The following is a 56267-nucleotide window of genomic DNA, read 5'->3' on the forward strand; positions in this document are numbered from 1 at the left end:
GTACCAGTACCGCCTGCCGGCGACCGGGCGACCCACGGAGCCCATCACCCACAGCACCGCCCCGATGACCAGGAGGACGATTCCGATCTTCAACAAAATAGCCAGTGTCGGGAAGATAAGCCCGAGAATAATCAGGACGACACCTAGCGCGATCATGACAGCTTCCTTTGTTAGAGAGTTGCAGAGTTCAACTACTGCTTGGGTTGCGGAACGTTCACCGGCGGCACATTCACATTGCAATTGACGGCTGGGTTGATCTTGTAATTCAAGGGACCAGCAATCACTGTCGTTGCGATGGAAGCCGCTGAAGCGCAGTTAGTCGGGCTGCTTTCGAAGTAGTGCCGCTGCCACGCGGCGAATACCCCGATGAGTAGCCATACCACCACAATGACGCCGAGAATTCCACGACCACGCATCGTGACCTCCGTTGTGTCCGAGAAAGATTCCCGTGCACCAAGCGATACCCGTTGGACCCGTGTCTAAACATTCTTGTCGGCGCCGAATTCGGCAAGCCAGGCCGTCGCCCGCCGCTTCGACGCCCGCGACAGCCACGCGTCCTGAATCAGCTCGGTCAATTCCGCGGTTCCGATTTCGCGCAGCCGGCAGGCCCGCACCAGGACCGACGGATGCCCGTCGAAATGGCCGGTGCTGAAGAACGGCGAATCCGCATCCTGGACCAGCGCCAGCTTGTCACTCTCCGACTCGACCCAGAGCATGATCACGTCGGGGTAGCGTTCGCCGCTCACCGGATCCGCCGCGTCGGGTTGCGGAGTACGGAAGAACACGAACGACTTTCCGCCGACCTGGTAGATCGCGTTGCCCTTGGGACCCTCCAGGCGCGTGACGTGAGGCATCGACGCGGCGATCCGGTGCACGTCGTCCACGCGCGCGGGTCGGTCAGCCATGGCCGCGACGATACCGGGGTGGCGCGCAACCGTATTCGGTCCCGGCGGTGACGTCATGCGGTATGGTCCGCATCTGAGCCATGGTTGACGACCACTAGGGGTAAGAGAGCTCCCTTGACCGACACATTGTTCGCTGACGTCTCCGAATTCCAAGTACCGGTGAATGACTCGTATCCGTACCGGGTGCTTTCGATTCGCGTCAGCGACGGAACGTACCGGGATCACAACTTCGCGCGAAACTACGCATGGATGCGCCAGAAGCTGGACAGCGGGCGACTGGCGTTCGGGATCGTCTACACCTACGTGCGCCCGAACTGGGCGGCCAACGCCAGCACCGTGCGCTCCATGATCGACGCCGAAGGCGGCCTGCACCCGCGCGTCTCCCTGATGCTCGACGTCGAATCGGGCGGCAACCCGCCGGGCGACGGGTCCAGCTGGATCAACCCGCTGTACTGGAACCTTGCCGACTATGCGGGCTCGCCGGCGCGAATCATCGGTTACGCCAATGCGTTTGACTTCTACAACATGTGGCGTGTGCGCCCGGCGGGCCTGCGGGTGATCGCGGCGGGCTACGGTTCCAATCCGAACCTGCCCGGCCAGGTGGCACACCAATACACCGACGGCTCCGGTTTCAGCCCCAACCTGCCGCAGGGCGCTCCGCCGTTCGGCAACTGCGACATGAACTCCGCGGACGGGCTGACGCCGGAACAGTTTGCGGCCGCATGCGGCATCACTACGAACGGAGGATGGCTGATGGCGCTCACCGACCAGGAGCAAACCGAATTGCTGACCAAGGTCCGCGAGATCTGGGACCAGCTCCGCGGTCCCAACGGTGCCGGCTGGCCGCAGCTCGGTCAGAACAGCGAGGGTCAGAACCTGACGCCCGTCGATGCGATCGGCGCGATCAAGAAAGACGTCGAGAGCAAGTCGTCGTAGGTGCGCAGCGGCGTCAGCTCAAGCCGGCCAAGCCCCGGCAGTACTGCTTGGGGTCGACGTCGTCGTCGCTGAACGCCGACTGCACGATGTAGCCGATCACCGCGCCGCCGATGGCCACCGCCATCGCGGGCGCCTGGGTCCGAGTGGTCCACCGGGCGACGGCCTTGGTGAATGCTTCGCGCTGCAGCGCGAATCCCGCGACCACCATCGCCTTGGTCCTGGGCTGCGTCTGGGCATGCGCCCAACCCTGAACGGCCAGGCGAAACAGGTCCACCCCGTCGGTGTGATGGCGGAACTGCCGCAGGATCTCGAGTAGCCCCAGCAGGTAGGCGTTGGGGGATGTGATGTCGTCGCGCTGCTCAACCTGCGCCAGCAGCCCCGCGAGTTCGGTCATCGAGGTCTCGATCGCCGCATGCACGAGGTCGTCCTTGGCGGGGAAGTAGCGGTACATGGCCCCGGCCGATACGCCGGCCTCCGTGCGGATCTCCTCCATCGAGGCGGGGGCCACCCCGAGCCGGCTGAAGCAGCGTCGCGCCGCGTCCAGGTAGCGCTGCTCCTGGGCCTTCCACTGCTCCTCGCTCACCTTCGGCATGCCGACATCATACGTGAAGGAACATTCACTATTGACAGGCCGCGTGGAGTGGCTGTAAAAATGAATTATCATTCACGGAAAGGTCGCCCGCTATGCCGGTCACCCGCGTACACCACCTCAATTGCGCTTCCATCCAAGGTATTTCGGTGCTCAGGCAGCACCTGGTCTGTCATGTGCTGCTGCTGGAGACATCCGATGCCGGTCTGGTGCTCGTCGACACCGGCCTGGGCAGCGCCGACTACGCCGACATCACGTCGCGGCTCGGCTGGGAGTTCGCCCGGGGCTACGCGCGGCCCGGGATCGACCCGTCGCTGGCCGCCGTTGAGCAGGTCCGCGAGCTCGGCTTCTCGGTGAGCGACGTGCGGCACATCGTGCAGACCCACCTCGACCTCGATCACGTCGGCGGCCTCAGCGACTTCCCGGAGGCCTTGGTGCACGTGCATGCCACCGAGTTGGACGCCGCGCGCCGCCGCCACGGTTTTCGGGGGAAGCGGCGCTACCGCCCCAAGATGTGGGCCCACGACCCGAAGTGGCGCAGCTATACCCACGGCGGCGAAGGATGGCTGGGATTCGACGCCGTGCGCGGGCTGGAAGGGCTCGGCGACGACATCCTGATGGTCCCGCTGTTCGGGCACACTCACGGGCACTGCGGGATCGCGGTCGACACCGGCAACGGCTGGATGCTGCACGCCGGTGACGCCTACTTCGACGCCCGCGAAGTCAAACTGCCGCAACGGCGTTGCGCGCCGGGCGTGGCGCTGTTTCAGATGATGGTGACCACCGAGCAGGCCGGACGCCGGTACAACCAGGACCGGTTGCGCAGCCTGCACGCCGACCATCCCGAGGTCGATATCTTCTGCGCGCACAACCCGTTTGAGTATCTGCGCATGGCCGAACGCAGCGGCGACGCGCCGAAGGGGCTCGCCGCCGTCCGCACCGCGCTGTCGTCGGCAGGTGTGAAATGACCGCCCTCGACCACACCGGCACCACCGCCGTGATCACCGGCGCCAGCTCGGGTTTGGGCGCCGCTTTCGCCCAGCAGTTGGCCGAGCGGGGAGCCAACCCGGTACTGGTGGCGCGCCGGCGGGAGAAGCTGGACGAGATCGCCGAGGACCTGCGGGCGCGGCACTCCGTCGACGTCGCGGTGTACGCCAGCGATCTGGCACAACCCGGCGCGGGGATCGCCCTGGCACAGCGGCTCGCCAAGGACGGCGTGCGAGTCGACACCCTGATCAACAACGCCGGCGTGGGTACCCACGGGGATTTCGTGGCGCAGGACGCCGACGCGATCGCCGCGCAGGTGCAGCTGAATGTCGCTGCGGTGGTTGACCTTACCCGCGCGCTGCTGCCGCAGATGTTGAGCAGCGGGCGCGGTGCGCTGGTGAACGTCGCGAGCACCAGCGCCTACCAGCCCACGCCGTCGATGGCTGTTTACGGCGCCAGCAAGGCGTTCGTGCTCAGCTTCACCGAGGCGCTGGCCTATGAACACCGGCACAGCAGCCTGCGCATCCTGGTGGTGTCTCCCGGGCCGATGCGCACGCCGTTCTTCGACGTGCTGGGCACCACCCGCCCCGGAGTCGGCCGCTGGCAGACACCCGAAGCCGTTGCGGCGCAGACGTTACGCACCCTGGACCGGCGTGCGGCGCCGCCCAGCATCATCTCCGGGACGCTCAACGCGGTACCCGTGCTCGCGAATCGATTCGCCCCGCGCCGCGTCGTCCTGGCCGTCACCGGCAAGGCGATCGGCGCCTGAAGGCGCCTGAACTCCATCCCCAAACCCGAAAGGATTCGAACATGACGACCGCACCGCCCCGTCGCAACCGTGCTCCCAAGCCGCAACCCCGCGTTCAGCTACCCAAAGGCAACTGGCAGGGCGAGCTGTATCCGCGCCGGATACCGCCGCTGCCGCGCAGCGAGCAGCGCCTGTTGCACCGCTTCTTCCTGCGCGTCATCCGCCACAGCACGGGCGAAAATTACGATTACAACTGCTTTTTGGTGCTGGCGCGGCTCGGCAAGGCTTTCCCCATCCACGCGATGCTGGTCGGGCAGCTGCTGCGCGGCGGCGCCATCTCCGGCCCGGACACCGAACGGATCGTCATCCGCATCGCGTGGCGGATGGGCTGCCAGTACGAGTACGCCCACCACACCCGGATGGCACTCGAACACGGCATTTCGCTCCGCGAGATCGAGTCACTGACCAACGAAGACGACCCCGAATGGTCGCCCCGTACCCGCACGCTGCTGACGGCCGCCGACGAGCTCTTCGCCGACAAGAACCTCTCCACGGCCACGCATCAACGGCTGCAGCGCGAACTCGACGACAACCAGATGCTCGAATTCAGCATGCTCGTCGGGCATTACGTGATGGCCGCGATGATGCTCGACGTCGCCGGCTGCGAGGTCGAGCCCGCGTTCGCCCTCGACGGGTAGGTCAGCAGGCCTCGGGTCAGCCGTCGCCGTAGATCGATCCGCCGTTGCCGCCGAAGCCAACAACTCCGGAGCCGCCGTCACAAAGGACATCGTTGTCCCCCGCTCAGCGATCGATGAACCGTCGGTGGGTCACAGACTATCGCCGCCAAGCGCGCTGTTCGGGCGCTTTTCGGCCTTCTCAGGCCATGCGCTGCGCGGAGACGAACCGCGTCGGCGGCATCGAGTCCTCGGCGCCCTGCGGAATGGTCCGGCCGTAGCGGGCCATCAGCTCGGGGAAGGTCGCCGACGCCGCGTCCCAGCCGTGCTCGCGCAGCCAGTCCGCGAGCTGCGTGCGTTCCTCGGCATACCAGAGCTCGTCGAAATCCGCGACCTCGGCGTCGACCAGCTTGGCGGCCGCGACCCGCATGCGCCGCATCTCGTCGCGCTGGCGGGCGACGCGTTCGGGGTCCGTGAAGCCCTCGTCGGGGACGTTGGACGCCAGCCAACTGCCGGGCGCGCTGAGCGCATGCGCGCGTTCGAACAACAGGTCCTGCGCCTGCGCCGGCAGGTACCGCACCAGGCCCTCGGCCGACCAGGCCGACGGCTTCGACGGATCAAAACCGGCGTCCTGCAGAGCCTTTGGCCAATCCTGCCGCAGGTCTATCGGCACGTTCACCAGCTGTGCCGTCGGTTCGGCACCGTGATTGCGCAGCGTGGCGGACTTGAATTCCAGCACCTTGGGCTGGTCGAGTTCGAAGACCACCGTGCCGTCGGGCCACGGTAGCCGCCAGGCCCGCGCGTCCAGCCCGGACGCCAGGATCACCACCTGGCGCACGCCGGTGTCGGCGGCGTGCAGGAAGAACTCGTCGAAAAACGCTGTCCGCGTCGCCATGAAGTCGATCATCAGCCGCAGGCGTGCCCGCACGTCGGGTTCGACCTCGGGTGCATCCGCCAGCAGGGCGGGGTCGGCGTACAGGCTCCACACCCCCTGGCCGACCGCGTCGACGAACACCCGCGCGAAGGGGTCTCGGATCAGCGGGTCGGCGCTCTCGGTCTCCGCGGCGCGCGCGGCGGCGACGCCCAGCGCCGTGGCGCCCACGCTGTGGGTGATGTCCCAGGAATCGTTGTCGGTTCGCGGCATTGAACCATTCTTCCAGCCGTTACGGCCCGCAGTGCCCCGACGGCGGTGACCTACGCTTTTTCCCAGACGATCGACAGGTTGCAAAGGAGCGCCATGACTCGTACGCCGCAGGAAGTGTTCGCCCACCACGGTCGGGCGCTCGCCACGGGCGACCTCGACGGGATCGTCGAGGACTACGCCGACGACTCCGTGGTGATCACGTCGGCGGGCGTGGCGCGGGGCAAGGACGAGATCCGCGGGGTGTTCGTCAGGCTGCTCGACGACCTGCCCGACGCGGCCTGGGACCTGAAGAACCTGGTCTTCGAGGGCGACCTGCTCTTCCTCGAGTGGACGGCCGATTCGGTGCCTAACCGGGTGGACGACGGCGTCGACACCTTCGTGTTCCGCGACGGCATGATCCGGGCGCAGACGGTCCACTACACCCCGCAGGCCAAAGGATGATGCCCATGGATGCCGTCGACCTGGATGCCGTCGCGGACTGGATGTCGGAGCAGGGCTTGGGCGACGGCCCGCTGAACGACGTCTCCCCGGTCACCGGCGGAACCCAGAACGTCATGCTGCGCTTCACCCGGTCCGGCCGGCCCTATGTGCTGCGCCGCGGACCACGCCATCTGCGCAGCCGCAGCAATAGTGTGATCCTGCGGGAGACCAAGGTGCTCGCCGCACTGGCCGGCTCCGACGTACCCCACCCGCACCTGATCGCGGCCTGCGACGACGTCAGAGTCCTGGGCGACGCCGTCTTCTACCTGATGGAGCCGATCGACGGATTCAACGCCGGCGAAGGCCTGCCGCCGCTGCATGCCGGCGATCCCGAGGTGCAGCACGGCATGGGGCTGTCGATGGCCGACGCCCTGGCCAAGCTGGGCGCCGTCGACCATGTCGCCGTCGGTCTGGCCGATTTCGGCAAGCCGGAGGGCTTCCTGGAACGCCAGGTGCCGCGCTGGCTTTCGGAGCTGGAGTCCTACCAGGAGTACGACGGCTACCCCGGGCCGGACATCCCCGGCGTCGAGCAGGTGGCCGGCTGGCTGGAGAGCCACCGCCCGACATCGTGGAAACCGGGCATCCTGCACGGCGACTACCACGCCGCCAACGTGATGTTCTCTCGCACCGGGCCCGAGGTGGTCGCCATCTGCGACTGGGAGATGTCCACAATCGGCGATCCGCTGCTGGATCTGGGTTGGCTGTTGGCGACGTGGCGCCAGGACGACGGGTCGGCCGTGTTCAGCCACGCCCTCGGCGCGCAGAAGGGGCTGGCCGGCACCGACGAGCTGCTGGAGCGCTATGCCGCCAACACCACGCGTGACCTGTCACAGATGACCTGGTACACCGTGCTGGCCTGCTTCAAGCTGGGCATTGTGATCGAGGGCACGCTGGCGCGTGCGTGCGCCGGCAAGGCCGAGAAGGAGGTCGGCGATCAGCTGCACGCCGCCACTGTGCACCTGTTCGAGCGGGCGCTGGGGCTGATCGAGACGCGGTAGGCGGCACGCTCGACGGGCCCGGTCACCAGAGCCACTCCCGGGGCGGTGCGTCGTGCAGGCCCGCGGCGTTGGCGTCCTCGGCGTCGCAGTACGCCCGGCCCGCCGCTCTCATCTGGCGCACGAACCGGTCGTGAAACGCCGCCGCCCGGGCGCCGATCTCCTGATAGACCTGCGCGTGAGAGCCGAAGATCTGGGCGACGAGCGCCGAAACCGCGTCGGCGCCGGGTGGGAGCACACCCGTCGTGGGGATGGCCGCCGCCGCATTCGCCTCGCCGATGGTCGACCCGATGCCCGCCAGGTCCGCGGCCGCCGCGGCCAGCTTTTCGGCGTCTGTAAACAAAAATGACATGGTCAAACCCCGGCTCTTTTAGGCATTTTGGATGTGCGGATCATAATGACAAAACGCTGCCTGATCGGCAGTCGTTATATAAACGTTATATGCTGCACGGCCGGCGTCTAATTTGTGGACAAATGGCTGTCCAGCCTTTTGACAAAGCGTGGCTACGACGACACCTTGCGGCTCAGTCGCCGAACTCCCCGCGGCGCTGGCTGCTCAACCGTTAGCCTCACACCTGTGATTGTGGCGGATTCGGTCAGGCGCTCACTGGACAACTGGGCGGCCAAGCAATGGGAGGCGGCCCTGCAGCACGCCTGCAACGCGGTCGATGGAACCGGGAACAAACGGTATCCGCAGCTGGGGGTGGCGGGCCGGTTCAAGCAAACCGTCCGCGACGGGCTCGACATGTTCCGGGTGATGACCCAGCCCGGCATCGACTTCGATCAGACCCGCTTCCCGGTCGCGGTGAAGTCTGACCTGGAAGACCAGCGCCCCGACATCGCCGACGTGCTGTACGCCATTCACCGCTGCAGCCGCGGCCACACCGACGAGCTGCCGCACGGCTTCGAGCTGACGCCGTCCGGGCCGCGTCCCGCCGGCGTGCACATCTGGCGCACCGGCAAGATCCAGCTGCCGGCGGCGGCGGTGATCGGCCTGTTGGCGATCGCCGTGTTCGCGCCGGAGAACAAGGGCCAGGACATTCCCGAGGGCTACACACTGAGCTGGAATGAGCACATTTTCCAGATCAACGGCTGGTGGGGCTGGCAGGACCACTTCCGCGAGATCATCAGCGTCTCCCAGTTCCCGCAGAACACCCTGGACTTCGGCGACAGCTGGGACAACTGGACCCCGGCCGCCCAGAAGGACGCGACCCCGGCGCCCGAGCCGTCGGCCTAGCGCTACAAGCCAGGGTTGTAACGCTGCAACGTCGCGACGGCTACTGCGAGGCCGTCGGTCGATGAACGATCAGTGGCATGAACACTGCATCGAACACCAGCCAGGTCTACGACACCGCGACGAGCACGCCCCGCGCCAGGGCTATCGCGTTCCTGCGCCGCAGCATGGCCGGCGTTCTGCTGGCCGCCGAGATCACCACCGCGCCCGTCGGCCGTCGCGGCGACTAGGCGCCGTTCGCCGCGAGTGTGGGGTTATGTAGGCCTGCGCGGTCGATTTCATGCGTAGCCCCCACAGTCGAGGGCCAACGTCGCCGCGCGCATTGAGCGCGCCCGAAGGGATTCGAACCCCTAACCTTCTGATCCGTAGTCAGATGCTCTATCCGTTGAGCTACGGGCGCCTGTGTTCAGTTGTGGTGTCCCCGAGAGGACTCCGGCGGAGGCGAGAGGATTTGAACCTCCGGTTCCCTTTGAGGGGAACAACTCATTAGCAGTGAGCCCCATTCGGCCGCTCTGGCACGCCTCCGTTTGGACTTCCTGAGGGTACCCGACGTCTGCTGGGCATCCCCGAACCGCCGGAGGCATAGCGTACACAGCGCCGACATATGCTGTCGAAGTGAGTGCCCGCCTGCGTCCCGTGCTCGCCGGGCTTCCCGTTTACGTACCAGGCAAGACGGTGCCGGGGGCCATCAAACTGGCCAGCAACGAGACGGTGTTCGGCCCGCTGCCCAGCGTGCGTGCGGCGATCGAGCGGGCCACCGACGTCATCAACCGCTACCCCGACAACGGCTGCGTGGAGCTGAAGGCCGCGCTGGCCAGGCACGTGGACTTCGCCCCCGAGAACGTCGCGGTCGGCTGCGGGTCGGTGAGCCTGTGCCAGCAGCTCGTGCAGATCACCGCCTCGGCCGGCGACGAGGTGGTATTCGGCTGGCGCAGCTTCGAGCTCTACCCGCCGCAGGTCCAGGTCGCCGGGGCGATTCCCGTCAAGGTGCCGTTGACCGACCACACCTTCGACCTCGACGCGATGCTGGCCGCGGTCACCGACCGCACCCGGCTGATCTTCGTCTGCAATCCGAACAACCCGACGTCGACCGTCGTCGACCCGGCGGCGCTGAGGCGGTTTGTCGAGGCGGTGCCGTCGCACGTCCTGATCGTGATCGACGAGGCCTACGTCGAGTACATCCGCGAGCCCATGCTGCCCGACAGCCTTGGGCTGGTCCGCGCCCACAGCAATGTGGTTGTGCTGCGCACGTTTTCCAAGGCCTACGGGCTGGCGGGCCTGCGCGTCGGCTACGCCGTGGCCCACGCCGACGTGATCACCGCGCTGGACAAGGTCTACGTGCCGTTCACCGCGACCAGCGTCTCGCAGGCCGCGGCCATCGCCTCGCTACAGGCCGCCGACGAGCTGCTGGCCCGCACCGACGCCGTTGTCGCCGAACGCGCCCGGGTCAGCGCCGCCCTACGCGAAGCCGGGTTCACCCTGCCGTCGTCGCAGGCGAACTTCGTCTGGCTGCCGTTGGGACCCCGAACCGGCGACTTCGTGGAGCGGGCGGCCGACGCGCGCATCGTCGTTCGCCCCTACGGCACGGACGGCGTCCGGGTCACCATCGGTGCGCCGCAGGAGAACGACGCTTTGCTCGAATTTGCCCGCAACTGGATGGAGTCACAATGAGCCTGGCCCGCGAGAAGTTCACCGAGTTCAAGGACCGCAGCGTCTCCGATGCGGAGTTGGACGAATACTGGGCGAGCCTCGAGCCCGCGACCCTCGACGGCATGATCGGCGAATGGAAGGGCGGCGAGTTCTCCACCGGCCACCGGATGAACGGCAAGCTGGCCAAGAACGGCTGGTTCGGCAAGACGTTCAACTCGGTGACCGACGTCAAGCCGCTGGTGTGCCTGGACGCCGATGGCAACAAGTTCTCCAACGTCGAGTGGGGCAAGGGCGAGGCCAGCCTGTGGTTGGAGGACTTCCGCGGCGAGGTCACCGCGACGATGGTCTACGACGGCCAGCCCGTGCACGACCATTTCAAGAAGGTCGACGACGACGCCGTGATGGGCATCATGAACGGCAAAGGCGTGCTCGACGACGGGCGGTACTACTACTTCTACCTGGAACGCGTCTAGCCGACGAGCGGGCGGCTGGGCGAGTAGTCGCGTGAGCGGCCGCAAATTGCAGGTTTGACCCGTGAGCGGCCGCAAATTGCAGGCAATCCAGGTGTTTTGCCGAGCTTTTGGGGCCGCTCGGCGCCCGGCGGGCCATTAGCCCGACGGTGGCAGTCGCAGCGTCCGGCTACGCCGCGCCTGCGGCTATACGCCCGACCAACCCGGGTCGCGGCCGGTGAAGGCGACCAACCGATGCAATGCGCCCGCCCCGGCCGGCACGTCGATGACGTCGGCGAACCCGGCGTGGACGCGCTGCTCGGGCTGGATCAGCCGCTGCGCCAACTCCATCACGTATTCGACCAGCGGATCCGGCGCGTGGACCTCACGTCCCAGCGCGGCGGCGTAATCCCAGGCGTGGACCAGGAACTCGATCGAGAGCACCGACGCGGCGACCTTGGCGGGCATCTCGTTGTCGTCGAACGCCACCATGCCGTCCAGGCCGCGGCGGTGCCACGCGTCCAGGGTCGGCCGCGCCGCGCTGATGACCTGGCTCTCCACGGCCTCGCTGTGCTCGCGCAGGGAGAAGTCCGCGTCCACCATGAGCCCGAGGGTCATGGTGGAGTTCAGCAGGTGGTAGGTCAGCTGCGTGATGTCGTACTCCGAGCACGGCGTCTGGCGCTCCATGTCGTCGGCGGCGACCGTGTGCAGCACTTCCCGCAGCACCGCGAGCGAGGCCTCGGCACTGTCCAGTTCGTCGGTCGGCGGTGAATCTGGTCCGGGTCGCAAATCGGAGGGCATGTCCGCCACGCTACGGTCTGGGAATGGGCGAAGCATACGAATCCGTCACAGTCGAAACCAAAGACCAGGTTGCACAGGTGACGTTGATCGGACCCGGCAAAGGTAATGCGATGGGGCCCGCGTTCTGGGCGGAGATGCCCCAGGTCTTCGCCGAGTTGGACGCGGACCGCGACGTGCGGGCCATCGTGATCGCCGGGTCGGGCAAGAACTTCAGCTACGGGCTGGACCTGCCCGCGATGGGTGGGACGTTCGCGCCGCTGATGGCCGACGGCGCGCTGGCCCGCCCCCGCCTCGACTTCCACGCCGAGCTGCGCCGCATGCAGGGCGCTATCACCGCCGTCGCCGACTGCCGCACTCCCACCATCGCCGCGGTGCAGGGCTGGTGCATCGGTGGCGGCGTGGACCTGATCTCCGCGGTCGACATTCGCTACGCCAGCGCCGACGCCAAGTTCTCCGTGCGTGAGGTGCGGCTGGCCATCGTCGCCGACGTCGGCAGCCTGGCCCGCCTGCCGTTGATCCTGGGCGACGGACATCTGCGCGAGCTCGCGCTGACCGGCAAGGACATCGACGCTGCCCGCGCCGAGAAGATCGGCCTGGTCAATGACGTGTACGACGACGCCGAAGCCGCGCTGGCCGCGGCCCACGCCACCGCCGCCGAGATCGCGGCGAACCCGCCGCTGGCCGTGCACGGCGTCAAGGACGTGCTCGACCAGCAGCGCATTGCGGCGGTGTCGGAGAGCCTGCGCTACGTGGCGGCCTGGAATTCGGCGTTCCTGCCGTCCAAGGACCTGAACGAAGGTATCCAGGCGACGTTCGCCAAGCGTCCGCCGCAGTTCACCGGCGAGTAGCGCTCAGCCACAGGGCGAGAGCCACCCAACCCGTGGAGATCGCCAGGCCGGCGAATTCAAGCCACCCCACCGCGGCGCCCGCGCGGTGATTGGTGTCGACGAGGTGGCTGATCGCGTGCAGGCCCCAGTGCGCCGTGGCGAACGCCAGCGCCGGCACCCGCCAGGACGGCCAGCGCAGGGCGGCCAGCAGCAGTAGGCCCAGCGGCAGCTCGAACGAGGCGTTGTCGAAGATGAAGTGGTTGTTGCGGATGCCGAACGCGCCGAGGGTGTCGAAGAACAGGCGCGGCGCCACGATCATGAACAACCCGAGGCCCACGGAGTAGAACCCGAATATCACCAGGATCACCTCGACGAAACGCGCGCGCGTGAGCATACGACCACGCTAAATGCATCGCTATGGCAAGGCACGTACCCTCTCGGGGGTGACGACACCAGACGGCAGGATCCGCGTCCCGGCCGACCTCGACGCGGTGACGGCGATCGGCGAAGAAGATCACTCCGAGGTCGGCGCCGCGGCCGTCGAACGCATCTGGCAGGCCGCGCGGCACTGGTATCGGGCCGGCATGCATCCCGCGATTCAGCTGTGCCTGCGCCGCAACGGCCGGGTGGTACTCAACCGTGCGATCGGCCACGGCTGGGGCAACGCGCCCACCGACGAGCCCGACGCCGAAAAGATCCCGGTCACGACCGACACGCCGTACTGCGTCTACTCGGCGGCCAAGGGCATCACCGCGACCGTCGTGCACATGCTGGTCGAGCAGGGGCACTTCGACCTCGACGATCGGGTCTGCGAATACATCCCCAGCTACACCAGCCACGGCAAGGACCGCACCACGATCCGGCACGTGCTGACCCATAGCGCGGGCGTGCCGTTCCCCACCGGGCCCAGGCCGGACCTCAAGCGCGCCGACGACCACGAGTACGCGCAGGAACAGCTGGGCAAGCTGCGGCCGCTGTACCGGCCGGGACTGGTGCACATCTATCACGCGCTGACCTGGGGCCCGCTGATGCGCGAGATCGTCTACGCCAGCACCGGCAAGGACATTCGCGACATCCTGGCCACCGAGATCCTCGATCCGCTGGGTTTCCGGTGGACCAACTTCGGCGTTGCCAAGCAGGACATCCCGCTCGTCGCGCCCAGCCACGCCACCGGGCGGCCGCTGCCGCCGGTGATCGCGGCGATCTTCCGCAAGGCGATCGGCGGAACCGTGCACGAGATCATCCCGTACTCGAACAGCCCGGCCTTCCTGTCGACCGTGGTCCCGTCGTCGAACACCGTGTCCACCGCCGACGAGCTGTCGCGCTTCGCCGAGATCTGGCGCCGCGGAGGCGAACTCGACGGCGTGCGCATCATCAGCCCGGAACGGATGTACGGCGCGGTGCAGGAGTGCCGCCGGCTGCGGCCCGACTTCGCCGTGGGTCTCATGCCGGCCCGCTGGGGCACCGGATACATGCTGGGCACGAAGCGATTCGGACCGTTCGGGCGCAACGCGCCGGCGGCGTTCGGAAACCTCGGCCTGGCCAACATCGCCATCTGGGCGGACCCGCAGCGCGGCCTGTCCGGCGGGGTGATCAGCAGCGGCAAGCCGGGCCGGGACCCGGAGGTCAAGCGCTATACCGCGCTGATGGACACCATCGCCGCGGAGATCCCGTCGGGTTAGCCGCATCCCCGTGGGGAACCCTGCCCCTATGGCTAACTACCGAGTACTCAACCCGCAGGGTGAGGTCGTCGCGACTAAGGACATCGCCAGCGCCGAAGACGCGCACGCATGGTTCGTCGACCAACAGGCCGACAACTCCGAACTTGGCTGGCGCATGGAAGTCAGCGACGACGACGGCGACTGGTCCTTTTTCGACGACACCGAGGGTGAACGGCGCTAACGGCCATGGAATCCGACCGCTTCCGACAGCTGCTGGACACGCCCGGGCCGTTCGCGTCGATCTACTTCGAGGACTCCCACGACACCCATGACGCCGGCACTCAGCTCGAGCTGAAGTGGCGTGCTCTGCGCGAACAACTCGAGGCGCAGGGCGCCGACGGGTCGGTCACCGATCAGATCGAGCATGCGGTGATGGACTTGCGCCCGCCGATCGGCCGCAGCGGGCGCGCGGTGGTCGCCGGCGCCACGGGCGTCATCCTCAACGAGCACCTGCTGCGGCCCACGGCCGACACGGTGGTCCGCGTCTCCGAACTGCCCTACATCGTCCCGATCCTCGAGCACGGCTTCGAGCAGCCCGACTACTTGCTGGCGGTCGCCGACCACACCGGCGCCGACCTGACGTCGCACCTCAGCGGCAGGCTGCGGTCCGAGACCGTCGACGGCGGCGGCCGCCCCGTGCACAGGGCGGCCAGCGCCGAGACCGCCGGGTACGGCGACCCGCAGCTGCGCACTGCGGAAGCGGCCCGCAAGAACGTGCGTGCCGTCGCCGACCGCATCAGCGAGCTGGTCGACGAGAACGCGTTCGCCGCGGTCTTCGTGGTCGGCGAGGTGCGGTCCCGCTCCGATCTACTCGCGGCGCTCCCCGAGCGCGTTGGCGCGCTCGCGGTGCCGCTGCAGGTCGGCGCCCGGCACAGCGGACACAACTTCGACGAGATTCAGCGGGCCATCGAGGCCTGGTTCCTGCGGCAGCGGCTCAGCGTGATGGACGCCGCCGCGGACCGCTTCACCGCCGAGATCGGACGGCGGTCCGGGCTGGCCGCCGAGGGGCTGGACGCCGTGTGCTCGGCTCTGCGGCAGGGCGCGGTCGACACGCTGATCATCGGCGAAATCGACGACGCCACCGTGGTCGCCGACGAGGAACTGACGACCGTCGCCCCAAACGCCAACGTGCTGTCCGAGCACGGCGCGGCGCCCGTCAAGACCCTGCGCGCCGACGAGGCGCTGCCGATCCTGGCGATTTCGGTGGGTGCGTCGATGGTGCGCACCGACGAGCGGATAGCTCCGGCCGACGGGATTGCCGCGGTCCTGCGCTACGCACCGACGTTGCACCCCAGCGACTGAAGCGCCGCATCACGCGTTCAGCAGCGCCCTGCCGTCCAGCGTGCGGATGGGCCACCCGATGCGCGCGAGCAGCGTCAGGGACTTGTGCACTCCGCCGTTGAGCCCGTCGCGATCGCCGGTGCACAGCGCCAAGGCGGCCTCGGCCATCGCTTCGACCGGCTCGAGGATGCCCTCGCCGGCAATGGTCTCCTCGGTGAGCGTCGCCTTGACGCCGTCGGTCAGCACGGCCTTGACCGGTGCCAGCGCGTTGGAGACGATGCCGTCGGCGTAGAACTCCGACGCCAAACCCTCCGACAGCCGGTTCAGGGCGGCTTTGGACGAGCCGTAAGCGGTTCCCTGTAGGTGGTAGATCGGGTCCGGCGGCGGTGTGGTGGGGATGTCGCCCGACAGCGAGGTGATGTTGAGAATCCAGCCGCGACCACGCTCCCGCATCGCGGGCACCACGCGCTGGCACAGATCGAAGGGGGCGAAGTAGTTGAGCGTGGTGATCAGCCGGAGGCGTTTCTCCGAGATGTCGGTGAAGGGCGCGAAGATCGACGTGGCCGCGTTGTTCACCAGGATGTCGATCGGTCCCAGATCGGCGACCACGCGATCGATCAGCTCCGCGCGCGACTCCGACGACGTCAGGTCGACCCGATAGGCAACGGCCCGCCCGCCGGCCGCCTCGATGTCGGCGACCGTGCCGCGCAGCGTGCCGGGAAGCGAACCCTGCGCGGCCGTCTCCAGGCTTCTGGCCGCCACCGCGACCACGGCGCCCTCACAGGCGAACCGCTTGGCGATCGCAGCGCCGATGCCGCGGCTGGCGCCGGTCACCAACGCCACGCGACCGTCGAGTGGGCGTGTCGCCGCGTTCTGCCGAGTTGTCATCGTTCTCCCTCGATGTGGCCGGTGATCCCGGCGGCGGTGAACACCGCCAGTTGTTCCACGAACTCCGGGTCCAGGCCGGACGGGCCGAGTGGTTGGCCGTACATCGGCTGGTCGATCTTGGTCATCGCCTCGAGCATCGCCAGCATGCCGATCGCAAGCCTGCGCCGGACACCGTCGTCCCATGCCGCTCCGAAGGCCTGCTCGGCGACGTCGAACAGGAGGCGCACGACCGCCGGATCGGTGCCCACGTCGGCGACCCGCGCGGGTTCGTCGATGGTGCTCAGCGTCGCGAAGATGCGCATCCAGTGCACACCACCGACCGGCTCCCGTTCGATGAGCTCGACCATCGGAAGCAGCACCGCGTCGACGATCTCGCGGGCCCTGATCCCACCGTCTCTGTCCCACAACACTTTCAGGCGCCGCTCGATCATTTCCGACACCACGCCCGAACGCCGCCGGACGACGGCTTGGAGCAATTGCCGCTTGGTCGCGAAGTGATAGGACAGGGCGCGCGGCGCGACATTCGCCTCGCGGGCGATGGCGCGCAACGAAACTGCGTCGGGGTTGGTGCGGCCGGCCATCGCCTCGGTGACGTCGAGGATGAGCTCGCGGACGTCGACGTCGTTGCGCGGGCCTCGGCGCCGGTCGGGCTCGTCGCTCATCAACATGTCGCTAAGTCGCCAGCGGTTGTTGACTGACGAAGCGCGCGTCCTCCACCGGCGGCGGCCAGAGCGACGACGGGAGATCGGCGTAGCGGTAGTGCCCCGGCATCTCCATGGTGGGAATCGCGATGCGCTCAAGGAAGGGTTTAGGGGCCTTTGGGGATCTGGCGATCTGGGCAAAGGTGTGGGCCGTCGAGCCGAGGTCGAACCAGTCTCGCTGCCAACCGAATCGGAGCCTGCCGTCGGTCTGGTCGCGGGCCACGCCGAACCAGCTGCCGCCGATGCCGAGGATTTCGTATTCCTTGCCGTCGCCGTCGAGCACACCGGAGCGCTGCTTCCAGAACCCGATGATCATGCCGTTCTCATCGTCGACGACAGTGGCCACGTAGTCGTAGTGCCAGCCCTCGAGTCCGGCCATCTCGGTGCCCAGCGCCCAATCGCGGATCTCGTCGCGGCCGATGGCCATGAAATGCTCGTCGGGGGTGAACATCCAGCCGTAGGCAGCGTCCCGAATATAGAACTGCACCAGCGGTTTCCAACCGCCCGAGCGCTCGGCCTCGCGGTTCGCCTCGAGCCAGTCCGCCCAGAATTTCTTGATTTCGGCGCGGTTGAAACCGTCGTCGCTCATGTCGTGCCTTTCGCGAAACTTGTTGTCGGTTCAGTACTGCCGGTAGCGGCGCTGCACGTGTTCCTGGCGGACCCTGATCTGCTCGCGCCGCTGTTCGGGTGAGATTCGCGGCGTGGTGGCCGGCAGATGCTCGCCGAGTTCGCCGGTCGCGACCTTGCGCACCGACACGGTGGGTCTGCGGCTCGGTGGCCGGGAATACGACCACCGCAGCGTCATGAAGCCCTCGCGAAGTCCCGTGGTGTCAACCCAATTCGGCACGCCAGGGTCGCGGTGAGACACGACGTACCGATAGTGCCCATCGTCGTCGCGCACCGCCTGATTCCCGTTGAGGCTGCTGGTGTGATGGGCGTAGTCGTGGGATTCACCCCACATGTTGGCCAAGTGGAAACCCATGTACGCAGGCGGCTCGAACACCTCGGTGTCGATGATCAGCGCCTCGTCGTCATCGAGGTCGTAGATGCCGCCGGAGTAGACGTTGGTGCTCTGCCCGCCTCCCGTCGCCAACGACGCGCCCGAGGGCTCGTTGAAACCGTTGCGCGGCATGAAGCCTGGCGCGCCGGGGGTGCCGCCGCCGTAGGCACCGAGGACGACGTCGTAGAACTTGTTCCAGAAGCGCATTTGGTTGTCGACGATCTCGCCGATGCACCGCAAGGCCGCCGCGGCCGCGTCGGGACTCAGGGGTGCGGGATGCCCGCCGACCTTATCCAGCCGCCGGATGAGCAACTCCGGGGATTCTTCCCGCGCCCAATCATGGAACAGCACCCGCACGGTGACGTGCTCGGCGTGGAAGGTGACACCCGAGCGGTTCGACGTGCGTGACGTGGTGATGAAGTTGCCCGAATGGTCGTCCGGCCGTTCCGGAGCCAGCAGGACGTCGAACGTTCCGTCGTCGTCGACGACCAGCTCGGCGGAGTCCAGCTTGCCCGTGTTGCCGCGCACTCCTGGCTGCAGCTCCGCCAGGTCGCCGCTGTCGCCGGCGTAGCCGGTGTGCGCCTCGAGGATAAGGTATTGCGGCGCAATCCAACCCGATTCGGCGGGGGGCTTGCCGCGCCAGTGCCGGCAGTCCCGCACGCGGCCGGTGACGCGGTACGCGGCCCGCCCGTCGATCGGCGTCGACACGTAGAGGGCGTCGGAGTTGTCGATGGTGGCCTTGTCGAGCCATTGCAGGCTGCGACGGAAGTACGGAAAGTCGGGGTTGCCGAAGAATGCCCGCTCGGCCGCCGAGTGCACGAACCCCAGCAGGTAGCGATAACCCTCGGCAAGGTCGCGCGGGCCGGCATTCGGCGGGGCGTGCAGGTCTCGCGACTCGAGCGCATCCCGCGCCCGCCCGAGCCGTGCGATCATCGCGTCCCAGGCGGCCCTGAGTTCGTCCGCGTAGTCAGCCGACACGGTCCGACTCCCAACCGAAACGGTCGAACAGCGGCGCGAGCCGAAACCGAATGACGTCGGCGTCCAACCCGAACTCGTCCAGGCTGTAGATGTGTCCGGAGCGGTATTCCCGACCCTTCTCCTCGGCCAGCGCCCGCTCCTGGGCGGGGACCATGTCGAGCCCGATGTCGTCGTAGACGCGCCGCATGGTGCCGGCGGGATCGGTCACCAGGTCGCTGTAGCTCAGGATCGATTGCGGCACTTCGGGATGTGCGTCGAGGACCGCCAGGGGGTGGCTGTAGTAGTGGAACGACGAGTTGACGAAGGAGCGCAACGATTCGTCGATGTCGGACTGTGCCCGCTTGCGTGCCGTCCAGGCGAACTGCATCAGCTTCAGGAAGCTCGGGATCGTCTCGTAGGGGTTGCGCACTGGGACCACGAAGCGGGCGTCGGGAAACACGTCGATCAAACTCTGCACGCGGCCGCAGTGTATCGGCGCCTTCGACAGGTGGATCAGTCCGTCGCCGCCGTTGAGGACCAATTGGCGGCGTATGCACTCGCGGTAGAACCGCATCACGCGCCGCCGCTTCCGCTTCGGCCAACGGTCGTCGACGTAGTAGAAGTCGAGTTCGTCGACGAACGGATACTGCACCACCCAGAATCCCGACGCGCACGACAGGGTCAGCAGGAATTCGTCTTCCTCCGGGGCGAAAAGACCCGACTCGTGGATGTTTTGACTCTTGCCGAACAACCTCTGGTCAAGAATGTCGACGCGCTCGCGTAGCCGACCACCCAGACGCCGGTCGATGCGCAGCACGGCTCGCAGGATCTTCTTCTCGATGAGCGAGGGGAAGAACATCTCCCACAGCAGCACGTAGGAGAAGCGGGGATCGTTGGCCAGCATGCGATGCAGGTAGGTGGTGCCGCTACGGGCATGGCCGACCACGAAGACGGGCCGGCGAATTTCGGTGTGGCGCAGTGCCGGAAAGAAGACGGCGTCCAGCGGGAACATGATCGTGTGCAGCAGCGCCAGGGCGGGGACCACCAAGAGCAGGGTGCGATAGATGCGGCGACGCCGGGCGGGGTCCTGTTCGCGCCGAACCAGGCGCACCATCGTCAGCCAGGTGCGCCAGTCGAAGTAGAAGAAGTGATCCACGTTGCGCGCCTCAGGGATTGACCTTGCGAATGACGTTCTCGGCGAACCGCTCGAGTCTGGCGATCTTGTCCGCTAACGGCTGCGGGTCGGCGCCCTTGATGTAGGGGTTGCGGAACCCGACGACGACGTCGGTGACGCCCAGGTCCGCTAATCGCCTGCAGCCGTCCACCGTGCGGCATTCGGGTGTGGCGGCGTGGATCTCGAAGGACTCGGCGTCGCGGCCCGCCTCGGCGCGCAGCGCCCGCAATTTCCCGATCATCGCCTCGAGCGCGTCGGCGGGCCCGCCGGCATGCATCCATCCGTCGCCTTTGGTCGCCGCACGCCGCAGCGCGGCCTCGGAGTGGCCTCCGATCAACAACGGAATCGGTTGCGTGGGAACCGGACACACTTTCATTGCCGGGACGTCGTAGAACCGCCCGTGATACTCGAAGAACTCACCGGCCTCGAGGCCGCGGAACACGTCGATCGCCTCGTCCATCCGGGCGCCCTTGTGTTCGGGATCGACGCCGGCCATCAGGTAGTCGTCTGGGAACGGGCTGGTGCCGATCCCGATGCCCAGGCCGAGACGGTTCTGCGTCAGCACCGCCACCGAAAAGGCCTGCTTGGCGGCCAGCACCGGCGCCCGCAGCGGGAACTTCACCACGAAGGTGTTGAACCGAATCCGCGTGGTCACCGCGCCCAGCGACGCCGCCAGCACGAAAGGTTCGAGGAACTCCTTGCCGTCGAGGAAGCTGCGGTCGCCGTCCGCGGTGTAGGGGTAGATCGCATCCGAATGTTGCGGGTAGCCAATCGAATCCGGGATGGTAAAGCCGTCGTACCCGGCGGCCTCGGCGGCCATCACCAGATGCGGTACGTACTGCGAACGCGTCATCACATCGGTGAACGTGAAGCGCATCGGCGCACCCCTTCCTGCTCACGCCATACTCGGCCACGCCGGCAATTTAGTCAACCGAGGAAATAGCGAGGCCGCGCTGCGTCGGCGTTGAGTCTGCGCTGACGGCGCCACCTTCTCGCAGTTCTGCGCCGTAGACGCAAAGTCATCGGCATCTGCACCCGACTACTGCGGCCTGTTCCTGCGCTGTCGCGGTGGCGCTGGCGGTGGCGGAGGGATTTGAACCCCCGGACGGTTTTAGCCGTCTCTCGCTTTCAAGGCGAGTGCATTAGGCCGCTCTGCCACGCCACCGTCGATAAGGGTAGCGGGACCTCCCGCGCCTCTGCTCCGAGTCGGCGTTGACGGCATCGAACCTGCGGTGAGGGCGCGTCCTGGCGGTGAAAGGTGGCCGTGGCCGCAGTCTCGGCGCGCCGGGCTGCCGGTAGCGTGGCCCGTATGCGCGCCATCGTCGCCGAATCCGCCGAGAAACTGACCTGGCAGGACGTCCCCGACGTGTCGGCCGGACCCGGCGAAGTGCTGCTCAAGGTCACCGCCGCCGGCGTCAACCGCGCCGATGTGCTGCAGGCCGCCGGCAAGTACCCGCCGCCCCCCGGAGCCAGCGAAACCATCGGCATGGAGGCCAGCGGCGTCATCGCCGAAGTCGGCCCGGATGTCCCGGGATGGGCCGTCGGACAAGAGGTTTGCGCGCTATTGGCGGGCGGCGGCTACGCCGAGTACGTGGTGGTTCCGGCCGGACAGCTGATGCCGATTCCGGCGGGCGTCGACGTGGTGGACGCCGCGGGGCTGCCCGAGGTCGCGTGCACGGTGTGGTCGAACCTGGTGCTCACCGCACACCTCGGCGAGGGCCAGCTGGTGCTGCTGCACGGCGGGGGCAGCGGCATCGGGACCCACGGGATCCAGGTGGCGCGGGCGCTGGGCGCCCGGGTGGCCGTCACCGCCGGATCGTCGGAAAAGCTGGACCTGTGCCGCGAGCTGGGCGCCCAGATTGCGATCAACTACCGCGAAGAGGATTTCGTCGCGCGCATCAAGGACGAGGCCGACGGCGCCAACGTGATCCTCGACATCATGGGCGCGGCGTATCTGGACCGCAATATCGACGCGCTGGCCACCGGCGGGCAGCTGATCATCATCGGCATGCAGGGCGGAGTGAAGGGCGAGCTCAACATCGGCAAGCTGCTCGGCAAGCGGGCGCGGGTCATCGGAACCACGCTGCGCGCCCGGCCGGTGAGCGGACCTGGAAGCAAGACCGAGATCGTCGAAGCGGTGGCGGCGTCGGTGTGGCCGATGGTCGCCGAGGGCAAGGTCCGGCCGATCATCGGCAAGCGCATGCCGATCCAGCAGGCCGCCGAGGCGCATCGATTGCTGGTGTCCGGCGAGGTGTCCGGAAAGATCGTGCTCACCACCCCCGACGAGCAGACGTAAAGGCCCCTATTTCGGGCCCAAAACAGGAGCTTTTGCGTCTGCTCGGCGTTTAGTGTGAGCCGATGGACGAGGTGGCGTTCGGGCGGTACCGGCTGATCTCAGTGATCGGCAAGGGCGGCATGGGCACGGTGTACCGGGCTCACGACACCGAAATCGGCCGCGACGTGGCGATCAAGGTGCTGCCCAAAGACCTCGCCAGCGAACCCGGGTATGAGCAGCGGTTCCGGCGTGAGGCCCATACCGCGGCCCGGATCACCGAGCCGCACATCATCCCGATCTTCGACACCGGCGAGATCGACGGCCAGCTGTACCTGGTGATGCCGATCATCCAGGGCACCGACGTGCACGAACTGCTCAGCCGCGACGGCCCGATGCGACCCGAGCGCGCGGTGCACATCATCGAACAACTCGCGGCCGCGCTGGACGCCGCGCACGCCGTCGGGCTGGTGCACCGCGACATCAAGCCGTCCAACACCCTGGTCGCGGGCCGCGACTTCGTCTATTTGATCGACTTCGGCATCGCCCACGATTCCGCGGCGACCCGGCTGACCAGCACCGGCATGATGGTCGGCACGCTGGCCTACATGGCACCCGAGCGATTCACCGACGGGGTCGCCGACGCCCGCTCGGACGTCTACGCGTTGGCGTGCGTGCTGCACGAATGCCTGACGGGCGAACAGCCGTATCCCGGCGACAGCCTGGAACGACAGATCGCCGGCCACCTGAGCATGGACCCGCCTCGGCCCAGCGCCCAGCGCGCGGACCTGCCCGGCGGCCTCGACGAGGTGATCGCGACCGGGATGGCCAAGGACCCCGACGCCCGCTACCAGAGCGCCCACGACTTGGCCACCGCCGCGCGCCGGGCCCTGACCAGCGTTCCCAACCGCGATCGAGCGACCCGCTCGCGGCTCCCCCCGACCCGGCCCGTGCCCGCGCCGCAGCCGCCCCCCGCCTACCAGAACCCGACCCGGCCGGCGCCGCCCCCGCCGCACCGGGCACCGCCTCGGCCGCCGGCGCCGCCTAAACCGCCCCAGCCCGCACCCCGGCCCGCACCCCGACGCCGGACGGCGCTGGTCGTCGGGGCGGCCGCGGCCGCCGTCGTCACTGTGGCCGTCGTGGCCATGATCACCGTCCGGGTGGTCGGGTCGCGCACACCAGCGGCACCGGCCCCGTCGCCGCAGCCAGTCGCGCAGGCACCGAGCGCTCAACCGCCGCCTCCGTCGGGTGCGCCCGCACCGTCAAGCGCGCCCGCACAGGCGTCCACGCCGTACGTGAAGTTGCCCGGCATCGCGGGTTGCCAGGTCGACACGAACCAGGTGGTATGCCAGAGCAGCCTGTGGCAGCAAGGCCCCGTGGTGCCGTGCTCCGGATGTCGGGAAACGATGCACATGGACCAGGCGATAGTGGACGTCAACGGCAAGCTCGACTGGCGTGACGCGAACATGGCGAACCCCGACCGCCCCGGCGGCCCGGGCTGGTACGAGCTTGGCAGCGAGCCGTACCGCGGGTATGGCTGGGTGGCGGACAGCGATCACACGGGGCACGTCACCTTCACCAACAACGCCACCCGTCACGGCATGAAGATCACCTGGGTGGTCGCCCGCGACGCCAGCCACCCCGAGGTCAGCGCCTTCTGAACGGAATCGGCGGCCGGCGAACCCGTCCAAGGTCCGCCGGCCGCCAGTGCCCGACGAAGACGCCCACGCCGATCACCGAGTTACGCCGCCTTGGATCGATGCGTCCAGACCCGGACGAGGCCCACCGTGATGGCCACGACCGCCGCGGCGTAGAGGAGCATCCCCGCTCCGATCGAGACGTCGGGAACGATGGCGGCGAATGCGCCGGCGCTGGTCAGGGCCTTTTGTTGCTCCGCCGCGCCATTCCCGTAGTCGATGAAACCGACGATCAGGCAAAGGATTTGGACTCCGACCATCGCGCTGAGGCCAGCCAGCCGCGGCATGGCCATCCGGGATCCGGAGATGACGGGCCAGGCCAGCCACGCGGCCCCGCCGATCACCATGAGCAGCAGGAAGATCCAGCCACCCTGGAAGGGGCTGGCGTCTACCTTGTACGCGGTGCCGCCCAGCGGTGAGTTGGTGCTGACCGTCACCCACGGCAGGAACAGCGCGATGGCGGCGGCGACGAATCCGCCGAAAATCAGTCCGGCCGTGACCGAGAACCGGGCGGCCGCGGCGTTGACCACCGTCGGGTGGTTGGGCTGTGGGGTCCGCCAGCCCTGCTGGTGGTTCGGCATTGCGTTCATGATGGGTTCCCTTTCTGAGGAGTTCCGTGTTCGGTACCGGCCGTCGCGGCCGGACACGGCACACGTTGTGGCGCGCGACTTGGAAAGTTCTTGGAGCCCGGATGGATCGGGGGTGCCAAACTTGAGAGACTGACGTCGCTAGTGACAGAACAGGCCCCGGAGGCTTGGAGCACGATGTTGGAAGCTGGTCTGAGGTTCGGCGTTCTAGGTCCGTTGCTGCTGACCGTGAACGGCGCGCCGGTCGCGCTGGGCACGCCGAAACAGCGGGCGCTGTTGGCCATGCTGCTGATCAACCGCAATCGCGCCGTCGGCACGGACTCGCTGATCTATGCCGCCTGGGACCAGTCGCCCGTGCCCGCGGTGCGCACCAGCATCCAGTCCTACGTGTCCAACCTGCGCCGGGTGCTGGGCAACACGGGGGTGGATCCTTACCGGGTGTTGGCCAGCGCGCCGCCGGGGTATCGCCTCAACGTTTCCCCCGGTGACTGCGATCTGGACCGCTTCATCGCCGCCAAGACCGCCGGCACCAAGGCCGCCGCGGCCGGGCGCTTCGAGGAGGCCAGCTGCCAACTGTCCACTGCGCTGCGCGAATGGCGCGGGCCCGTGCTCGACGACCTGCGCGCCTTCCCTTTCGTCGAAACGTTCGCCACCGCCGTGATGGAAGACCACATGCTGGTCCAGATCAGTCGCGCGGAAGCCGAGATCGCCTGTGGCCGTGCGGCTGCCCTCATCGGTGAGCTCGAAGTGCTTGCGGCCCAACATCCTTACCGCGAGCCGCTGTGGGCGCAGCTGATGACGGCCTACTACGTCGCCGACCGGCAGTCCGACGCGCTGGATGCCTATCGACGGCTGAAGGCGGTGCTGGCCGAGGACCTCGGCATCGACCCGGGCCCCAACGTGAACGAGCTGCACGGCCGCATCCTGCGTCAGGAGCGGCTGGACACCAAGCAGGCCGCCAAGACGACCGCGGCGCACGCCATGGCGGCCGTGCACGGCGTCCTGGCCCGCACGGCCGTCGTGGCGAGGCTGCGCGACGCCACCGGACGGCAGTACCCGCTGCCGGGCGCGGCGACCCGGATAGGGCGTCTGGCCGACAACGACATCGTCCTCAACGACGACGACGTCTCCCGGCACCACGCCGTAATCGTCGACACCGGAGGTAGTTTCGTGATCACCGACTTGAGGTCGGCGAACGGTGTGCAAGTGCAGCGCGAGCAGATCCGCTTCAGCGCCACCCTCGCCCACGGTGACCTCATCGACATCTGCGGCCACGAGTTCACGTTCGAGATGCAGAAATGACGCGGGATCCGGGCAGCGCGGGGGCCGCTCGTGGATGAGGTCGAGTTCGGGCGCTACCGGCTGCTGTCGGTGATCGGCGCCGGCGGCATGGGCAAGGTGTATCGGGCGCACGACACGGTGATCGGCCGGGATGTGGCGGTCAAGGTGCTGCCCATCGAATTGGGCACCGAGCCGGGTTATCGCGCGCGGTTCAAGCGCGAGGCCCACACCGCCGCGCGGCTGACCGAGCCGCACATCATCCCGATCTTCGACACCGGGGAGATCGACGGGCAGCTGTATCTGGTGATGCCGATCATCGAGGGCACCGACGTGCACGAGCTGCTGCGGCGCGAGGGTCCGATGGACCCGCCGCGGGCGATCCACATCATCGAGCAGCTGGGCGCGGCGCTGGATGTCGCGCATGACGCCGGGCTGGTCCACCGTGATGTCAAGCCGTCCAACGCGCTCGTGACCGCGCGCGATTTCGTCTACCTGATCGACTTCGGCATCGCCCACGACGGCTCGGCGACCCGGTTGACCAGCACCGGCATGATGGTGGGCACCCTGGCCTACATGGCCCCCGAGCGCTTCACCGATGGCATGGCCGACGCCCGCTCGGACGTATACGCGCTGGCGTGCGTGCTGCACGAATGCCTGACGGCGCAGCAGCCCTATCCGGGCGACAGCCTGGAGCAGCAGATCGCGGGACATCTGACGATGGACCCGCCCCGGCCCAGCGAGCAGCGAACCGGGTTGCCGGCGGGATTGGACGACGTGATCGCCCGGGGCATGGCCAAGGACCCCGAGCGGCGCTTTCAGACCGGCCACGAGTTGGCCGTCGCCGCCCGTGACGCGTTGACGACGGCACCCTCGCGTATCCCCCGCACGGCGCCGCGGATGGCGCCGCGGTCGGCTCCGCCCCTGGCTCCGACGCGCCCGGTGCCCGCGCCGACCTCGCGGCCACCCGCCGGCCCACCGACGCCGCCACCTCCCCGAAGTGCGCCGCCTCGAAGTGCGCCGCCTCCCCGGAGTGCGCCGCCTCGCCGAAGTGCGCCGGCAGCGCCGCGGCTGCTCGAGCCGCGCCCCGAGCCCGCCGCACCCGACCGGCGGAAATGGTGGCTGGCCGCGGGCGTGATGGTGGTCCTGGCGGTCGCCGCGATCAGTGTGCTCGCCACGGTCCTATCGGGGAACGCACCCGAAACACCCAGCGCCGCGCCGACTTCGGAGCCCGTAACGCAGCCGGCGCCGCCGTCGGCGCAAGCGCCCGCGCCGTCGCCGCAGGCCCCCGCAACATCCGCGGCACCGGTGTCGCAGTACTTCAAGACCCCGTGGGGAACAAGTTGTGAGGTCACCACGCAGCGGGTCACGTGCCAGAACTGTGTCCCGGGAACGCACATCACCAACGCCTACACGTGTACCGATCCCGCGCCCGCGAGGGCGGTCGACACCGCGGGCACACTCAACGAGAGTCCGCCCGACATGCCCTCGGCTGCGGGCGCGCAGCAGCTCTCAAAGGGTCAGACCTATCGCGCCAACGGCTGGACCATCACGAACGACGGGTGGGTTCGCTTCACCAACGACGCGACCGGGCACGGGATGGCCATCGCCCCCCAGAATCGCACCGCGTTCTGACAGTCCCGCGAGCCCTACTCAGCCGAGCGAGGCCAGGGCGCGCACGAGCTGGTCGACTTCGGCCGTCGTCGAATAATGCGCCAACCCGACGGTGACCGCGCCGCCGACATCGTTGACGCCCAGAACGTCCAGCACCCGCGAACTTTCGTCGGCGATAGCCAGAATGCCGTTGTCCGACAACCGCTGCACCACCCGCTCGGCGGGCACGCCGTTCACGGCGAAGCTGACCACCGGTATCCGCGTCTCCGGGCGGCCGATCACCATCACCAGCGGCAGGGACCGCAACGACGCCATCAGGTAGTCGTAGATGCGGTTCAGGTAGCCGGCGGCGGATTGCATTGACACCGAGAGGCGTTCGCGCCTGCTGCCGCGGGCCGACTCGTCGAGCGAGGCCAGGTACTCGATGCTGGCGACCACGCCGGCGAGCAGACCGAACTGGTGCGCGCCGACCTCGAGCCGGGCCGGGCCGCTGGCATGCGGATCCGTCGAGACCGAGCTGAACGACTCCAGCAGAGTGGGATCGCGGAACACCAACGCCCCGATCGGCGGTCCGCCCCACGCGTGCGCGTTCACCGCCACCACGTCGGCCTCGGTCTCCTTGAGGTCGAGCAACCGGTAGGGGGCGGCGGCGGAATGGTCGACGACGGCAAGGCCGCCGACTTCGTGGACCAGCTTGGTCATGGCCCCCAGATCGGTGACGGTGCCCAGGGTTCCCGACGCGGACGTGACGGCCACCAGCCGGGTCGCCTTGCCGATCAGGCTCTCCCACTGCCAGGTCGGCAGGTCGCCGGTCTCGATGTCGACCTCGGCCCACTGCACCTTGGCGCCGTAGCGGTGCGCCGCCCGCAGCCAGGGGGCGATGTTCGCCTCGTCGTCCAAGCGGCTGACGATCAGCTCGTAACCCAGGCCGGCCCGCGACGACGACGCCTCGGCCAGCGACGACAGCAGGATCGCGCGGTCGGCGCCCAGGACCACGCCCGCCGGATCGGCGTTGAACAGGTCGGCCACCGCCGCGCGTGCCGCCTCCAACACCGCCGCGCTGCGCTGGGCCGACGGGTGTGCCCCGACGGTGCTGGCGCTGGACCTGCGGAAGGCCGTCGACACGGTGGTCGCCACGGAGTCGGGAATGAGCATCCCGGCCGTCGCATCCATGTGCACCCATCCGTCACCCAACGACGGGTGCAATCCACGCACCCGGGCGACGTCGTATGCCATGACAGCCACCTTAGAGCTTCCGCAATTCCGCGAAATTTGTGACGGTTTCGGGCGGTCCTGACGGTCCAAGCCGGACCAGCCGGTCGGAGGCCTCGCGAGCCAGGTCACCCGGGCAGCCATACTAGTCGAGTGGGGCTTGCCTTCGGAACGCTGCTCGCGTTGTTCTTACTCATAGCCCCGGGGGCTATCGTCGCCCGTATCGCCCAGCTAACTTGGCCGATCGCGATCGCGGTCGGCCCGGCGCTGACCTACGGCGTCGTCGCGCTGGCGATCATCCCCTACGGCGCGGTCGGAATCCCCTGGAACGGCTGGACGGCACTGGCCGCGCTCGCGGTGGTGTGCGTGGTGATCACGGGTCTGCAGCTGCTACTCGCCCGCTACCGCGACCGGGACGCCGAAGCCCGAGCGGTAAGCCGCTGGCCTGCGGTGGCCGTCGCGGCGGGCGTGCTGCTAGGGGTGCTGCTGATCAGCTGGGCCGCCTACCGCGGCCTGGCGATGCGCTGGCAGACCATCCCCAGCACCTGGGACGCCGTCTGGCACGCCAACACGGTGCGCTGGATCCTCGACACCGGACAGGCGTCGTCCACGCACATGGGTGAACTCCGCAACGTCGAGACACACCGCGCGCTCTACTACCCGTCGGTGTTCCACGCCCTGACCGCGGTGTTCTGTCAGCTCACCGGGGCGGCACCCACCACCGGCTACACCCTGAACTCGGTCGCCGCGTCGGTCTGGCTGTTTCCGACGGGCGCGGCGGTCCTGACCTGGCACCTGATCCGGCAGCGCACCACCGAGTGGTGCGCCGCGGGCGCCGCCGCGACCGCCGCCGCGCTGTCGGCGTCGTTCACCGCGGTGCCCTACGTCGAGTTCGGCGTCGCGGCCATGCCGAACCTGGCGTCCTACGGTGCCGCGATACCGACCGCGGTCTTGATCAGCTCGACCCTGCGGCACCGGGACCGCATCCCGGTGGCGGTGCTGGCGCTGGTGGGCGTCATGTCGGTGCACATCACCGGCGGCGTCATCGTGGTGCTGCTGCTGGGTGCGCGGTGGCTTCTCGAGGAACTGTGGCATCCGGTGCGCGGCCGCCTCGGCGATTTTCTGACGCTGACGGCCGTCGCGCTGATCGCGGGGCTGATCCTGTTGCCGCAGTTCATCAGCGTCACCCAGCAGGAAGACATCATCGCCGGGCACTCGTTCCCCACCTACCTGAGCAAGCGGCAGGGACTCTACGACGCGGTTATGCAGCACTCGCGCCACCTCAACGACTTCCCGTACCAGTACGCGCTGATCGCGCTGGCCATCGCCGGCGGGGCGATCCTGCTGTGGAAGAAAGTCTGGTGGCCGCTGGCGGTCTGGCTGCTGCTGATCACGATGAACGTCGACGCGGGAACCCCGCTGGGTGGCCCGCTCGGCGTGGTCGCCGGCGGATTCGGCGAGTTCTTCTACAAGGACCCCCGCCGTATCGCGGCGGCTACCACCCTGCTGCTGATGCCGATGGCGGGCATCGCGCTGTTCGCGCTGATCGTCCTAGGCGCCGCGGGGACCAAACGGCTGGCGGACCGGTTCAAGCCGCTGCCCGCTCCGGCGTGGATCGCGGCCACCGCGGGGATGCTGGTGCTGGCCACCTTGGTGTCCGGAAGGCACTACCTGTGGCGGCACATCGTGTTGTTCGGCGACAAGTACGACTCGGTCATGGTCGACAAGAAGGACCTTGAGGCCATGGCGCACCTGGCCACGCTGCCGGGCGCGCGGGACACCCTGATCGGCAACTCCAACGTCGACGGCACCGCCTGGATGTACGCCATTGCGGGCCTGCACCCGCTGTGGACCCACTACGACTTCCCGCAGCAGACCGGCCCGGGCCCCTACCGCTACACCTTCTGGGCGCACGCCCGCGAGGGCACCGCCAATCCGCAGGTCGTCGAGGCGGTCCGGGCGCTGAACATCCGCTACATCCTGACCAGCGAGCCGACGGTTCGCGGGTTTGCCGAGCCCGAGGGGATAAGGTCTCTGGAGAAATCGGCGTCGTGGGCCAAGATCTACGACAACGGTGGGGCCCAAATCTGGGAATGGCGCGGAGATCTGGCCGCACCACACCCCTAGCGGGACACCCGCGGAAGGCGCGCAAGAGGACGGTGACTGGATTGAGTACCGGCAGAGACATGCCAGACGACTCCGACGACCCCGCCGTGGATGGCATCGAGGTCATCGGCGGTGTCGACCCGCGGATCATGGCGCTGCGCGGCGCGGCCGACGAGGACGACGACGCCGACGGACGCTCGCTGACCGACCTGGTTGAGCAGCCGGCGAAGGTCATGCGGATCGGCACCATGATCAAGCAGCTGCTCGAGGAAGTGCGCGCCGCACCGCTCGACGAGGCCAGCCGCAATCGGCTACGGGAAATCCACGCCACCAGCATCCGCGAGCTCGAGGACGGGCTGGCGCCGGAACTGCGCGAGGAGCTCGACCGCCTGACCCTGCCCTTCAACGAGAACACCACCCCGTCGGACGCCGAACTGCGCATCGCGCAGGCGCAGCTGGTCGGCTGGCTGGAGGGCCTGTTCCACGGCATCCAGACCGCGCTGTTCGCCCAGCAGATGGCCGCCCGCGCGCAGCTGGAGCAGATGCGTCAAGGTGCACTGCCGCCCGGCATGGGGAAGCCCGGCCACCCGGGCGCGCACGGCACCGGCCAATATCTCTAGCCGTTTCAAGACCCGTGCCTGACAGCCCCTACATCGAAACCCGCAGCGCGTGGGTCGAGTTCCCCATCTTCGACGCCAAGTCGCGCTCCCTGAAGAAGGCCGTGCTCGGCAAGGCGGGCGGCACGATCGGCCGCAACAACTCGAACGTCGTCGTCATCGAGGCGCTGCGCGACATCACCATGTCGCTGAATCTGGGCGACCGGGTGGGCTTGGTCGGGCACAACGGCGCCGGGAAATCGACTCTGCTGCGGTTGCTTTCGGGCATCTACGAACCCACCCGGGGCTCCGCGAAGGTCGTCGGGCGGGTGGCGCCGGTGTTCGACCTGGGCGTCGGGATGGATCCGGAGATCTCCGGCTACGAGAACATCATCATCCGCGGCCTGTTCCTGGGGCAGACGCGAAAGCAGATGCTGGCCAAGGTCGACGAGATCGCGGAGTTCACCGAACTCGGTGAATACCTGTCGATGCCGCTGCGCACCTACTCCACCGGGATGCGGGTGCGGCTGGCGATGGGCGTGGTCACCAGCATCGACCCGGAGATCCTGCTGCTCGACGAGGGTATCGGCGCGGTGGACGCCGACTTTCTGAAGAAGGCGCAGTCGCGGCTGCAGCGCCTGGTGGAGCGCTCCGGAATCCTGGTGTTCGCCAGCCATTCCAACGAATTCCTGGCCCGGCTGTGCAAGACCGCGATGTGGATCGACCACGGCGTCATCAAGCTGACCGGCGGCATCGAGGACGTGGTGCGCGCCTACGAGGGCGAGGACGCCGCCCGCCACGTGCGCGAGGTGCTGGAAGAGACGCGGTCCGAGCCGGACGTGGAGCCGCTGGTACAGCAGGCGTCCGGGGATGACTGAGTCCGTCTTCGCCGTCGTGGTCACCCACCGGCGGCCCGACGAGCTGGCCAAGTCGCTGGATGTGCTGAGCACCCAGACCCGCCTGCCCGACCACCTGATCGTCGTCGACAACGACGACGCTTCCGACGACACCAGGGTGCGTGAACTGGTCGAAGGCCAGCCCATCCCCACCACCTACTTGGGGTCGCGCCGAAACCTGGGCGGGGCGGGCGGTTTCGCGCTGGGGATGCTGCACGCGCTGGCCCAGGGCGCCGACTGGGTGTGGCTGGCCGACGACGACGGCCGCCCGCAGGACACCCGGGTGCTGGCGACCCTGCTGGCCTGCGCCGAGAAGCGCGGGCTGGCCGAGGTGTCGCCGATGGTGTGCAACATGGACGACCCGCAGCGGCTGGCGTTCCCGTTGCGGCGCGGCCTGGTATGGCGCAGGCGCGCGGCGGAATTGCGCACCGAAGCGGGGCAGGACCTGCTGCCCGGGATCGCGTCGCTGTTCAACGGCGCTCTGTTCCGGGCGTCCACGCTGGAATCGATTGGCGTTCCGGACCTGCGGCTGTTCATCCGCGGCGACGAGGTGGAGATGCACCGCCGGCTGGCGCGGTCCGGGCTGGCGTTCGGTACCTGCCTGGACGCGGTGTACCTGCATCCCTGCGGATCCGACGAATTCAAGCCGATCCTGGGCGGCCGCATGCACACCCAGTACCCCGACAACGACACCAAGCGCTTCTTCACCTACCGCAATCGCGGCTACCTGCTGTCGCAGCCCGGCCTGCGCAAGCTGCTGCCGCAGGAGTGGGTGCGGTTCGGCTGGTTCTTCGTGGTGACCCGCCGCGACCCTAAGGGCCTGCTGGAGTGGATTCGGTTGCGCCGCTTGGGCCGTCGCGAGATATTCGGCAAGCCGGGAGGGCCGGTATGACGTTCATAGACGCGGCCGCGGAGTCCAAGACATTTGCCCGTGCCCGCGGCGACCTCACCGAGGGCTTCGGCCGCCGCGAGCTGTGGCTGCACCTGGGCTGGCAGGACATCAAGCAGCGCTACCGCCGCTCGGTGCTGGGCCCGTTCTGGATCACCATCGCCACCGGCACCACCGCCGTGGCGATGGGCGGCCTGTACTCCAAGCTGTTCCACCTGGAACTGTCGGTGCACCTGCCCTACGTCACGCTCGGGCTGATCATCTGGAACCTGATCAACGCCTCCATCCTGGAGGGCGCCGAGGTGTTCGTCGCCAACGAGGGACTGATCAAGCAACTGCCGACGCCGCTGTCCGTCCATGTCTATCGACTCGTGTGGCGGCACATGATCCTGTTCGGCCACAACATCGTCATCTACCTGGTGATCGCGATGATCTTCCCCAAGCCGTGGTCGTGGGCGGACCTGTCGGTGATTCCGGCGCTGGCGCTGATTTTCCTCAACAGCGTGTGGGTCTCGCTGTGCTTCGGCATCCTGGCGACCCGCTACCGCGACATCGGCCCGCTGCTGTTCTCCGTGGTGCAGTTGCTGTTCTTCATGACGCCGATCATCTGGAACGACGAGACGCTGCGTGCCCAGGGCGCCGGGCGCTGGTCGAGCATCGTCGAACTCAACCCGCTGCTGCACTATCTCGATATCGTGCGGGCGCCGCTGCTGGGCGCCCACCAGGAGCTGCGGCACTGGGCGGTCGTGGTCGTCCTGACGGTCGTCGGCTGGGCGCTGGCGGCCGTCGCGATGCGGCAGTACCGCGCGCGGGTGCCGTACTGGGTGTAACCCTGTCGCTTCGCGCTCATCGTGTGCACACCCGGCTGTTTGCCCGCCTCGCAGCGACACCTCTCAGAGCCCTGTCGCGCGAATACGGGCAAACCGGCACCTGCCTCCCGACCTAGAACACGGGACAGGTGGGCCCAACCGCCCGGGTCCTCCCTCGCCGCTGCGCCGCCAGCGGACGCCGAACACGTAAGCCGCAGTGCCCCAAGGGGGTAGGCGGCGCGCAACCAGCCGGTTGTACCTGACGGATCAGGCGCGCGAATCCCGGCGCGGCGGCTTGACGACCGGCGTAGCATCCCGCTCACACCGACGTCGGTGAACAACCGGAGGGTCACCGAGCGGTCTGCGATGGAGGCTCCTGATGGCGTTCGTGACAGCGGTTCCGGAATTCCTTACGGCGGCGGCCAGCGACATCGCCGGCATTGGATCGACGCTTACCGCGGCCAACGCCGCGGCCGCAGCGCCGACCACCAACGTGCTGGCAGCCGCGGCCGATGAGGTGTCCGAGCAGATCGCGGCGCTCTTCGGCGCGCACGCCCAGGGATACCAATCGCTCAGCGCGCGTGTCGCGGCGTTTCACGACCAGTTCGTGCAGGCGCTGAACAAGGCCGGCGCTGCCTACACCGCCACCGAAGCCGCCAGCGCGGCGCCGCTGTTGGGACGCCCCCTGATCGGCAACGGCGCCGACGGGACGGCGGCCAGCCCCAACGGAAAGCCCGGCGGCATCTTGTTCGGTAACGGCGGCAAGGGTTATTCGCAGACGACCGACGGCGTGGCCGGCGGAACCGGTGGCAGCGCGGGACTCCTGGGCAGCGGCGGGTCCGGCGGCAATGGCGGGGCCGGCGCGTCCGGCGGCAACGGCGGCAACGGCGGACTGCTGGGCGGCAACGGCGGTTCCGGCGGCATGGGCGGCGCCGCGGCGGCGGGTGTCAACGGTGGCAGCGCGGGCGCGGGCGGCAACGGCGGCAGCGCCATCCTGTTTGGCAGCGGCGGCAGCGGCGGCCAGGGCGGCCTCGGCCTGACCGGCGCCGACGGGCACAACCCCACCCCCACCGGCACGGCCGCCGGCAACGGCAGCACCGGCGTTCCGACCATCGGAACGTCGTCGGCCGCGATCGCGATGAGCGGCACAACCGGCGGCACCGGCGAAACCGGCGGGGTGGGTGTTGCCGGCGGCGACGGCGGAAAAGGTGGCGGCATCACAGTCACCGGCGTCGCCAACAACAACCTCAGCAATCTGGCACCTGTGATCGCCGTCGGCGGTACGGGTGGCGAAGGGGGGCTGGCCGGCGCCGGCGCTACCGGCGGCGCAGGCGGCACTGGCGGCGCTGCGACAGCCATCAATAACGGCGCGGGCACCGTCGTGCAGGCTGTCGGCGGCGCGGGCGGCGCGGGAGCCGCGGGCGGCACATCGGGCGGAGCGGGTGGCGCCGGCGGTACCGGCGGAAACGCGACAACCGTTGGTCCCGACGTCACCACGAGTGCCCGCGGCGGCGCGGGCGGTGCCGGAGGTTCCGGCGCCTCCGGTGCGGCGGGGAGTGCGGGCGGCACCGGCGGGGCCGGCGGCTCCGGCGGCCACGGAGGCTTGCTGGTGGGTAACGGCGGCGCCGGCGGAGCGGGCGGTGTCGGCGGCATGGGCGGCGCCGGTGACATCGGCGGCGGCGGCGGCGACGGCGGTCAGGGCGGCACCGCCACCCGCACCAACGGCTTTGGCCCCGGCGTCAACGGCAATGGCGGCGACGGCGGCGACGGCGGCGACGGCGGCGCGGGCGGTAGCGGCGGGGCCGGCGGCGTCGGCGGTTCGGGCGGTGCCAGCGGGTTGTTCGGCAGCGGCGGCGCGGGCGGCGCCGGAGGCCTCGGCGGCACCGGGGGCGGCGGTGGCCATGGGGCCGACGGAGGCAACGGCGGCGCGCACGGAGCCACCGCCGGCGGAGGCGGTACGGGCGGTGACGGGGGCGACGCGGGCGTCGGCGGCGTCGGCGGCGGCGCCGGCGCGTCGGGCAGCGGCGGCAGCGGCGGGGCCGGGGGCGCGTTCGGCGGCGTCGCCGGCGCCGTGGGCGCAGTCGGCGGACCCGGTACGGCTGGCTCCACGGGCGGCAACGGCACCGGGGGCCTAAACGGCTGAGCTAACCCGTCAGCCGGCGCCGGGAAGTCGGCGCCAAGAATCCTTTTAGAATCCGCCAAGAATCCTTTGAGAATCCGTCAAGGCCCCGCCGGGATGCTGGTCCGACACATAAGACGCCCAGATAACACGCATCTCGAGAGTCACTGACGGAGGATCTCCATGCTGCGCCATGCCGATTTGTCCCTGCTCGCCGGCGGGCCGCTACCACGCTCAGACAGTGACACCGACCTCGTGTGGGCGGATCCCGTTCCGTTTCATTCGCTGTGCGAGCAGCATCTGTTGCCGTTCTACGGCGTCGCGCAAGTCGGCTACCTGCCCGGTGATTCCGAGCTCAACGAGTCCGAGCTGGCGCGCATCGTCGAGGCGTGTTCACGCGGCATCCAGATCCAACAGCGGATGACCACGCGGATCGGTCTGTGGCTGCACCACCAGTTGGCGCCTAGAGGGGTAGGCGTCCTGGTGGAAGCAGTTCACCTCTGCATGCCGCCGAGCCGCGTTTCGTCGGTCGGCGCGCAGACGCTCACGACCGCGTTCTACGGTTCCCTGCGGGAGAGCGCCGACGCGCAACGCGAATTCCTCGCGCTCGCCGGCCACGACCACGGCCCGGCCGGGCCCGCCCAGGAAGTCGGGTGACGCAGGTGAGTGCCCCTGCCCTGGCCGACAGGGCGCGAATCGCGACCATGCACCGTGACGACGCGCCCTCCGGGCGGACCGCCCGGTTCCACGTGCGCAAGACGTTCGGCAACCTGCCGTGCTGCCACCGCTCCTCGACGAACCCCGGAAACCGCTACTTCCTGCACGGCTACGACCGGACCTTCGAAATCGAGTTCGCCTGCGCGGAAACCGAATCCGGCGGCGAGGTGCTCAAGCGCAAAGCCTTCAAGAAGGTCCGCAAGGCGCTGGAGAAGCAGTTCGACCACACCACGCTGGTCGACGCGAACGATCCGGAGCGCGACCTGTTCGAGCTGCTGAACATCCGCGGCGTGATCGACCTGCGCATCATGGACAACTCCGGGGTGCAGGGCTCCACGGCCTGGGTGTTCGACACGGTCGACAGCATCGTCGGGCGGGCCACCCGCGGCCGGGTCTGGGTGTCACGCATCGAGGCGCGCGAAAGCGACAGCGACCGAGTCACCCTCACAGCCCGCCCGGTAGCGGTCTGCAACTGAGGCGGCGACGCTGACGATTAGTCTTTCCGAGCAAGGCCTCAGGGAGGATTATGCGATCGTGAGCGAGGTGATCGGCTGCGTCGGGCCGCTGGTCGTCGCGACCCGGGGTGAGGCAGGCGCCGGCGAGGTGCTGCTGACCGTGCGGGGCTCCAAGGAGACGTTTCTCGCCTGGTCCGACGACCCACTACCCAAGGGCACCAAGGTGCTCGTCGTCGAGGCACGCGGCGCGCGGACCGTCGTCGTCGAACCCTGGACCCACTGACCAACCCCTATAACCCCTCCACACAACCAAGGAGCCCCTCATGCTCGGTTACAAAGTGCCTGCCCCGGACGAGGCCATGTTGATCTCCGGCGGCCGCGCCAAAGGCAACGCCCCGTTCCGCGTGGTGACCGGCCACGGCGCTTTCGTCATCCCGTTCTTCCGCAAGGCCCGGTTTCTGACGCTGGCCATGTGCGAGTCAGAGGTGGCCGAGAAGTGCGTCACCCAGCAGGGCATCACCCTGAACGTCCGCTCGGTGATCGCCTTCAAGGTCGGCAACGACACCGAAAGCATCATCGCCGCGGCACAGCGCTTCCTGTCCGAACAAGACCAGATGTCGGTGCTCACCGGCCGGATCTTCGCCGGGCACCTGCGCTCGATCATCGGCTCGATGACCGTCGAGCAGATCATTCGGGAACGCCAGAAGCTGGCGACCGAGGTGCTCGACGGCTCCAAGGAGGAGATGGCCCGGATCGGGCTGAGCGTCGACGCCCTGCAGATCCAGTCCATCGACGACGGCGGACTCGGCTACATCAACGCGATGGCGGCGCCGCACAACGCCGCCATCCAGCAGCAGGCGCAGATCGCTCAGGCGCAGGCCAACCAGAAGGCCGCGGAGGCGGAGCAGGAGTCGCAGCGCCAGCAAGCCGAATTCGCCCGTCAGACCGCCGTGGTCAAGGCCCAGTACAAGGCCGAGGTCGACAGGGCTCAGGCCGAGGCGGCCCAGGCCGGCCCGCTGGCCGAAGCCGAGGCCCAGCGCGAGGTGCTGGCGATGCGCACCGAATTGGCCCAGCGCGCCGCCGAACTGCGCCAGCAGGAGTTGGTCGCCGAGGTGGTCAAGCCCGCGGAGGCCGAGGCCGAACGGGTCCGAATCCTGGCCCTCGCCGATGCCGAGAAGATGAAGATCCAGGCCGAGGCCGCGGCGTCGCACAATCGGGTGGCGCTGGACAGGATGCTCATCGACCAGCTGCCCCTGATCGTGGAGAAGGCCGCCGGTGGGCTCGCGGGGGCAAACCTGACCGTGCTCAACGGCGCGGAAGGGCTCAGCCAGGTCGCCAGCGGGCTTGTCTCCCAGGGCAAGGCGATCTTCGACGCGCTGCGTGGCGGGGTCATCGACTACGACTACGAGGACTCTGACGGCCCGGTGGCGCCGACGTCCACCCAGTGACGGCTGCGCCCGGTGGTGTCAGACTGGTCCGGCAAACGGGTATCCCTAGGCGATACGGCCATGGGATTACGGCAATCTGGCGCGAAAGGTTGGCGGATGTGAGTGACGTGAGTGAGCGAGCCCAGAGCCTCGCCGCGGAACTGGACCGACTGCGTCAGCGTCGCGACCGTCTGCAGATCGAGGTCAAGAACGATCGCGGCATGATCGGCGATCACGGCGATGCGGCCGAGGCGATCCAACGCGCCGACGAGCTGGTGTTGCTCGCCGACCGCATCAACGAACTCGACCGGCGGCTGCGCGCGGGGCCAGGGGAATTCGAGCGCACGGACGCGGCGGAGGCGCTGCCCGGCGGCACCGAGGTGACGGTGCGGTTCGCCGACGGGGAAGTGGTCACGATGCACGTGATCTCCATCGTCGAGGAGACGCCCGTGGGCCGCGAAGGCGAGACCCTGACGTCGAGCAGCCCGTTGGGGCAGGCGCTCGCCGGGCATCAGCCGGGCGACACGGTCACCTACTCGACGCCGCAGGGGCAAAGCCAGGTCGAGCTGATCGACCTGAAGCTACCCGCCTGACCAGGGCACTAGACTCGCCGGAATGGCTGCCCCGTTACCCGAGACCGCGCCGTCGCAGCTGAGTCTGAGCACGCAGATGTGGCGGTTCGTCGCAACCGGCGCCATGTCTGCGGTCGTCGACTTCGGTCTGTACGTCATCCTCCTCAAAGTGGGGGGCCTGCCGTATGATCCCGCGAAGGCGCTCGGCTGGCTGGCCGGCACCATCACCGCCTACCTGATCAACCGCCGCTGGACCTTCCAGGCGTCGCCGAGCACTGCCCGGTTCCTCGCGGTGATGGCGCTCTACTGCATCACCTTCGCGGTGCAGGTCGGACTCAACCATTTGTGCCTGGCGTTGCTGCACTATCGGGGCTGGGCGATACCCGTCGCGTTCGTCATCGCCCAGGGCACCGCGACGGTGATCAACTTCATTGTGCAGCGAGCCGTGATCTTCCGAATCCGCTGAGCCCGGCCGGCAGGCTGTACCCTCTTTGACGATGTTGAACAGTGACGTTCCGGTGACTCCGACCCGGCTGACCGGGTGGGGCCGCACGGCGCCGTCGGTGGCAGAGGTGCTCCGCTCCCCCGACCCCGAGGTGATCGCCAAGGCGGTGGCCCGCGTCGCCGACTCCGGCAAACGCGGCGTGATCGCCCGCGGGCTGGGCCGCTCCTACGGCGACAACGCCCAGAACGGCGGCGGCCTGGTGATCGACATGACGGCGCTGAACTCGATCCACTCGATCAGCGCCGAAACCAGGCTCGCCGACGTCGACGCCGGGGTGAACCTGGACCAGCTGATGAAGGCCGCCCTGCCGTTCGGGCTGTGGGTCCCGGTGCTGCCGGGCACCCGGCAGGTCACCGTCGGCGGCGCGATCGGCTGCGACATCCACGGCAAGAACCATCACAGCGCGGGCAGCTTCGGCAACCACGTCCGCAGCATGGACCTGTTGACCGCCGACGGCGAAATCCGCCGCCTCACCCCCGACGGCCCCGAGTCCGAACTTTTCTGGGCCACCGTCGGCGGCAACGGGCTGACCGGCATCATCCTGCGCGCGACCATCGAGATGACGCCCACCGAGACGGCGTATTTCATCGCCGACGGTGACGTCACCGCCACCCTCGACGAGACCATCGCCCTGCACAGCGACGGCAGCGAAGCCGACTACACGTACTCCAGCGCCTGGTTCGACGCGATCAGCGCGCCGCCGAAGCTGGGGCGTGCGGCCGTGTCCCGCGGGTCGCTGGCCCGGCTGGACCAGCTGCCGCCGAAGCTGCAGAAGGATCCTTTGAAATTCGATGCGCCGCAACTGCTTACGTTGCCCGACGTGTTTCCCAACGGGCTGGCCAACAAATATACCTTCGGGCCGATCGGCGAGCTCTGGTACCGCAAGTCGGGCACCTACCGCGGCAAGGTCCAGAACCTGACGCAGTTCTACCATCCGCTGGACATGTTCGGGGAATGGAACCGCGCCTACGGCCCGGCGGGATTCCTGCAGTACCAGTTCGTGATTCCCACCGAGGCCGTCGACGAGTTCAAGCGGATCATCCGCGACATCCAGGCCAGCGGCCACTACTCGTTCCTCAACGTGTTCAAGCTGTTCGGTCCCGGCAACCAGGCGCCGCTGAGCTTCCCGATCCCGGGCTGGAACATCTGCGTCGACTTCCCGATCAAGGCCGGGCTGAACGAGTTCGTCAGCGAACTCGACCGTCGGGTACTGCAATTCGGCGGTCGGCTCTACACCGCCAAGGACTCCCGTACCACCGCCGAAACCTTCCACGCCATGTATCCGCGCATCGACGAGTGGATCGCGGTGCGCCGCAAGGTGGACCCCGCGCGGGTGTTCGCCTCCGACATGGCCCGACGTTTGGAGCTGCTCTAGATGGTGCTTGACGCCGTGGGAAACCCACAAACCGTGTTGCTGTTGGGCGGCACCTCCGAGATCGGTCTGGCCATCTGCGAGCGGTACCTGCAGAACGCGCCGGCGCGAATCGTGTTGGCGGACCTGCCCGACCACCCCCGCAAGGCCGACGCCGTCGCCGCGATGACCGCCGCGGGCGCCAAGTCCGTCGAGTGGATCGACTTCGACGCCACCTTGACCGACGCCCATCCCGCGGTCATCGACCAAGCCTTCAGCGGCGGCGATATAGACGTCGCCATCGTGGCGTTCGGCTTGCTCGGCGACGCCGAGGAACTGTGGCAGAACCAGCGCAAGGCGGTCCAGATCGCCGAAATCAACTACACCGCAGCGGTTTCGGTGGGTGTGCTGCTGGGCGAGAAGATGCGCGCCCAGGGCTTCGGTCAGATCATCGCGATGAGCAGCGCGGCCGGCGAGCGGGTGCGGCGGTCCAACTTCGTCTACGGCTCCACCAAGGCCGGCCTGGACGGCTTCTACCTCGGACTGTCGGAAGCGCTGCGCGAGTACGGGGTTCACGTTCTGGTGATCCGGCCCGGCCAGGTTCGCACCGCCACGACCATCGCGCACTGGGAGGCGACCGGCGCCAAGGAAGCTCCGCTGACCGTCGACAAGGAGTACGTCGCCAACCTCGCGGTGACCGCGTCCGCAAAAGGTAAGGAATTGGTTTGGGCGCCAGGAGCATTCCGTTACGTGATGATGGTGTTGCGGCACATCCCGCGGAGCATCTTCCGCAAGCTGCCCATCTGATCATGCGCAACGCGCTGGCCACCCTGGGCCAGATGTTGGCGGCGGCCCTGGTGGCCGTCGTGGTCGCGGCCGTGGCGCTCACCGCCATCTCCCAGGTGCAGTGGCCGGCGTTTCCGTCGTCGAACCAGCTGCACGCGCTGACCACCGTCGGGCAGGTCGGCTGTCTGGCCGGGCTGCTGGGCACCGCCTGGGCGTGGCGGCGCGGGCGGTTCCGATGGCTGGCGCAGCTGAGCGGGCTGGTGTTCGTGTCGGCGTTCACGGTGGTGACGCTCGGCATGCCACTGGGCGCGACGAAGCTGTATCTGTTCGGCATCTCGGTCGACCAGCAGTTCCGCACCGAATACCTGACCCGGCTCGCCGACAGCCCCGCCCTGCGCGACATGACCTACCGGGGACTGCCGCCGTTCTACCCGCCGGGCTGGTTCTGGATCGGCGGGCGGGTCGCCGCGCTGACCGGGACGCCCGCGTGGGAGGTGTTCAAGCCCTGGGCGATCACGTCGATCGCCGTCGCCGTCGCGGTGGCGCTGGTGCTGTGGTGGCGGATGATCCGCTTCGAGTACGCGCTGATCGTCACCACCGCCACCGCGGCGGTGACGCTGGCCTACAGCTCGCCGGAACCCTACGCCGCGATGATCACGGTGCTGTTGCCGCCAGTGTTCGTCCTGACGTGGTCGGGTCTGCGCGCGGGCGCGCGCGCCTCCCTTGACGCCGAGCGTGAAGCTGGCCGGACACTCGGCGGGGAGGCCGAGAGCCAGGCGGCCCGCGGGGGCTGGGCCGCGGTGGTTGGCGCGGGGCTGTTCCTGGGCTTCGCGGCCACCTGGTACACGCTGCTGCTGGGCTACAGCGCGTTCACCGTCACCCTGATGGCGCTGGCCCTGGCCGCGTCGCGCTGGCGATCCGACGGCCCCAAAGCCGCCCTGGACCCGCTGCGGCGACTGGCCGTCATCGCCGTCATCGCCGTGGCCATCGCGTCGACCACCTGGCTGCCGTTCCTGCTCGGCGCGGCCCGCGGCCCGGTGAGCAACACCGGCGGCGCCTACCACTACCTGCCGGCCGACGGCGCCGAGCTGACCTTCCCGATGCTGCAGTTCTCGCTGCTGGGAGCCATCTGCCTGCTGGGCACGCTCTGGCTGGTGATCAGGGCCCGCTCGTCGGTACGGGCGGGCGCGCTGGCGATCGGCGTCCTGGCAATCTACCTGTGGTCGCTGCTGTCGATGCTGACCACGCTGGCCCGCACCACGCTGCTGTCCTTCCGGCTGCAGCCGACGCTGTCGGTGCTGCTCGTCACCGCCGGGGTGTTCGGCTTCGTCGAGGCCACCGTGGCCCTGGCGCGCCGCAACCGCACGTGGGTCCCGGTGGCCGGCGCCCTCGGGCTGGCCGGGGCGATCGCCTTCAGCCAGGACATTCCCGACGTGCTGCGCCCGGACCTCACCATCGCCTACACCGACACCGACGGCCACGGCCAGCGCGGCGACCGGCGGCCACCGAGCTCGGAGAAGTACTACCCGGCCATCGACGCGACCATCCGGCGCGTCACCGGCCGGCCGGCCGACCAGACCGTCGTGCTGACCGCCGACTACAGCTTCCTGTCGTACTACCCGTACTGGGGATTTCAGGGGCTGACGTCGCACTACGCCAACCCGCTGGCCCAGTTCGACCAACGCGCCGTGCAGATCAAGCACTGGGCCAAGCTCAAGACCGCCGACGAGTTCGTCCACGCGCTGGACACGCTGCCCTGGGCGCCGCCGACGGTGTTCCTGATGCGCCGCGGGGCGGGCGACACCTACACCCTGCGGCTGGCCGAGGACGTGTACCCCAACCAGCCCAACGTCCGTCGTTACATCGTCGAACTGCCGGCCGCGCTGTTCGCCGACCCGCGTTTCGCCGTGGAGAGCGTCGGACCGTTCGTGCTGGCTATTCGCAAGCCGGCGGGTAGCGGCTGATGGCTACCGAAACCTCACATGAAGCGGTCGAAGAACTACCATCTACCTCCGTGGGCGACACGGGAGCAAACCACCGGATCGCTCGATCCGTTGCCGTCGTCGCCGGCCTGCTGGGGACCCTGCTGGCGATCCTCACGCCGGTGCTGCCCGTCAACCAGACGACCGCGCAGCTGAACTGGCCGCAGGACAACAGCTTCAAGAGCGTCGAGGCGCCGCTGATCGGGTACGTGGCCACCGAACTGAACGTCAGCGTGCCCTGCGAGGCCGCCCGGGGGCTGGCCGGGCCGGAGAACGCGGGCAAGACCGTGCTGCTGTCGACCGTGCCCAAACTGGCCCTTAAGGCCGTCGACCGCGGCATGCTCATCCAGCGCGCCAACGACGAGCTCGTGCTGGTGGTGCGCAATGTCGCGGTGGTCACGGCCCCGATGAGCCAGGTGCTCAGCCCGGCCTGCCAACGGCTGACCTTCACCGCCCACGCCGACCGGGTGACCGCCGAGTTCGTCGGCCTGACGCAGGGGCCCAACGCCGAACATCCCGGCTCGCCACTGCGCGGTGAACGCAGCGGCTACGACTTCCGGCCCCAGATCGTCGGCGTGTTCACCGACCTGTCCGGGCCGTCGCCGCCGGGGCTGAGCTTCTCCGCGACCGTCGACACCCGCTACAGCACCGGCCCCACGCCGTTGAAGCTGGCCGCGATGATCCTCGGCGTCATGCTGACCGCCGCGTCCCTGGTCGCGCTGCACGTCCTCGACACCGCCGACGGCACCCGGCACCGGCGTTTCCTGCCCGCCCGCTGGTGGTCGGTCGGGGCGCTGGACGCCCTGGTGATCGGCGTGCTGACGTGGTGGCACTTCGTCGGCGCCAACACCTCCGACGACGGCTACATCCTGACCATGGCCCGGGTGTCCGAGCATGCCGGTTACATGGCCAACTACTACCGCTGGTTCGGCACCCCCGAGGCGCCGTTCGGCTGGTACTACGACCTGCTGGCGCTGTGGGCGCACGTCAGCACCGCCAGCATCTGGATGCGGCTGCCGACGCTGGCGATGGCGCTGACGTGCTGGTGGGTGATCAGCCGCGAGGTCATGCCCCGGCTGGGCCAGGCCGTGAAACGCAACCGCGCGGCGGCGTGGACCGCGGCCGGCATGTTCCTCGCGGTCTGGCTCCCGCTGGACAACGGCCTGCGGCCCGAGCCGATCATCGCGCTCGGCATCCTGCTGACCTGGTGCTCGGTCGAGCGTGCGGTGGCCACCAGTCGGCTGCTGCCGGTGGCGGTCGCCTGCATCATCGGCGCGCTGACCCTGTTCTCGGGGCCGACGGGAATCGCCTCGATCGGCGCGCTGCTGGTGGCGATCGGGCCGCTGCGCACGATCCTGCACCGCCGGTCCAAACGCTTCGGCCTGCTGCCGCTGGTCTCGCCCATCCTGGCCGCGGTCACCGTCACCGCGATCCTGATCTTCCGCGACCAGACCCTGGCCGCCGAGAGCCAGGCCAGCATGCTCAAGCGCGCCGTCGGGCCCAGCCTGAGCTGGTTCGACGAACACATCCGCTACGAGCGGCTGTTCATGGCCAGTCCCGACGGGTCGGTGGCCCGCCGGTTCGCGGTGCTGGCCCTGATCCTCGCGCTGGCGATCACGGTGGCGATGTCGTTGCGGAAGGGCCGGATTCCGGGCACGGCCACCGGGCCGAGCCGACGCATCGTCGGCATCACGATCATCTCGTTCCTGGCCATGATGTTCACGCCCACCAAGTGGACGCATCACTTCGGCGTGTTCGCCGGACTGGCCGGTTCGCTGGGGGCGCTGGCCGCGGTCGCGGTCACCGCCGAGTCGATGCATAACCGACGAAACCGCACCGTGTTCGCCGCGACCGTGCTGTTTTTGGTCGCGCTGTCGTTCGCCAGCGTCAACGGCTGGTGGTATGTGTCCAGCTTCGGCGTGCCGTGGTCCAACGCGTTCCCCGCATGGCGTTACGCGTTCGCCACCGTGCTGCTGGGGCTGACCGTGGTGGTGTTGCTGGCCTCGGCGTGGTTCCACTTCGTCGCCACCGACAACGCCCCGCCGCGGACTCGGCTCGGCGCGCGGGCCGCCCGAATCGTCCAGTCCCCGTTGGCGATTGCGACGTGGGTGCTGGTGATCTTCGAGGTGGTGTCGCTGACCGTCGCGATGGCCAGCCAATACCCCGCGTGGTCGGTGGGGCGGTCCAACCTGCAAGCCCTGACAGGTAAGACCTGCGGCCTGGCCGAGGACGTGCTGGTGGAGCAGGATCCCAACGCCGGCATGCTGCCGCCGGTGTCGGCTCCCGTCGCCGACGCGTTGGGCGCCGGCCTGTCGGAAGCCTTCACGCCCAACGGCATTCCCGCCGACGTCTCCGCCGACCCGGTGATGGAGCGGCCCGGCGACCGCAGCTTCGTCAACGACGACGGGCAGAACAAGAGCGGCGAGGCCGGCACCGAGGGTGGCACGACGCCCGCACCGGGAATCAACGGCTCCCGCGCCAAGCTGCCCTACGATCTGAATCCGGCCCGGACGCCCGTGCTGGGCAGCTGGCGCGCCGGCATCCAGGTGCCCGCCATGCTGCGGTCGGCCTGGTACCGGCTGCCCACCAGGGACGAGCGCGCCAAGGCCGGTCCGCTGCTGGTGATCTCGGCGGCCGGCCGCTTCGACCCGCGTGAGATCCAGCTGCAGTGGGCCACCGACGACGGCGCCGCCAACGGTAAGCCCGGCGGGTCGTTCCAATTCGGCGACGTCGGCGCGGCCCCGGCCTGGCGCAACTTCCGCTTGCCCCTGTCGGTGATTCCGAGTTCCGCCACCCAGGTGCGGCTGGTCGCCGAGGACTCGGACCTGGCGCCGCAGCACTGGATCGCGTTGACGCCGCCGCGGATTCCCCATCTGCGCACCCTGCAGGACGTGGTGGGCTCGAAGGACCCGGTGTTCCTGGACTGGCTGGTGGGCCTGGCGTTCCCGTGCCAGCGGCCGTTCGGTCATCAGAACGGCGTCGACGAGACCCCGAAGTGGCGCATCCTGCCGGACCGCTTCGGCGCCGAGGCCAACTCGCCGGTGATGGATAACAACGGCGGCGGGCCGCTGGGCATCACCGAACTGCTGGTCAAGGCGACGACGGTGGCCACCTACCTGAAGGACGACTGGTTCCGCGACTGGGGCGGGTTGCAACAACTAACGCCGTATTACCCCGACGCCACGCCGGCACGCCTGCAGCTAGGGACCGTGACGCGCAGCGGGCTGTGGAACCCCGCGCCGCTGCGCAAGGGTTAGCAGTCAGCAGTCTGCCCCGCCTCCGTTCGACGCCGGCGTCGAATCCGAGGCGGGGCAGAAAGCGTGGCCGGCCGATCAGGGGATAGCGGCGCGGATGGGGTGGGTCAGCGCCCAACCCGGGTGCAGGATGTCGCCCGCGTAGTGGCGGATCGGGTGCAGCGGTCCGCTGTACGGGTCGTACGGGTCCGCCGACGCGGTCGCCGGAATCAGCGTCGCGATCAGCGACAATCCGACGCCACCCAACAACGCACCGGCCATCACGCGCAGCTTGGAAACTTTCTTTGGCTTGTCACTCATGGTTGTTCCTCACCCTCCAACAGGTCCCCCAAGGTGCCACCACTGCTCAAGTGCACCAACACACTCCCCCGGGGGCCGGCCTTGTTGGCCGACACCAACAGCTTGACGCGGAGCACTTGCGTGATTCTGGCGAAATTCTTGCGAAACTCTTGCGAAATTCATGCGTTTGCTGGGCGGCGATGCGCGGCTGAATGCGGGCGAGTGACGGGTGTGCTGGGCCCGCCCTCAGGCCACCGGCCGAATCCACGCGCCCATCGGCGGCGGCGCTTCAGTTCGGGCGGATCTCGACCACGAAATCGTGCCGGCCGATGCGGATGCGGTCCCCGTCAGAAAGGGTGGCACTGCCGCGAATGCGTTGCCCGCGCACCTCGACACCGTTGGTGGAGCGCGAGTCGTAGATCACATAACCCGCACCGGTGTCGACGATCACCGCGTGGTACCGGCTGACGTCCTCGTCGTTGGCGATGACGATGTCGTTGTCGTCGCGGCGCCCGATCCGGGTATTGGCGCCCGTCAGCTGGTAGCGCAGGCCGGTCCTGTCGCACAGCCACGCGGATTCGCCCACGACGGCCGTCGGGGCGGTGTCGTCCTGATAGGCGGGCAGCTTGTGAGTGGTGGTCACGGGACGCTTGGGGGGCGCCAACGGCTGCTGACGCAGGATGCGCTCATGCAGCGCGGTGATCGTCGGGCCGGGGTCGATGCCGAGCCCCTCGGCCAGAGCCGTCTTGAGCCGACGGTAGGCGTTGAGCGCGTCCGACTGGCGCTCGGTGACGTAATAGGCGGTGATCAGCTGCGCCCACAGCGGTTCACGGTAGGGATGTTCCGCGGTCAGCGCTTCGAGCTCGCCGATCACCGCGCCGGCGCGGCCGCAGGCGATCTCGGCGTCGGCACGCGCGGTGTGCGCCGCCACCTTTTCCTCCAGCAACGCGGCGCCGAAGGACTGGACGAAGGCGTAGTCACGCAGGTCGTCCAGCACGGGTCCACGCCATTCGCGCAGCGCGGACGACAAATGGGTGCTGGCATCCTCGTACCGTCCCGCGGCGGCCGCCTGGACACCGGCGGCCTTCTCCGCCGTGAAGCGCCCGACGTCACACTCGGTGTCATCGATGCTGAGCTGATACCCCGGCGGCGCGCTGGCCAGCACCTCATACGGGTCGGCCCCGGCGTCGCGCAGCAGGCGGCGCAGATTGGACACGTGGGACTGAATGCTGGTCCGGGCAGCGGGCACGGGGTCCTCGTCCCACACCCCGTAAATCAGCGCGTCGACCGACACCGGGCGGTTGCGGTTGATCACCAGCATGGCCAGCACGGCCCGCTGCTTCGGGGCGCCCAACGGCAACCGGACGCCGTGCGCGGTCATGATCAACGGCCCCAGAACACCGAACCCGAGTCCCGAGTTCTTCATCTCGCCGCAAGCCTCCAGGGTGACAGAGGGCCGCAGACCCGGGGGTCGAGTCGTTGGCCGTAGATCCCTATTGTGACCGCATCGGGGCCACAATAGGGATCTACGGCACCAATCCACGCTGCGCCGGCCGTCCCATTTCGGCCGCGGCAACCGAAAAGCTCGGCTGGGGCTCCGCCCCGCATCCTCAACGGACCCAGCGGCGTCGCTTACGATCGACCCTCGTGCCCCCCGACGGAATCGAGCGATCGCAGCGCGTCCCCCGGTTGATCGCCGTCGTCGCCGGCATCGCGGGACTGCTGCTGTGCGCGTTGGTTCCGTTGCTTCCGGTGCGGCAGACCACTTCGACCATCCTGTGGCCCCAGGGCGCCACCAGGGACGGTCACGTCACCCAGATCACCGCTCCCCTGGTTTCGGGTGCGCCGCGCACGCTGGACGTCTCGATCCCCTGCTCGGTGATCGCGACGCTGCCCGCGGACGGCGGCCTGGTGCTCTCCACACTTGCGCCAGACGGGTTCCAAACCGGCAAGTACGGCCTGTTCGTGCGCGCCAACAAGGAGACCGTCGTCGTTGCGTTCCGCGACACCGTGGCGGCGGTGGCCCAACGTTCCGCCATATCCGCGGGCCCGTGCGACCGGCTGCACATCTGGGCCAGCGCCACCGCCACCGGCGCGGACTTCGTCGGAATCCCGTCTCCCGCGGCCCGGGGCGTCCTGGCGCCCGAGAAGAAGCCGCAGGTCGGTGGGATCTTCACCGATCTGAAGGTCGCCGCGCAGCAGGGGTTGTCGGCCCGCGTCGACGTCGACACCCGCTTCATCCTGGCGCCCACCGCGACGAAGACGATCGCGATGGTCCTGGGTGCGCTGGCCGTCGCCGTGGCCATCCTGGCGCTGGCCACCCTGGACCGGCACAGCCGCGGCACCACGCTGGTCAACTGGCGCTCCCCGATCGCGTGGCTGTCCCGCTACCGCCCGCGCGCACCGCGGGGCCACTGGTGGCGCGCCGGCCTCACGACGTGGATCGCCGACGCCGGCGTGGTCGCGACGCTGGTGGGCTGGCACGTCATCGGCGCCACCTCGTCCGACGACGGCTACAACCTGACCATCGCCCGCGTCGCCCCGCAGGCCGGCTACGTCCCCAATTACTACCGCTTCTTCGGCACCACCGAGGCGCCCTTCGACTGGTACGACTCGGTGCTGGCGCGGATGGCGTCGGTGAGCACCGCCGGCGTCTGGATGCGGCTGCCCGCGCTGCTGGCCGGCATCACCTGCTGGCTGCTGATCAGCCGGTTCGTGCTGCGCCGGCTGGGGCCGGGCAAAGGCGGCCTGGCGTCCAACCGGGCGGCGGTCTACACCGCGGGCGCGGTGTTCGTGGCCGCGTGGATCCCCTTCAACAACGGGCTGCGGCCCGAGCCGCTGATCGCGCTGGGCGTGCTGGCCACCTGGATCCTGGTGGAACGCTCGATCGCGCTGAGCCGGCTGGTGCCCGCCGCGGGGGCCATCATCGTCGCGATGCTCACGGCGACGCTGGCGCCGCAGGGCCTGATCGCGCTGGCCGCGCTGCTGACGGGCGCCCGGGCCATCGCCGCGACCATCCGTCGACGCCGCGCGACCGACGGCCTGCTGGCGCCGCTGGCGGTGCTCGCGGCGTCGTTGTCGCTGATCACCGTCGTGGTGTTCCGGTCGCAGACGCTGGCCACGGTGGCCGAGTCGGCCCGCATCAAGTACACGGTCGGCCCGACGATCGCCTGGTACCAGGACTTCCTGCGGTACTACTTCCTCACCGTCGAGAGCAACGCCGACGGGTCGATGGCGCGGCGCTTCGCCGTGCTCGTGCTGCTGCTGTGCATGTTCGGGATGCTGTTCGTCCTGCTGCGCCGCGGCAGCGTGGCGGGGCTGGCGAGCGGACCGGCCTGGCGGCTGATCGGCACGACGGCCGTCGGGCTGCTGCTCTTGACGTTCACGCCGACGAAGTGGGCCATCCAGTTCGGCGCGTTCGCGGGGTTGGCGGGTGCGCTGGGGGCGGCTGCCGCGTTCACCTTTGCGCGGATCGGCCTGCACAGCCGACGCAACCTGACGCTGTACGTCACGGCGCTGCTGTTCGTGCTGGCGTGGGCCACCTCGGGCATCAACGGCTGGTTCTACGTCGGCAACTACGGGGTGCCGTGGTACGACATCCAGCCCGTCATCGCCAGCCACCCGGTGACGTCGATGTTCCTGTTCCTGTCGATCCTCACCGGGCTGCTGACGGCCTGGTACCACTTCCGGATGGACTACGCGGGGCACACCGAGGTCAAGGACAACCGGCGCAACCGGTTCCTGGCCGCGACCCCGTTGCTGGTGGTGGCGGTGATCATGGTGCTCGGCGAGGCCGGCTCGCTGGCCAAGGCGGCCGCGTTCCGCTACCCGCTGTACACCACGGCCAAGGCCAACGTGGCGGCCCTTACTTCAGGGTTGAGCAGCTGCGCCATGGCCGAGGACGTGCTCACCGAGCCCGATCCCAACGCCGGAATGCTGCAGCCCGCCCCGGGCGAGCCGGACGGGCCGTACGGACCGCTCGGCGGCACCGACCCCGTCGGCTTCAAGCCCGACGGCGTCGGCGAGGACCTGCAGTCCGACCCGGTGATCAGCAAGCCCGGGCTGGTCAACTCCGATGCCTCACCCAACAAGCCCAACGCCGCCTACAGCGACTCCGCGGGCACCGCGGGCGGCAAGGTCACGACGCCGGGCGTCAACGGCTCGCATGCATTCCTGCCGTTCGGCCTGAACCCGGCCACCACGCCGGTGATGGGCAGCTACGGCGAGAACTCGCTGGCCGCCACCGCGACCTCCGACTGGTACCAGCTGGGGCCACGCACCCCGGATCGGCCGCTGGTGGTGGTCTCGGCGGCCGGGGCCATCTGGTCGTACAAGGAGGACGGCAACTTCGTCTATGGGCAGTCGCTGCGGCTGCAGTGGGGCGCCAGCCGTCCGGACGGGCCGCCGAAGCCGCTGGGGCTGATGTTCCCCATCGACATCGGGCCGTGGCCGGCGTGGCGCAACCTGCGCTTCCCGCTGAGCTGGGCGCCGCCGGAGGCGGACGTGGCGCGCATCGTCGCCTACGACCCGAACCTGAGCTCCGAGCAGTGGTTCGCGTTCACCCCGCCGCGGGTGCCGGTGCTCAAGACCATGCAGCAGCTGGTCGGGTCGCAGACTCCGGTGCTGATGGACATCGCGACCGCCGCCAACTTCCCGTGTCAGCGGCCGTTCTCCGAACATCTCGGGATCGCCGAGCTACCGGAATACCGCATCCTGCCTGACCGTAAGCAGACGGCCGCGTCGTCGAACCTGTGGGAGGCCCGGGCGACCGGCGGCCCTTTCCTGTTCACCCAGGGACTGCTGTGGACGTCGACGATCTCGACCTACCTGCGCGGTGACTGGTACCGCGACTGGGGATCGGTCGAGCAGTACCACCGGTGGGTGCCGTCCGATCAGGCGCCGACGGCCGCCGTCGAGCAGGGTGTGATCACAGTGCCCGGCTGGCGCCGGCAAGGACCGATTCGAGCGCTGCCATGAGCGATACCGGTCGTGACGTGCAGGTGACGCGCTGGATGGCGATCATCGCGGGGCTGCTCGGCGTCGTGCTGTCGGTGGCCACGCCGCTGCTGCCCGTCGTGCAGACCACCGCGACGCTGAATTGGCCGCAGAACGGCCAGCTGAACAGCGTCACCGCGCCGCTGATCACGCTGACGCCGGTGGACGTGACCGCGTCCGTGCCGTGCAGCGTGGTCCGCGACATGCCGCCGACCGGCGGCGTGGTGCTGGGCACCGCGCCCAAGAACGGCAAGGACGCCAACCTCAACGCCCTGTTCGTCGTCGTCAACGCGCAGCGGGTGGACGTCACCGACCGCAACGTGGTGATCGTGTCCGTGCCGCGCGAGCAGGTGGCCGGCCAGGACTGTCAGCGCATCGAGATCACGTCGACGACGAACGGGACCTACGCCACGTTCGTCGGGCTCAAGGAGCCCGACGGGAAGCCCAAGCGCGGCGGTTACCCCGACCCGAACCTGCGGCCGCAGATCGTCGGCCTGTTCACCGACCTGAACAGGCCCGCGCCGGAGGGGCTGCGGTTCTCGGCGACCATCGACACCCGGTTCTCGACGACGCCGACCACGCTCAAGCTGCTGGCGATCGTGGGCGCGATCGTGGCGACCGTCGTCGCGCTGCTCGCGCTGTGGCGCCTCGACCGCCTGGACGGGCACCGGATGCGCCGACTCATTCCGGCCAACTGGCGCACGTTCACCCTGGCCGACGCGGTGGTGATCTTCGGGTTCCTGCTGTGGTGGGTGATCGGGGCTAACTCGTCGGACGACGGCTACATCCTGGGCATGGCCCGCGTCGCGGACCGCGCCGGCTACATGTCCAACTACTTCCGCTGGTTCGGCAGCCCCGAGGACCCGTTCGGCTGGTACTACAACCTGCTGGCGCTGATGACCCACGTCAGCGACCAGAGCCTGTGGATGCGGGTGCCGGACCTGCTCGCCGGCCTGGTGTGCTGGCTGCTGCTGTCGCGTGAGGTGCTGCCCCGGCTGGGCCCCGCGGTGGCCGCCAGCAAGCCGGCCAGCTGGGCGGCGGGCCTGGTCCTGCTGACCGCGTGGATGCCGTTCAACAACGGCCTGCGGCCCGAGCCGATCATCGCGCTGGGCTCGCTGGTCACCTACGTGCTGATCGAGCGGTCGATGCGCTACAGCCGGCTGACGCCCGCGGCGCTGGCGATCGTCACTGCGGCCTTCACGCTGGGCGTGCAACCCACCGGCCTGATCGCGGTGGCCGCGCTGGTCGCCGGCGGGCGGCCGATCCTGCGGATCCTGGTGCGTCGGCGTCGCGTGGTCGGGACGTTGCCGCTGCTGGCGCCGATGCTGGCCGCGGGCACGGTCATCCTGACCGTGGTGTTCGCCGACCAGACGCTGTCGACGGTGCTGGAAGCCACCCGGATTCGCACCGCGATCGGGCCCAGCCAGGCCTGGTACACCGAGAACCTGCGCTACTACTACCTGTTCCTGCCCACGGTCGACGGGTCGCTGTCGCGCCGGTTCGGCTTCTTCGTCACCGCCCTGTGCCTGTTCACCTCGTTGTTCATCATGTTGCGACGGCACCGCGTTCGGGGCGTGGCGCGCGGGCCGGCGTGGCGGCTGATGGGCGTCATATTCGGCACGATGTTCTTCCTGATGTTCACCCCGACCAAGTGGGTGCACCACTTTGGGCTGTTCGCCGCTGTGGGCGCGGCCATGGCGGCGCTGACGACGGTGCTGGTATCGCCGGCGGTGCTGCGCTGGTCGCGCAACCGGATGGCGTTCCTGGCGGCGCTGATGTTCGTGCTGGCGCTGTGCTTCGCCACCACCAACGGCTGGTGGTACGTCTCGAGCTACGGGGTGCCGTTCAACAGCACGATGCCGAAAATCGGCGGAATGACCGTCAGCACAATCTTTTTCCTGCTGTTCGCCATCGCGGCGGTGTATGCGACGTGGCTGCACTTCGCGTCGCGTGGGCACGGCGAGGGCCGGCTCGCCCGGGCGCTGACGGTGGCGCCGATCCCGATCGCGGCCGGATTCATGGCGCTGGTGTTTGTCGCGTCGATGGTGGCCGGCATCGTGCGCCAATACCCCACCTACTCCAACGGCTGGTCCAACGTGCGGGCCTTCACCGGCGGCTGCGGGCTGGCCGACGACGTGCTCGTCGAGCCCGACAGCAACGTGGGGTTCATGGCGGCCTGGCCGCGCGGGTACGGCCCGCTGGGGCCCCTGTTCGGCGTCGACCCCGTCGGCTTCACGCCCAACGGCGTGCCGGAACACACCGTCGCCGAGGCGCTGCGGATCACCCCCAATCAGCCGGGCACCGACTACGACTGGGACGCGCCGACCAAGCTGAAGACGCCGGGCCTCAACGGATCGGTGGTGCCGCTGCCCTACGGCCTGCACCCCGACAAGGTTCCCGTGGCCGGCAGCTACACCACGGGCGCGCAGCAGCAGAGCAAGCTGACCTCGGCCTGGTATCTGCTGCCGCGGCCGGACGCCGGGCATCCGCTGGTGGTGGTGACCGCCGCGGGCAAGATCGCCGGCAACAGCGTGCTGCACGGTCACACCGACGGGCAGACCGTGGCGCTGGAGTACGGACTGCGCGGCGCCGGCGATGACCCGGTGCCGTCGGGGCGGCGGCTGGCGCCCTACGACCTGTACGGCGAGCAGTACAAGTTGTGGCGCAACCTGCGCTTCGCCCGGTCCGACATCCCCGCCGACGCGATCGCGGTCCGGCTGGTGGTCGAGGACCTGTCGCTGACGCCCGAGGAGTGGATCGCGGTGACCCCGCCCCGGGTGCCGGAGCTGCGGTCGCTGCAGGAGTACGTCGGGTCGTCGCAGCCGGTGCTGATGGACTGGGCCGTGGGGCTGGCTTTCCCGTGCCAGCAGCCGATGCTGCACGTCAACGGCGTCACCGAGATCCCGAAGTTCCGCATCACGCCCGACTATTCGGCCAAGAAGATGGATACCGACACCTGGCAGGACGGCGTGAACGGCGGCCTGCTCGGCATCACCGACCTGCTGCTGCGCGCGCACGTCATGTCGACGTACCTGTCCCGCGACTGGGGCCGTGACTGGGGTTCGCTGCGGCAATTCGAGACGCTGGTGGACGCGCGGCCCGCGCAGCTGGACCTGGGCACCGCGACTCGCAGCGGGTTGTGGTCGCCGGGGAAGATCCGCATCAAGCCATAGGTTGTCGACGGGCGCGAGTGCCGAATTGAGGCACGCTTTCTTCGGTCAAGCGTGCCTTAACCCGACACTCGCGTTGCTCCGCGGCAAAGTCCCGAATGCGTTGATCCGCTTGGTGGCTTACGGGTGTTCATGCGGCCCGGCGGCCGCTTTCCCGCGCAGCCGCTCCTACCGCCCGACTCGGACTACCTGCAATCCAAGCTCAGCGTGCTTGACGACGGCAACGCGCGTTCGCGCCGCCCTTGCAGGGAATCGACTTCGACATCGGGCCGTTGTCGTTGGGCACGACGCTTGCGCGCCGCCTGCCGAGATCATCCAGGATTCTTTTGCTCCCCAACGCTTTTGGTGCACTCGCGACCGGAAACGCGCTGACCGCCTATCTTCGGAATTGAATTCCTTGCGCTAACTAAAGAAATTGAATTCAAAGAATTTCTTCCGGACCAGGTTTTAGGTTCGCGAATGCGGTCAATACACGGGCCACGGGGTCGGGTTTATCTATCAACGGGCAAACATGGTGGGACAAATGCGCGCAAGTACAACAATGGTAATTTCGGTGGC

The 56267-nt window shown here is 68.7% G+C and carries 55 protein-coding genes and 3 tRNA genes (1 of these 58 running past the window's edge); 37 read left to right on the top strand and 21 right to left on the bottom strand.

Annotated elements, in window-relative coordinates; all coding sequences use genetic code 11:
* The 3 genes from AC5Y5V_RS00005 to AC5Y5V_RS00015 all read right to left on the bottom strand — a co-directional run.
* The coding region (locus AC5Y5V_RS00005) for a DUF6131 family protein (RefSeq protein ID WP_499931076.1) at window positions 1-156 on the bottom strand (156 nt) is incomplete at its 3' end.
* Between the two features lie 35 nt (window positions 157-191).
* Entirely contained in the window at window positions 192-416 is a 225-nt protein-coding gene (locus AC5Y5V_RS00010; protein ID WP_499930345.1) for a hypothetical protein, read from the bottom strand.
* A gap of 63 nt (window positions 417-479) precedes the next feature.
* Window positions 480-905: an MmcQ/YjbR family DNA-binding protein gene (locus AC5Y5V_RS00015; protein WP_499930347.1), complete on the bottom strand. Its 426-nt coding sequence runs from the start codon at window positions 903-905 to the stop codon at window positions 480-482.
* 114 nt (window positions 906-1019) lie between these two features.
* Here AC5Y5V_RS00015 and AC5Y5V_RS00020 point away from each other — a divergent pair, with 114 nt between their 5' ends.
* Complete coding sequence (locus AC5Y5V_RS00020) at window positions 1020-1841, top strand: hypothetical protein (RefSeq protein WP_499930349.1); 822 nt, start codon at window positions 1020-1022, stop codon at window positions 1839-1841.
* Between the two features lie 13 nt (window positions 1842-1854).
* Here AC5Y5V_RS00020 and AC5Y5V_RS00025 read toward each other — a convergent pair whose 3' ends face one another.
* Window positions 1855-2433 carry a TetR/AcrR family transcriptional regulator gene (locus AC5Y5V_RS00025; protein ID WP_499930351.1) on the bottom strand — a complete coding sequence of 193 codons (579 nt, stop codon included), beginning with the start codon at window positions 2431-2433 and terminating at the stop codon, window positions 1855-1857.
* Window positions 2434-2579: 146 nt separating this feature from the next.
* Here AC5Y5V_RS00025 and AC5Y5V_RS00030 point away from each other — a divergent pair, with 146 nt between their 5' ends.
* The 3 genes from AC5Y5V_RS00030 to AC5Y5V_RS00040 are packed head-to-tail and all read left to right on the top strand — an operon-like array spanning window position 2580 to window position 4863.
* A complete protein-coding gene (locus tag AC5Y5V_RS00030; protein ID WP_499930353.1) occupies window positions 2580-3398 on the top strand; it encodes an MBL fold metallo-hydrolase in 819 nt (272 codons plus the stop codon).
* Complete coding sequence (locus tag AC5Y5V_RS00035) at window positions 3395-4186, top strand: SDR family NAD(P)-dependent oxidoreductase (RefSeq protein ID WP_499930355.1); 792 nt, start codon at window positions 3395-3397, stop codon at window positions 4184-4186. The genes AC5Y5V_RS00030 and AC5Y5V_RS00035 overlap by 4 nt, the downstream gene beginning before the upstream one ends.
* 41 nt (window positions 4187-4227) lie before the next feature.
* Window positions 4228-4863 (top strand): carboxymuconolactone decarboxylase family protein, encoded by a 636-nt coding sequence (locus AC5Y5V_RS00040; RefSeq protein ID WP_499930357.1) that lies wholly within the window; start codon window positions 4228-4230, stop codon window positions 4861-4863.
* A 178-nt stretch (window positions 4864-5041) separates the two neighbouring features.
* On the opposite strand, the gene AC5Y5V_RS00045 is transcribed toward AC5Y5V_RS00040, so the two are convergent.
* Complete coding sequence (locus tag AC5Y5V_RS00045) at window positions 5042-5983, bottom strand: class I SAM-dependent methyltransferase (protein ID WP_499930359.1); 942 nt, start codon at window positions 5981-5983, stop codon at window positions 5042-5044.
* Between the two features lie 93 nt (window positions 5984-6076).
* Between AC5Y5V_RS00045 and AC5Y5V_RS00050 the strand changes: the two genes are divergently transcribed.
* Both AC5Y5V_RS00050 and AC5Y5V_RS00055 read left to right on the top strand, forming a co-directional pair.
* Entirely contained in the window at window positions 6077-6424 is a 348-nt protein-coding gene (locus AC5Y5V_RS00050; protein ID WP_499930361.1) for a nuclear transport factor 2 family protein, read from the top strand.
* Between the two features lie 5 nt (window positions 6425-6429).
* Complete coding sequence (locus tag AC5Y5V_RS00055; RefSeq protein ID WP_499930363.1) at window positions 6430-7461, top strand: phosphotransferase family protein; 1032 nt, start codon at window positions 6430-6432, stop codon at window positions 7459-7461.
* A gap of 22 nt (window positions 7462-7483) precedes the next feature.
* Here the strand turns inward: AC5Y5V_RS00055 and AC5Y5V_RS00060 are convergent, their stop codons facing one another.
* Window positions 7484-7810: a PE family protein gene (locus tag AC5Y5V_RS00060; protein WP_499930365.1), complete on the bottom strand. Its 327-nt coding sequence runs from the start codon at window positions 7808-7810 to the stop codon at window positions 7484-7486.
* A 225-nt stretch (window positions 7811-8035) separates the two neighbouring features.
* Between AC5Y5V_RS00060 and AC5Y5V_RS00065 the strand changes: the two genes are divergently transcribed.
* Both AC5Y5V_RS00065 and AC5Y5V_RS00070 read left to right on the top strand, forming a co-directional pair.
* Complete coding sequence (locus AC5Y5V_RS00065) at window positions 8036-8695, top strand: Rv1289 family protein (RefSeq protein WP_499930367.1); 660 nt, start codon at window positions 8036-8038, stop codon at window positions 8693-8695.
* Window positions 8696-8772: 77 nt separating this feature from the next.
* On the top strand, window positions 8773-8922 hold the full coding sequence (locus AC5Y5V_RS00070; RefSeq protein WP_499930369.1) for a hypothetical protein: 150 nt from the start codon (window positions 8773-8775) through the stop codon (window positions 8920-8922).
* Between the two features lie 97 nt (window positions 8923-9019).
* Here the strand turns inward: AC5Y5V_RS00070 and AC5Y5V_RS00075 are convergent.
* A tRNA-Arg gene (locus tag AC5Y5V_RS00075) sits at window positions 9020-9092 on the bottom strand.
* A 36-nt stretch (window positions 9093-9128) separates the two neighbouring features.
* A tRNA-Ser gene (locus tag AC5Y5V_RS00080) sits at window positions 9129-9217 on the bottom strand.
* Between the two features lie 90 nt (window positions 9218-9307).
* Here AC5Y5V_RS00080 and AC5Y5V_RS00085 point away from each other — a divergent pair.
* Window positions 9308-10363 (top strand): aromatic amino acid aminotransferase, encoded by a 1056-nt coding sequence (locus AC5Y5V_RS00085; RefSeq protein WP_499930371.1) that lies wholly within the window; start codon window positions 9308-9310, stop codon window positions 10361-10363.
* The gene (locus tag AC5Y5V_RS00090; RefSeq protein WP_499930373.1) at window positions 10360-10815 is read left to right on the top strand and encodes a DUF4334 domain-containing protein; all 456 of its coding nucleotides are present in this window, start codon (window positions 10360-10362) and stop codon (window positions 10813-10815) included. The genes AC5Y5V_RS00085 and AC5Y5V_RS00090 overlap by 4 nt, the downstream gene beginning before the upstream one ends.
* A 183-nt stretch (window positions 10816-10998) precedes the next feature.
* Here the strand turns inward: AC5Y5V_RS00090 and AC5Y5V_RS00095 are convergent, their stop codons facing one another.
* Window positions 10999-11592, bottom strand: a complete 594-nt coding sequence (locus AC5Y5V_RS00095) for a TIGR03086 family metal-binding protein (protein ID WP_499930375.1) — start codon at window positions 11590-11592, stop codon at window positions 10999-11001.
* Window positions 11593-11615: 23 nt separating this feature from the next.
* On the opposite strand from AC5Y5V_RS00095, the gene AC5Y5V_RS00100 reads away from it, so the two are divergent.
* On the top strand, window positions 11616-12440 hold the full coding sequence (locus AC5Y5V_RS00100) for a crotonase/enoyl-CoA hydratase family protein (RefSeq protein WP_499930377.1): 825 nt from the start codon (window positions 11616-11618) through the stop codon (window positions 12438-12440).
* Here the strand turns inward: AC5Y5V_RS00100 and AC5Y5V_RS00105 are convergent.
* The gene (locus AC5Y5V_RS00105) at window positions 12427-12813 is read right to left on the bottom strand and encodes a hypothetical protein (RefSeq protein WP_499930379.1); all 387 of its coding nucleotides are present in this window, start codon (window positions 12811-12813) and stop codon (window positions 12427-12429) included. The two genes, AC5Y5V_RS00100 and AC5Y5V_RS00105, sit on opposite strands and share 14 nt — an antisense overlap.
* Before the next feature lie 13 nt (window positions 12814-12826).
* On the opposite strand from AC5Y5V_RS00105, the gene lipE reads away from it, so the two are divergent.
* The 3 genes from lipE to AC5Y5V_RS00120 are packed head-to-tail and all read left to right on the top strand — an operon-like array spanning window position 12827 to window position 15442.
* Window positions 12827-14101: a lipase LipE gene (lipE, locus tag AC5Y5V_RS00110; RefSeq protein ID WP_499930381.1), complete on the top strand. Its 1275-nt coding sequence runs from the start codon at window positions 12827-12829 to the stop codon at window positions 14099-14101.
* A 28-nt stretch (window positions 14102-14129) separates the two neighbouring features.
* Complete coding sequence (locus AC5Y5V_RS00115; RefSeq protein WP_499930383.1) at window positions 14130-14321, top strand: hypothetical protein; 192 nt, start codon at window positions 14130-14132, stop codon at window positions 14319-14321.
* 5 nt (window positions 14322-14326) lie between these two features.
* A complete protein-coding gene (locus AC5Y5V_RS00120; protein ID WP_499930385.1) occupies window positions 14327-15442 on the top strand; it encodes an Rv2629 family ribosome hibernation factor in 1116 nt (371 codons plus the stop codon).
* A gap of 9 nt (window positions 15443-15451) precedes the next feature.
* On the opposite strand, the gene AC5Y5V_RS00125 is transcribed toward AC5Y5V_RS00120, so the two are convergent.
* The 7 genes from AC5Y5V_RS00125 to AC5Y5V_RS00155 form a co-directional block, all read right to left on the bottom strand.
* Window positions 15452-16309: an SDR family NAD(P)-dependent oxidoreductase gene (locus tag AC5Y5V_RS00125; protein ID WP_499930387.1), complete on the bottom strand. Its 858-nt coding sequence runs from the start codon at window positions 16307-16309 to the stop codon at window positions 15452-15454.
* Complete coding sequence (locus tag AC5Y5V_RS00130) at window positions 16306-16971, bottom strand: TetR/AcrR family transcriptional regulator (protein ID WP_499930389.1); 666 nt, start codon at window positions 16969-16971, stop codon at window positions 16306-16308. Before AC5Y5V_RS00130 ends, AC5Y5V_RS00125 begins: the two co-directional genes overlap by 4 nt.
* Before the next feature lie 10 nt (window positions 16972-16981).
* On the bottom strand, window positions 16982-17599 hold the full coding sequence (locus AC5Y5V_RS00135) for a nuclear transport factor 2 family protein (RefSeq protein WP_499930391.1): 618 nt from the start codon (window positions 17597-17599) through the stop codon (window positions 16982-16984).
* 30 nt (window positions 17600-17629) lie between these two features.
* Complete coding sequence (locus AC5Y5V_RS00140; protein ID WP_499930393.1) at window positions 17630-18988, bottom strand: hypothetical protein; 1359 nt, start codon at window positions 18986-18988, stop codon at window positions 17630-17632.
* On the bottom strand, window positions 18978-20123 hold the full coding sequence (locus AC5Y5V_RS00145) for a sulfotransferase family protein (protein WP_499930395.1): 1146 nt from the start codon (window positions 20121-20123) through the stop codon (window positions 18978-18980). Before AC5Y5V_RS00145 ends, AC5Y5V_RS00140 begins: the two co-directional genes overlap by 11 nt.
* Before the next feature lie 10 nt (window positions 20124-20133).
* Complete coding sequence (locus AC5Y5V_RS00150) at window positions 20134-21018, bottom strand: TIGR03619 family F420-dependent LLM class oxidoreductase (RefSeq protein ID WP_499930397.1); 885 nt, start codon at window positions 21016-21018, stop codon at window positions 20134-20136.
* A 198-nt stretch (window positions 21019-21216) separates the two neighbouring features.
* Window positions 21217-21306, bottom strand: a tRNA-Ser gene (locus tag AC5Y5V_RS00155).
* Window positions 21307-21450: 144 nt separating this feature from the next.
* Here AC5Y5V_RS00155 and AC5Y5V_RS00160 point away from each other — a divergent pair.
* On the top strand, window positions 21451-22437 hold the full coding sequence (locus tag AC5Y5V_RS00160) for an NAD(P)H-quinone oxidoreductase (RefSeq protein ID WP_499930399.1): 987 nt from the start codon (window positions 21451-21453) through the stop codon (window positions 22435-22437).
* Between the two features lie 62 nt (window positions 22438-22499).
* Window positions 22500-24074, top strand: a complete 1575-nt coding sequence (locus AC5Y5V_RS00165) for a serine/threonine-protein kinase (RefSeq protein ID WP_499930401.1) — start codon at window positions 22500-22502, stop codon at window positions 24072-24074.
* An 80-nt stretch (window positions 24075-24154) separates the two neighbouring features.
* Here the strand turns inward: AC5Y5V_RS00165 and AC5Y5V_RS00170 are convergent, their stop codons facing one another.
* Window positions 24155-24700, bottom strand: a complete 546-nt coding sequence (locus AC5Y5V_RS00170) for a hypothetical protein (RefSeq protein WP_499930403.1) — start codon at window positions 24698-24700, stop codon at window positions 24155-24157.
* A 174-nt stretch (window positions 24701-24874) separates the two neighbouring features.
* Here AC5Y5V_RS00170 and AC5Y5V_RS00175 point away from each other — a divergent pair, with 174 nt between their 5' ends.
* Window positions 24875-25999 carry a BTAD domain-containing putative transcriptional regulator gene (locus AC5Y5V_RS00175; protein ID WP_499930405.1) on the top strand — a complete coding sequence of 375 codons (1125 nt, stop codon included), beginning with the start codon at window positions 24875-24877 and terminating at the stop codon, window positions 25997-25999.
* Between the two features lie 30 nt (window positions 26000-26029).
* Window positions 26030-27610 carry a serine/threonine-protein kinase gene (locus tag AC5Y5V_RS00180; RefSeq protein WP_499930407.1) on the top strand — a complete coding sequence of 527 codons (1581 nt, stop codon included), beginning with the start codon at window positions 26030-26032 and terminating at the stop codon, window positions 27608-27610.
* Window positions 27611-27628: 18 nt separating this feature from the next.
* Here AC5Y5V_RS00180 and AC5Y5V_RS00185 read toward each other — a convergent pair whose 3' ends face one another.
* Window positions 27629-28825, bottom strand: coding sequence for a cysteine desulfurase-like protein (locus AC5Y5V_RS00185; RefSeq protein ID WP_499930409.1), 1197 nt, complete (start codon window positions 28823-28825; stop codon window positions 27629-27631).
* A gap of 129 nt (window positions 28826-28954) precedes the next feature.
* Here AC5Y5V_RS00185 and AC5Y5V_RS00190 point away from each other — a divergent pair, with 129 nt between their 5' ends.
* From AC5Y5V_RS00190 to AC5Y5V_RS00265, 16 genes are all read left to right on the top strand, one after another.
* A complete protein-coding gene (locus tag AC5Y5V_RS00190; RefSeq protein ID WP_499930411.1) occupies window positions 28955-30928 on the top strand; it encodes a DUF6541 family protein in 1974 nt (657 codons plus the stop codon).
* A gap of 59 nt (window positions 30929-30987) precedes the next feature.
* Window positions 30988-31527 (top strand): bacterial proteasome activator family protein, encoded by a 540-nt coding sequence (locus tag AC5Y5V_RS00195; protein WP_499930413.1) that lies wholly within the window; start codon window positions 30988-30990, stop codon window positions 31525-31527.
* A 14-nt stretch (window positions 31528-31541) separates the two neighbouring features.
* The gene (gene wzt, locus AC5Y5V_RS00200) at window positions 31542-32381 is read left to right on the top strand and encodes a galactan export ABC transporter ATP-binding subunit Wzt/RfbE (RefSeq protein ID WP_499930415.1); all 840 of its coding nucleotides are present in this window, start codon (window positions 31542-31544) and stop codon (window positions 32379-32381) included.
* Window positions 32374-33291, top strand: a complete 918-nt coding sequence (gene glfT1, locus AC5Y5V_RS00205; protein ID WP_499930417.1) for a galactofuranosyltransferase GlfT1 — start codon at window positions 32374-32376, stop codon at window positions 33289-33291. The genes wzt and glfT1 overlap by 8 nt, the downstream gene beginning before the upstream one ends.
* Window positions 33288-34118, top strand: a complete 831-nt coding sequence (gene wzm, locus AC5Y5V_RS00210; RefSeq protein WP_499930419.1) for a galactan export ABC transporter permease subunit Wzm/RfbD — start codon at window positions 33288-33290, stop codon at window positions 34116-34118. Before glfT1 ends, wzm begins: the two co-directional genes overlap by 4 nt.
* Window positions 34119-34476: 358 nt before the next feature.
* On the top strand, window positions 34477-36240 hold the full coding sequence (locus AC5Y5V_RS00215; protein ID WP_499930421.1) for a PE family protein: 1764 nt from the start codon (window positions 34477-34479) through the stop codon (window positions 36238-36240).
* Between the two features lie 159 nt (window positions 36241-36399).
* Window positions 36400-36873 carry a GTP cyclohydrolase I gene (locus AC5Y5V_RS00220; protein ID WP_499930423.1) on the top strand — a complete coding sequence of 158 codons (474 nt, stop codon included), beginning with the start codon at window positions 36400-36402 and terminating at the stop codon, window positions 36871-36873.
* Window positions 36874-36878: 5 nt separating this feature from the next.
* The gene (locus tag AC5Y5V_RS00225) at window positions 36879-37409 is read left to right on the top strand and encodes a 6-carboxytetrahydropterin synthase (protein ID WP_499930425.1); all 531 of its coding nucleotides are present in this window, start codon (window positions 36879-36881) and stop codon (window positions 37407-37409) included.
* Window positions 37410-37467: 58 nt separating this feature from the next.
* Window positions 37468-37671: an NfeD C-terminal domain-containing protein gene (locus AC5Y5V_RS00230; RefSeq protein WP_499930427.1), complete on the top strand. Its 204-nt coding sequence runs from the start codon at window positions 37468-37470 to the stop codon at window positions 37669-37671.
* Window positions 37672-37711: 40 nt separating this feature from the next.
* Window positions 37712-38836: an SPFH domain-containing protein gene (locus tag AC5Y5V_RS00235; RefSeq protein ID WP_499930429.1), complete on the top strand. Its 1125-nt coding sequence runs from the start codon at window positions 37712-37714 to the stop codon at window positions 38834-38836.
* Window positions 38837-38925: 89 nt separating this feature from the next.
* On the top strand, window positions 38926-39408 hold the full coding sequence (locus AC5Y5V_RS00240; RefSeq protein ID WP_499930431.1) for a GreA/GreB family elongation factor: 483 nt from the start codon (window positions 38926-38928) through the stop codon (window positions 39406-39408).
* 76 nt (window positions 39409-39484) lie between these two features.
* Entirely contained in the window at window positions 39485-39853 is a 369-nt protein-coding gene (locus tag AC5Y5V_RS00245) for a GtrA family protein (RefSeq protein ID WP_499931077.1), read from the top strand.
* A gap of 31 nt (window positions 39854-39884) precedes the next feature.
* Window positions 39885-41267 (top strand): decaprenylphosphoryl-beta-D-ribose oxidase, encoded by a 1383-nt coding sequence (dprE1, locus tag AC5Y5V_RS00250; protein WP_499930433.1) that lies wholly within the window; start codon window positions 39885-39887, stop codon window positions 41265-41267.
* Complete coding sequence (dprE2, locus tag AC5Y5V_RS00255) at window positions 41268-42050, top strand: decaprenylphospho-beta-D-erythro-pentofuranosid-2-ulose 2-reductase (protein ID WP_499930435.1); 783 nt, start codon at window positions 41268-41270, stop codon at window positions 42048-42050.
* 2 nt (window positions 42051-42052) lie between these two features.
* A complete protein-coding gene (locus AC5Y5V_RS00260) occupies window positions 42053-43993 on the top strand; it encodes a galactan 5-O-arabinofuranosyltransferase (RefSeq protein WP_499930436.1) in 1941 nt (646 codons plus the stop codon).
* Window positions 43993-47268 (top strand): arabinosyltransferase domain-containing protein, encoded by a 3276-nt coding sequence (locus AC5Y5V_RS00265; protein ID WP_499930437.1) that lies wholly within the window; start codon window positions 43993-43995, stop codon window positions 47266-47268. The genes AC5Y5V_RS00260 and AC5Y5V_RS00265 overlap by 1 nt, the downstream gene beginning before the upstream one ends.
* Window positions 47269-47343: 75 nt before the next feature.
* Here AC5Y5V_RS00265 and AC5Y5V_RS00270 read toward each other — a convergent pair whose 3' ends face one another.
* Window positions 47344-47565, bottom strand: a complete 222-nt coding sequence (locus tag AC5Y5V_RS00270; protein WP_499930439.1) for a hypothetical protein — start codon at window positions 47563-47565, stop codon at window positions 47344-47346.
* A 268-nt stretch (window positions 47566-47833) separates the two neighbouring features.
* Window positions 47834-48970 carry a BTAD domain-containing putative transcriptional regulator gene (locus AC5Y5V_RS00275; protein ID WP_499930441.1) on the bottom strand — a complete coding sequence of 379 codons (1137 nt, stop codon included), beginning with the start codon at window positions 48968-48970 and terminating at the stop codon, window positions 47834-47836.
* Window positions 48971-49191: 221 nt separating this feature from the next.
* On the opposite strand from AC5Y5V_RS00275, the gene AC5Y5V_RS00280 reads away from it, so the two are divergent.
* The 3 genes from AC5Y5V_RS00280 to AC5Y5V_RS00290 all read left to right on the top strand — a co-directional run.
* Complete coding sequence (locus AC5Y5V_RS00280; RefSeq protein WP_499930443.1) at window positions 49192-52521, top strand: arabinosyltransferase domain-containing protein; 3330 nt, start codon at window positions 49192-49194, stop codon at window positions 52519-52521.
* Window positions 52518-55712: an arabinosyltransferase EmbB gene (gene embB, locus AC5Y5V_RS00285; protein ID WP_499930444.1), complete on the top strand. Its 3195-nt coding sequence runs from the start codon at window positions 52518-52520 to the stop codon at window positions 55710-55712. Before AC5Y5V_RS00280 ends, embB begins: the two co-directional genes overlap by 4 nt.
* 550 nt (window positions 55713-56262) lie before the next feature.
* On the top strand, window positions 56263-56267 hold the 5' end (the start) of the coding sequence (locus AC5Y5V_RS00290) for a hypothetical protein (RefSeq protein WP_499930446.1). It continues 481 nt past the right edge of the window; the window shows 5 of its 486 coding nt (coding positions 1-5); it begins with the start codon at window positions 56263-56265; its stop codon lies beyond the right edge, outside the window.

The organism is Mycobacterium sp. NGS68 (assembly GCF_059812195.1).

Coding starts and splice junctions, on each gene's coding strand:
- AC5Y5V_RS00010 (WP_499930345.1), bottom strand. CDS start 416: ATGCGTGGTCGTGGAATTCTCGGCGTCATTGTGGTGGTATGGCTACTC.
- AC5Y5V_RS00015 (WP_499930347.1), bottom strand. CDS start 905: ATGGCTGACCGACCCGCGCGCGTGGACGACGTGCACCGGATCGCCGCG.
- AC5Y5V_RS00025 (WP_499930351.1), bottom strand. CDS start 2,433: ATGCCGAAGGTGAGCGAGGAGCAGTGGAAGGCCCAGGAGCAGCGCTAC.
- AC5Y5V_RS00035 (WP_499930355.1), top strand. CDS start 3,395: ATGACCGCCCTCGACCACACCGGCACCACCGCCGTGATCACCGGCGCC.
- AC5Y5V_RS00040 (WP_499930357.1), top strand. CDS start 4,228: ATGACGACCGCACCGCCCCGTCGCAACCGTGCTCCCAAGCCGCAACCC.
- AC5Y5V_RS00045 (WP_499930359.1), bottom strand. CDS start 5,983: ATGCCGCGAACCGACAACGATTCCTGGGACATCACCCACAGCGTGGGC.
- AC5Y5V_RS00050 (WP_499930361.1), top strand. CDS start 6,077: ATGACTCGTACGCCGCAGGAAGTGTTCGCCCACCACGGTCGGGCGCTC.
- AC5Y5V_RS00055 (WP_499930363.1), top strand. CDS start 6,430: ATGGATGCCGTCGACCTGGATGCCGTCGCGGACTGGATGTCGGAGCAG.
- AC5Y5V_RS00060 (WP_499930365.1), bottom strand. CDS start 7,810: ATGTCATTTTTGTTTACAGACGCCGAAAAGCTGGCCGCGGCGGCCGCG.
- AC5Y5V_RS00070 (WP_499930369.1), top strand. CDS start 8,773: ATGAACACTGCATCGAACACCAGCCAGGTCTACGACACCGCGACGAGC.
- AC5Y5V_RS00090 (WP_499930373.1), top strand. CDS start 10,360: ATGAGCCTGGCCCGCGAGAAGTTCACCGAGTTCAAGGACCGCAGCGTC.
- AC5Y5V_RS00095 (WP_499930375.1), bottom strand. CDS start 11,592: ATGCCCTCCGATTTGCGACCCGGACCAGATTCACCGCCGACCGACGAA.
- AC5Y5V_RS00100 (WP_499930377.1), top strand. CDS start 11,616: ATGGGCGAAGCATACGAATCCGTCACAGTCGAAACCAAAGACCAGGTT.
- AC5Y5V_RS00105 (WP_499930379.1), bottom strand. CDS start 12,813: ATGCTCACGCGCGCGCGTTTCGTCGAGGTGATCCTGGTGATATTCGGG.
- lipE (WP_499930381.1), top strand. CDS start 12,827: ATGCATCGCTATGGCAAGGCACGTACCCTCTCGGGGGTGACGACACCA.
- AC5Y5V_RS00115 (WP_499930383.1), top strand. CDS start 14,130: ATGGCTAACTACCGAGTACTCAACCCGCAGGGTGAGGTCGTCGCGACT.
- AC5Y5V_RS00120 (WP_499930385.1), top strand. CDS start 14,327: ATGGAATCCGACCGCTTCCGACAGCTGCTGGACACGCCCGGGCCGTTC.
- AC5Y5V_RS00125 (WP_499930387.1), bottom strand. CDS start 16,309: ATGACAACTCGGCAGAACGCGGCGACACGCCCACTCGACGGTCGCGTG.
- AC5Y5V_RS00130 (WP_499930389.1), bottom strand. CDS start 16,971: ATGAGCGACGAGCCCGACCGGCGCCGAGGCCCGCGCAACGACGTCGAC.
- AC5Y5V_RS00135 (WP_499930391.1), bottom strand. CDS start 17,599: ATGAGCGACGACGGTTTCAACCGCGCCGAAATCAAGAAATTCTGGGCG.
- AC5Y5V_RS00150 (WP_499930397.1), bottom strand. CDS start 21,018: ATGCGCTTCACGTTCACCGATGTGATGACGCGTTCGCAGTACGTACCG.
- AC5Y5V_RS00160 (WP_499930399.1), top strand. CDS start 21,451: ATGCGCGCCATCGTCGCCGAATCCGCCGAGAAACTGACCTGGCAGGAC.
- AC5Y5V_RS00165 (WP_499930401.1), top strand. CDS start 22,500: ATGGACGAGGTGGCGTTCGGGCGGTACCGGCTGATCTCAGTGATCGGC.
- AC5Y5V_RS00170 (WP_499930403.1), bottom strand. CDS start 24,700: ATGAACGCAATGCCGAACCACCAGCAGGGCTGGCGGACCCCACAGCCC.
- AC5Y5V_RS00175 (WP_499930405.1), top strand. CDS start 24,875: ATGTTGGAAGCTGGTCTGAGGTTCGGCGTTCTAGGTCCGTTGCTGCTG.
- AC5Y5V_RS00185 (WP_499930409.1), bottom strand. CDS start 28,825: ATGGCATACGACGTCGCCCGGGTGCGTGGATTGCACCCGTCGTTGGGT.
- AC5Y5V_RS00195 (WP_499930413.1), top strand. CDS start 30,988: ATGCCAGACGACTCCGACGACCCCGCCGTGGATGGCATCGAGGTCATC.
- glfT1 (WP_499930417.1), top strand. CDS start 32,374: ATGACTGAGTCCGTCTTCGCCGTCGTGGTCACCCACCGGCGGCCCGAC.
- wzm (WP_499930419.1), top strand. CDS start 33,288: ATGACGTTCATAGACGCGGCCGCGGAGTCCAAGACATTTGCCCGTGCC.
- AC5Y5V_RS00215 (WP_499930421.1), top strand. CDS start 34,477: ATGGCGTTCGTGACAGCGGTTCCGGAATTCCTTACGGCGGCGGCCAGC.
- AC5Y5V_RS00220 (WP_499930423.1), top strand. CDS start 36,400: ATGCTGCGCCATGCCGATTTGTCCCTGCTCGCCGGCGGGCCGCTACCA.
- AC5Y5V_RS00235 (WP_499930429.1), top strand. CDS start 37,712: ATGCTCGGTTACAAAGTGCCTGCCCCGGACGAGGCCATGTTGATCTCC.
- AC5Y5V_RS00245 (WP_499931077.1), top strand. CDS start 39,485: ATGTGGCGGTTCGTCGCAACCGGCGCCATGTCTGCGGTCGTCGACTTC.
- dprE1 (WP_499930433.1), top strand. CDS start 39,885: ATGTTGAACAGTGACGTTCCGGTGACTCCGACCCGGCTGACCGGGTGG.
- dprE2 (WP_499930435.1), top strand. CDS start 41,268: ATGGTGCTTGACGCCGTGGGAAACCCACAAACCGTGTTGCTGTTGGGC.
- AC5Y5V_RS00260 (WP_499930436.1), top strand. CDS start 42,053: ATGCGCAACGCGCTGGCCACCCTGGGCCAGATGTTGGCGGCGGCCCTG.
- AC5Y5V_RS00265 (WP_499930437.1), top strand. CDS start 43,993: ATGGCTACCGAAACCTCACATGAAGCGGTCGAAGAACTACCATCTACC.
- AC5Y5V_RS00270 (WP_499930439.1), bottom strand. CDS start 47,565: ATGAGTGACAAGCCAAAGAAAGTTTCCAAGCTGCGCGTGATGGCCGGT.
- AC5Y5V_RS00275 (WP_499930441.1), bottom strand. CDS start 48,970: ATGAAGAACTCGGGACTCGGGTTCGGTGTTCTGGGGCCGTTGATCATG.
- embB (WP_499930444.1), top strand. CDS start 52,518: ATGAGCGATACCGGTCGTGACGTGCAGGTGACGCGCTGGATGGCGATC.